This is a genomic window from Streptomyces sp. NPDC025806 (assembly GCF_055558275.1).
Window position 1 is genome coordinate 1 of sequence record NZ_JBVHMU010000026.1, and the last position, 57,671, is coordinate 57,671.

The following is a 57,671-nucleotide window of genomic DNA, read 5'->3' on the forward strand; positions in this document are numbered from 1 at the left end:
CTCAAGGAACGGACGCTTCCTTTGTACTCACCCTCTCGGGCTTTCCTCCGGGCGCTTCCCTTCGGTCTTGCGTTTCCGACTCTATCAGACCGTTTTACCGGCCGATTTCCTCGGAAGTTTTCCTGCTTTTGCCTTCCGGGATTCGCTTTCGCGCTTTCCCTTTCGGCTCGACCGACTTTATCAGAGATTCTGAGGCGGTCTTTCCATCCGCTCGGAGAACCGGATCGGGCACGTGAGTGCGCCGGGTTCCCCTCAGGCGGAGCCGTAAACGTACTGGAGCGGGGCGCCCCGATGCAAATCGAGGGGCCCCGCTCCAGACGCGCTCCAGACGGTCCGTCAGACCTCGACGACGACCGGGAGGATCATCGGGCGCCGGCGGTAGGTGTCGGAGACCCACTTGCCCAGCGTGCGGCGGATGAGCTGCTGCAGCTGGTGGGGTTCGACGACGCCGTCCTGGGCCGACTTGTCCAGGACTTCCTGGATCCGGGGGATGACGGCCGTGAACGCCGAATCCTCGATACCGGAACCGCGTGCCTGCACCGTGGGACCACTGGTGATCTTGCCGGTGCTGGAGTCGACGACCACGAAGACCGAGATGATGCCCTCGTCGCCGAGGATCTTGCGGTCCTTCAGCGCCGGCTCGCCGACGTCACCGACGGAGAGGCCGTCGACGTAGACGTATCCGGCCTGGACCTTGCCGACGATCTTGGCCTTGCCGCCGACGAGGTCGACGACGACGCCGTCCTCGGCGATGACGATGCGGTCGTGCGGGACGCCGGTGAGGGCGCCGAGCTCGGCGTTGGCGCGCAGGTGGCGCCATTCGCCGTGGACCGGCATCAGGTTCTTCGGCTTGCAGATGTTGTAGAAGTACAGCAGCTCGCCGGCCGAGGCGTGGCCCGAGACGTGGACCTTGGCGTTGCCCTTGTGGACGACGTTCGCGCCCCAGCGGGTCAGGCCGTTGATCACGCGGTAGACCGCGTTCTCGTTGCCGGGGATGAGCGAGGACGCCAGGATCACCGTGTCGCCGGAGACGATGCGGATCTGGTGGTCGCGGTTGGCCATGCGCGACAGCGCGGCCATCGGCTCACCCTGGGAGCCCGTGCAGACGAGGACGACCTCGTCGTCGGGGAGGTCGTCGAGCGTCTTCACGTCGACGACGAGCCCGGCGGGGACCTTCAGGTAACCGAGGTCGCGGGCGATGCCCATGTTGCGGACCATCGAGCGGCCGACGAACGCGACGCGGCGGCCGTACTCGTGCGCCGCGTCCAGGACCTGCTGGATGCGGTGCACATGGCTGGCGAACGAGGCGACGATGATGCGCTTGCGGGCCGAGGCGAAGACGCCGCGGATCACGTTCGAGATGTCGCGCTCGGGCGGGACGAAGCCCGGGACCTCGGCGTTCGTCGAGTCGGTGAGGAGCAGGTCGATGCCCTCCTCGCCGAGCCGCGCGAACGTCGGCAGGTCGGTCAGGCGACGGTCCAGCGGGAGCTGGTCCATCTTGAAGTCACCGGTGTGCACCACCATGCCGGCGGGCGTGCGGATGGCGACGGCCAGCGCGTCCGGGATCGAGTGGTTGACCGCGATGAACTCGCAGTCGAACGGGCCGAGCCGCTCGCGGTCGCCCTCGGCGACCTCCAGCGTGTACGGCCGGATCCGGTGCTCCTGGAGCTTCGCCTCGATCAGGGCGAGGGTCAGCTTGGAGCCGATCAGCGGGATGTCCGGCTTCTCGCGCAGCAGGTACGGGACAGCACCGATGTGGTCCTCGTGCCCGTGCGTGAGGACGATGCCCTCGATGTCGTCGAGGCGGTCCCTGATGGACGTGAAGTCCGGCAGGATCAGGTCGATTCCGGGCTGCTCCTCCTCGGGGAAGAGCACTCCGCAGTCGACGATCAGCAGACGGCCGTCGAATTCGAAGACGGTCATGTTGCGGCCGATCTCACCGAGGCCGCCGAGCGGGGTGACGCGCAGGCCGCCCTTCGGGAGCTTCGGCGGGGCGCCGAGTTCAGGATGCGGATGACTCAAAAGACTCTCCTCACCACGCACGCCACGTACCTGTCGGGCACGTGGCGCGCGTGACGTTCGTGCAGTTAGCAGTTGTCTTGGTAATTCTTCGGTCTTGCTCTTCTTGTGTTGTTCAGTTGTGAAGCTTTGCCAAGTCTGTTGTCAGAGCTGTACCCCGCCGGCGGCAAGATCGATCTTGAGCTGGGCGGTCTCCTCAGCGGTCAGCTCGACGAGGGGAAGCCGCAGCGGTCCGGCGGGCAGGCCCTGAAGGCCGAGAGCGGCCTTCGTGGTGATGACGCCCTGGGTACGGAACATGCCGGTGAAGACAGGGAGCAGCTTCTGGTGGATCTCCGTCGCCTTGTGTACGTCACCCGACAGGTACGCGTCGAGCATGGCGCGCAGGTCGGGGGCGACGAGGTGGCCGACGACGGAGACGAAGCCGCAGGCGCCGACGGACAGCAGCGGCAGGTTGAGCATGTCGTCGCCGGAGTACCAGGCGAGGCCGGAGCGGGCGATGGCCCAGCTGGCGCGACCGAGGTCGCCCTTGGCGTCCTTGTTGGCGACGATGCGCGGGTGCTCGGCGAGCCGGACGATCGTGTCCGTGTTGATCGGCACGCCGCTGCGGCCCGGGATGTCGTACAGCATCACGGGCAGTTCGGTCGCGTCGGCGATCGCCGTGAAGTGGCGGTACAGGCCCTCCTGCGGGGGCTTGTTGTAGTACGGCGTGACCGTGAGGAGGCCGTGGGCGCCGGCCTTCTGGGCGGCGCGGGCGAGCTCGATGCTGTGATGCGTGTCGTTCGTGCCGACGCCCGCGACGACGTGGGCGCGGTCGCCGACCGCCTCGACCACCGCTCGTACGAGGTCCGATTTCTCCGCGTCGCTGGTGGTCGGGGACTCGCCGGTGGTGCCGTTGACGATCAGGCCGTCGTTGCCTGCGTCCACCAGGTGGGCGGCGAGCCGCTGCGCGCCGTCGAGGTCGAGTGCGCCGTCCGCCGCGAAGGGCGTGACCATGGCGGTGAGGACCCTCCCGAAGGGGGTCTGCGGAGTCGAGGTCGGAGCCATGGGTAACACGCTACTCGCTGCTCAGCACCGGGTCCCCCCTCGGGGGCGGCGACAACTCACGACAAAGTGGGATCCCGGCACTGCCTGCTCGGGGGTTCAGGCAGTACCGGGTCCGTTTGATCAGGCTAGATGAACTTTACGAAATGCCGCAATACGGACACTTCGCGCGGATGATCCGCACATCTGTACCGCTCGGGCTCACGGCGCGGAGTGGGAGCCTGCACGGGCTCATCTGCGGCGATCCCCTGTGATCCCTGGTGATCCCTGGTGATCCCCGGTGATCTCCGGTGATCCCTGACGATCTCTGGTGAAGATGAGCGAACTTCAGAGAAATCGGCGAAACAGGGCACCTTTCGGGGCGTTCGAGCGTCTGTGTAGGTGCACACCGTTCGTTCGACTCCGTTCGTTCGACCTTCTGAGGAGAAGCACCGCCCATGTTTCGTCGGCGCGAGCCCGTACCGTTCGCCTTCGTCGCTGAAGCCGACAGGTTCCGCAGCAATGTGACGCCGCCCGCGCGCGAGCGCCTCACCTTCGGGCAGTTCGCCGGGCGCGCCCTGGTGGGGCTGACCGTCGTCGGCGGGCTCGTCGCCTCGCTGATGTTCGGCATGCCGGCCCTGTCGCAGGACCAGGCTCCCGGGCACACGCAGACGTCGGAGGCGTCGGACGGTCGCTGACACCGACCGCTCGTACGGCCCCCTGAGGTGGAAGGCCGGGGCACGCGTAGGTAGCCTCACCGGGCACAGAGCCCATCCAGCGTGGAGCGAGTGAGGACCAGTCGTGCCCCTGCCCTTTCTGACGGCCGACCGTGCTTTCGAGGAGGCCGCGGCGGACACTGCGCTGCCCTTCGACGACCGGGACCAGTGGCGTCGCCCCTACCGACCGGGGCCCTACCGGGTGGCCGCCTCCGCCCTGTTGCTGCTGCTCGCCTCGTACGTGCTGGTCGCCGCGGTGATCATCGCCGTCGCCGGGGACCTCCTGGCGGCCTCGCTGTGCGGCGCGCTCGCCGTGCTGATCATCGTGGCCGCGCTGCGACTGCTGCGCATGGGCACCTGGGTGAGCGCGCGCGGCGTGCGCCACGTCGCGTTCCTGCGGACCCGGACGGCCCCGTGGAACGCGGTGGTGACCGTCCGTACGGTGCAGCAGCCGGTGCGCTGGCTCGGACTGCCCCGCACGGTCCAGGGGCAGGCCCTGACCCTCGTACGGCGGGACCGGCAGGGGGAGCAGGCGACGCTGCTGACGAGTCACAACGGTGACTTCCTGGGGCGCTCCACCGCGTTCGAGCGCGCCGCCGACAGCGTCGAGGTGTGGGCCGAGGAGTACCGGCCGCAGCGCTGACCGCACGCGCGGACATACGCGAGAGGGGCCGCACCGATCCGGTGCGGCCCCTCTCGCATGTGTCTGTCCGGTCAGGCCTCGACCGTGCGTCCCTCCTGGAGGGCGATCGCGCGCTGCATCGCCTTACGGGCGCGTGGGGTGTCCCGGGCGTCCTTGTAGGCGACGGCCAGGCGGAACCAGCAGCGCCAGTCGCCGGGCTCGTCCTCCGTCTCGGCCTTGCGGCGGGCGAAGACCTCGTCGGCGGAGTCGCGGTCGATGCGGCCGTACTGGTCGCGCCGCAGCTCGTCGACGGGCAGTCCGCCCTCGGCCTCCAGCAGTTCGGCCAGATGGTTGGCCTTCTGGACGAACCGGGTGTTCGCCCACAGGAACCACAGGCCGATCACCGGGAGGATCAGCACCGCGACGCCGAAGGTGATCGTCAGCGCGGTGCCCTGGCGGATGAGCATGACGCCGCGGTCGCCGGCCAGGACGAAGTAGACGACCAGGACGGCGGCCGTGACGGCATAGGTGATCTTCGCGCGCATCGCCGTGGGTCAGCCGTTCAGGTCGAGGAAGTGTTCCAGGCCGAAGGTGAGGCCCGGGGTCGTCACGACCTTGCGCGCACCCAGCAGGATGCCCGGCATGAAGCTGCTGTGGTGCAGCGAGTCGTGGCGGATGGTCAGCGTCTCCCCCTCGGCGCCCAGGAGGACCTCCTGGTGGGCCAGGAGACCGCGCAGACGCACCGAGTGGACGGGGATGCCGTCCACGTCCGCGCCGCGCGCTCCGTCGAGCGCCGTGGCGGTCGCGTCGGGCTGCGGCGCGCTGCCGGCCTTCTCGCGGGCCGCCGCGATGAGCTGCGCCGTACGGGCGGCCGTGCCCGAGGGGGCGTCGACCTTCTTCGGGTGGTGCAGCTCGATGACCTCGACGGACTCGAAGTACGGAGCGGCGGCCTCGGCGAACTTCATGGTGAGCACGGCGCCGATGGAGAAGTTCGGCGCGATGAGCACGCCGGTGGACGGGAAGTCCGCGAGCCACTGGTTCAGCTGAGCGAGGCGGTCCTCGGTCCAGCCCGTCGTGCCGACGACACCGTGGATCCCGTGGCGCACGCAGAACTCGAGGTTCCGCATGACCGAGTCGGGCGTCGTCAGCTCGACCGCGACCTGGGCGCCGGACTCCGTGAGGGTCTCCAGCTTGTCGCCGCGGCCGAGGGCGGCCACGAGCTCCATGTCCTCGGCGGCCTCGACGGCACGGACCGCCTCGGAACCGATACGGCCGTTGGCCCCGAGGACCGCCACGCGCAGCTTGCTCATGTTCTCCCAGTTCCTTCTGTCAGTGCGGGTGTTACGCGACCGCTGCGTGCAGACGGGCGGTCTGCTTGTCCTTGAGCGGGCCGATGACCGACAGGGACGGACGCTGTCCCAGGATCTCGCGGGCCACCTCGCGCACCTCGTCGGGGGTCACCGCGGCGATCCGCTCCAGCATGTCGGAGACGGACATCTGCTCGCCCCAGCACAGCTCGCTCTTGCCGATGCGGTTCATGAGCGCGCCGGTGTCCTCCAGGCCGAGGACCGTGGAGCCGGAGAGCTGGCCGATGGCGCGGCTGATCTCGTCGTCGCTCAGGCCCTCCCGCGCGACCAGGTCGAGCTCGTCGCGGCAGATCTTCAGGACGTCGTCCACCTGGTTCGGGCGGCAGCCCGCGTACACGCCGAACAGGCCGCAGTCGGCGAAGGCGGAGGTGTACGAGTACACGCTGTAGGCCAGGCCGCGCTTCTCGCGGACCTCCTGGAAGAGGCGGGAGGACATGCCGCCGCCCAGCGCCGTGTTGAGCACGCCCATCGCCCAGCGGCGGTCGTCGGTGCGGGCGAGGCCCGGCATGCCGAGGATGACGTGGGCCTGCTCGGTCTTGCGGCCGATGACGTCGACACGGCCGGCGGCGCGCAGGCTCTTGCGGCCCGTACGCGGGCCGACGGGCTCCGCGAGGGCGTCACCGAGGGCGCCCGCCTTGTCGAAGGCGGCGCGGACCTGCCGGACCACCTTGTTGTGGTCCACGTTGCCCGCGGCGGCCACGACGAGGTGCGTCGGGTCGTAGTGCTTCTTGTAGAAGCGGCTGATCTGGCCGCGGCTGAGCGCGTTGATCGTGTCGACCGTGCCGAGGACCGGGCGGCCCAGCGGGGTGTCGCCGAGCATCGTGTGCGCGAACAGGTCGTGCACGCAGTCGCCCGGGTCGTCCTCGGTCATGGCGATCTCTTCGAGGATGACGCCGCGCTCGGCGTCGACGTCGGACTCCTCGATGAGGGAGCCGGTCAGCATGTCGCAGACGACGTCTATGGCGAGCGGCAGATCGGTGTCGAGCACGCGCGCGTAGTAGCACGTGTACTCCTTCGCCGTGAAGGCGTTCATCTCGCCGCCGACCGCGTCGATCGCGGCGGAGATGTCGAGGGCGCTGCGCTTGCGCGTGCCCTTGAAGAGGAGGTGCTCCAGGTAGTGCGTCGCGCCGTTCAGGGTCGGCGTCTCGTCACGGGAGCCCACGTGGGCCCAGATGCCGAAGGTCGCCGAGCGGACGGAGGGCAGGGTCTCGGTGACGATGCGCAGGCCGCTGGGGAGCGTGGTCCTGCGGACCGTACCGATGCCGTTCTCGCCCTTGATCAGGGTTTGGGTACGGGCGACGGCCCGCGCCTCCGAGGAGGTGCGGGCCGTCGCCTTGGTGCTACGGGACGTCACTTGTCGGTGTCGTCCTTCGCGTCGTCGCCCTCTTCGCCCTCGACCACGGGGATCAGGGAGAGCTTGCCGCGGGAGTCGATCTCGGCGATCTCGACCTGGACCTTCTGGCCCACACCGAGGACGTCCTCGACGTTCTCCACGCGCTTGCCGCCGGCGAGCTTGCGGATCTGCGAGATGTGCAGCAGACCGTCCTTGCCCGGGAGCAGGGACACGAACGCACCGAAGGTCGTCGTCTTCACGACGGTGCCCAGGTAGCGCTCGCCGACCTCCGGCATGGTCGGGTTGGCGATGCCGTTGATCGTGGCGCGGGCGGCCTCGGCGGCCGGACCGTCGGCGGCACCGATGTAGATGGTGCCGTCGTCCTCGATCGTGATGTCGGCGCCGGTGTCCTCCTGGATCTGGTTGATCATCTTGCCCTTGGGGCCGATGACCTCACCGATCTTGTCGACCGGGATCTTGACCGTGATGATCCGCGGCGCGTTCGGGGACATCTCGTCCGGGACGTCGATCGCTTCCATCATCACGTCGAGGATGTGGAGGCGGGCGTCCTTGGCCTGCTTGAGGGCGGCGGCCAGGACGGAGGCCGGGATGCCGTCGAGCTTCGTGTCCAGCTGGAGGGCGGTCACGAAGTCCTTGGTGCCGGCGACCTTGAAGTCCATGTCGCCGAAGGCGTCCTCGGCACCGAGGATGTCGGTCAGGGCGACGTAGTGCGTCTCGCCCTTGATCTCCTGGGAGATCAGACCCATGGCGATACCGGCGACGGGGGCCTTCAGCGGCACACCGGCGTTCAGCAGCGACATGGTGGAGGCGCAGACCGAGCCCATGGACGTCGAGCCGTTGGACCCGAGGGCCTCGGAGACCTGGCGGATCGCGTAGGGGAACTCCTCGCGCGTCGGCAGGACCGGCACGATCGCGCGCTCGGCGAGCGCGCCGTGGCCGATCTCGCGGCGCTTGGGGGAGCCGACGCGGCCCGTCTCACCGACGGAGTACGGCGGGAAGTTGTAGTTGTGCATGTAGCGCTTGCGGGTCACCGGGGAGAGGGTGTCCAGCTGCTGCTCCATGCGCAGCATGTTCAGCGTGGTGACGCCCAGGATCTGGGTCTCGCCACGCTCGAACAGGGCGGAGCCGTGCACGCGCGGGATGGCCTCGACCTCGGCGGCCAGGGTGCGGATGTCGGTGACACCGCGGCCGTCGATGCGCTTCTTCTCCTTGATGACGCGCTCGCGGACCAGGGACTTGGTCAGCGCGCGGTACGCGGCGGAGATCTCCTTCTCGCGGCCCTCGAACTCCGGGAGGAGCTTCTCGGCGGCCAGACCCTTGACGCGGTCCAGCTCGGCCTCGCGGTCCTGCTTGCCCGGGATGGTGAGGGCGGCGGAGAGCTCGGGCTTGACGGCGGCGGTGAGGGCCTCGAGCACGTCGTCCTGGAAGTCCAGGAAGATCGGGAACTCGGCGGTCGGCTTCGCGGCCTTGGCGGCGAGGTCGGCCTGGGCCTTGCACAGCACCTTGATGAAGGGCTTCGCGGCCTCGAGACCGGCGGCGACGACCTCCTCGGTCGGCGCCTCGGCGCCGCCCGCGACCAGCTGGATGGTCTTCTCGGTGGCCTCGGCCTCGACCATCATGATCGCGACGTCGCCGTCCTCGAGGACGCGGCCGGCGACCACCATGTCGAAGACGGCGTCCTCGAGCTCGGTGTGCGTCGGGAACGCGACCCACTGGCCGTTGATCAGCGCGACGCGGACGCCGCCGACCGGGCCGGAGAAGGGCAGACCGGCCAGCTGAGTGGACGCGGACGCGGCGTTGATCGCGACGACGTCGTACAGGTGGTCGGGGTTGAGCGCCATGATCGTCGCGACGACCTGGATCTCGTTGCGCAGGCCCTTCTTGAAGGACGGGCGCAGCGGGCGGTCGATGAGGCGGCAGGTGAGGACGGCGTCCTCGGAGGGCCGGCCCTCACGACGGAAGAAGCTGCCGGGGATCTTGCCGGCGGCGTACATCCGCTCCTCGACGTCCACCGTCAGGGGGAAGAAGTCGAGCTGGTCCTTGGGGTTCTTCGAGGCCGAGGTGGCCGAGAGGACCATCGTGTCGTCGTCGAGGTAGGCGACGGCGGAGCCGGCGGCCTGGCGGGCCAGACGGCCCGTCTCGAAGCGGATGGTGCGGGTGCCGAAGGAGCCGTTGTCAATGACGGCCTCGGCGTAGTGGGTCTCGTTCTCCACTAGCGTTTTCTCCGTTGCTTTCGTCTGTATTCGTCTTTTGTCCCGTACTGCCCGTGTGGCAGGGGGACGAACGGAGCAGCGCGCCTTGGAGCGGGCCGGTCTTCGATCGAAGCACCCGGGGATCCTCTTGCGTCTCCGGGGGCCACTACCGAGGACCGGCGGCGGCGAGGGCTGCGCTGTTCCTCGTCTCGAGCACGCGTCCCGCGTACTCGTACGTCACCAGACTACAAAGCCTGTGTGACAGTGCGCACGTACAGCAAAGGGAGCGGCCCCCTCAATCGGGAACCGCTCCCCCTTCGGCGTCTTATCGGGCGCCGGCCGCACCGCGGCGGATGCCGAGGCGCTCGACCAGGACACGGAAGCGCGCGATGTCCTTCTTGGCCAGGTACTGCAGGAGGCGGCGACGCTGGCCGACCAGGATCAGCAGACCACGACGGGAGTGGTGGTCGTGCTTGTGCGTCTTGAGGTGCTCGGTCAGGTCCGAGATACGGCGGGAGAGCATGGCCACCTGAACCTCGGGAGAGCCCGTGTCGCCCTCCTTCTGGCCGAACTCGGCGATGATCTGCTTCTTCGTAGCGTTGTCGAGAGCCACGCTTACTCCTCGTAGAGTCTTCTTTGCCGCCGAGTGCCCCTGGTCTGCATCTCAGGAGAGCTTCCACAACTCGGGAGGCGGGGATCCGCTGGGCGCTGCTCCCAGCCGATGCCGGGGGCGCGTACACAAACGGCCGTCACACAGCGTACCAGCCGCCGGGTGCGCCCCCGACCGGGGTCCTCGCTAACTGGTCATGGCCCGTGCCGACGCGTAGACGTCGAAGACGGCCAGGGCCAGCGGGATCAGCGTGAGCAGGACGAACGTCTCGGCGATCTCCAGGAAGCGGCCCCAGAAGGGGGTGACGCCGCGACGCGGGGTGATGAGGCCGATCGAGGTCACCAGGGCGGTGGCCGCGCCGATCGCCGCGATGATCCACACCGTGCGGATGTCGAGGGCCGTGGTGTCGTTCTTGAAGATCGCGTCGCGCAGGTAGTCGACCGGCGGGTGCAGCGCGAGGCCGAGTCCGAGGAAGACGAGCGCGGCGAGACCGGCGGCGAGCGTGGCGCCCACCTGCGCCGTGTAGCGGAAGAGGTGCGCGCGCATCAGCATCGCGACACCCGTGGCGAGGGCGAGCAGCTGCCCCCACACGTCGCTGGAGAAGCCCAGGACGATCGACGAGCCCACGGAGACGAGCGCGCAGCCGCCGACGAGGCCGACGAGGAGCTCGTGGCCGCGGCGGGCCTGGGCGGCGACGCGCTCGGCGTCGACGGCCTCGTGGACACCCGACGGGTCGGCGGTCGTGTCGTAGCCGGCGCGGCCCGGGTTCGGCGGCTCGAAGCCGATGGGCAGCCGGGCGAAGCGCATGGAGAGGCCGGGCAGGAACGCGAGGGCGCTCACGGAGAGCGGCGCGCCGATGGCGGCCGTCTCGATCGGCTTCAGGTGCGTGAGGATCGCGATGAAGGTGGTGATCAGGCCGATCAGCGAGGCGAAGACGAACGCCACGAAGGGCCCGTCACCGCCGGGCGAGACGAGGGTGAGCACCACGGAGGCGACCAGGACCGCCGCACAGGCGAGCAGGAACTGGAGCCGGCCGATGCCCTGCCCCTCGGAGAGCGGGAGCAGCCCCGAGCCGGCGACCGCGATGTTCGGCAGGGCGCCGAGGCCGAGGGCGACGGCCGAGCCGCGGTCGTCGTAGACGCGGCCCCGCACGCAGGCCAGGGTGATCAGCAGGACACCGGCGACGGCGGCCAGGATGCCCTGGAGGCTGTTCATGTCGTGGCGGATCTCGGAGTTCCACGCGACGAAGGCCATGAGGGCGGGCAGGATGCCGCCGGCCACGAGGCCCGCCGCGCGGGTGAGGTCGCCGCTCCACAGGGTGCGGTCCTTGGTGACGGCGGAGGCGACGGCCTCGGACACGTCGTCGTAGACCGCGGGCGGCAGCGACTCGGAGAACGGGCGCAGCGTGAGGAGCTCGCCGTCCAGGATGCGCTGCGCCGCGAAGGAGCGGGCGCTGTCGAGGACCGTGCCGTCGCGGCGTACGAGGTGGTAGCCGACGGGCGCCCCCTCGGCCGGGCTCTGCTGGGAGAGCCGCAGGATCTCGGGGTACAGGTCGGCGACCGGCACGTCGTCGGGCAGCGCCACGTCGATGCGGCTGTCGGGCGCCACGATCGTGACGCGGCAGAAACCGAGGCCCGTACCCGCAGACGCGGGAGCTCCGGGACCCGCTGCGCCGGTCCGGCCGGCCGGCGCGGAGGCCGTCATGCTCACCTGCTGTTCCCCCTTGTTCGCGAAGGCCTTCTGTAAAGATCCTGTGTACGTTGGCCTGTGCTGTGGCGCAGGGCCGGTCACACGGGCCGTTCCGCCCGGGCCGAGTGGGAACCACACGTTCCGAACCGCGTGCAATGCCCGATTTTCCCGGGCTCATTCGCAACTGCTCACACGTACCTCCGGCACCCTACCGCCCGCCGTTGTCCGTGGTTGTCAGTAGGATCGCGAACCGCGATCGACGTCCGCCTGACACGGGGCGGCGGACGGAAAAGCTCGGTCCGGCAAGGGAATTGGTGCTAAGTGAGCCACATCGTCGTCAAGCGCCCACCTCGGGCACTGCCGTCCGAGGTGCCCACGGAAGAGGTGGTGCTGCAGCCTCCGCCGGAGCTTCCGCGGGGGCAGCAGGAAGGCGCCCTGATGCAGATCCTGCCCATGCTGGGCATGGGCGGCTCGGTGGTGTTCTTCTTCAACCCCAACTCACCGCCGTTCATGCGCATCATGGGCATGGTGATGGTGGCGTCGACCATCGCGATGGGCGTCGCGATGCTGGTCCGCTACCGCAGGGGCAACCAGGGACAGATGGCGGACATGCGCCGCGACTACCTGCGCTACCTGTCGCAGACGCGCCGTGACGCGCTCGGCACCGCCAGGAAGCAGCGCGACGCGCAGTACTACCTGCACCCTTCGCCCGAGCAACTGTGGGCGCTGGTCGCCGAGGGCAGTCGCGTCTGGGAGCGCCGCACCGGTGACGAGGACTTCGGGCAGGTGCGCGTCGGGCTCGGCGCGCAGGGCCTGGCCACTCCCCTGGTGCCGCCGCAGACCGCCCCGGTCGACGAGCTGGAGCCGCTGACCGCCGGCGCCATGCAGCGCTTCCTGGCGACGCACAGCACGCTCGAGGACCTGCCGATGGCGGTCTCGCTGCGCGCCTTCTACCACGTGTCCGTGAGCGGCGAGCCGGCGACCGTGCGCGGCACCGCGCGCGCCGTGGCCGCCTCCCTGGCCTCGCTGCACTCCCCCGAGGACCTCGTCGTCGCGGTCGCCGCGGGGCGCGAGACGGTCGGCGAGTGGGAGTGGGCCAAGTGGCTGCCGCACTCCCAGGTGCCGGGCCAGGCCGACGGCGCGGGCAGCCGCCGCCTCATCACCACCGACCCGGTGGAGCTGGAGGAGCTGCTCACCCCGCGCCTGGAGGGCCGCCCGCGCTTCCACCCCGGTGGCGCCCCGGTCCCCGAGCAGCCGCATCTGGTGGTCGTCCTGGACGGCGTCTCCCTGCCGCCCACCTCGATCCTGGCCTCCCCCGAAGGCCTTCAGGGTGTGACGGTCCTGGAGGTCGTCCCCGGCGACCTCAGTGCCGGGCGCGGTGACCTGTCGATCGTCGTGCACCCGAAGATGCTGCGCCTGGAGTCGGCGCACGGCATGGTCTACGAGGGCACGCCCGACGTGCTGTCGTACGCGGGCGCCGAGGCGCTCGCCCGCCAGCTCGCGCCGCTGCGCATGGCGACCGGCGGCGACAGCGACGACGAGCCGCTGCTGGCCAACCTGGACTTCACCGATCTGATGAACCTGGGCGACGCCGCGACCGTCGACACCAAGCGCACCTGGCGCCCGCGCTCGCAGGCCGAGCGCCTGCGCGTGCCGATCGGTGTCGGCGACGACGGCCGGCCCGTGATGCTCGACCTCAAGGAGGCGGCGCAGGAGGGCATGGGCCCGCACGGTCTGTGCGTCGGCGCCACCGGTTCCGGCAAGTCGGAGCTGCTGCGCACCCTGGTGCTGGGTCTGGCCGTCACCCACTCCTCCGAGACGCTCAACTTCGTCCTCGCGGACTTCAAGGGTGGTGCCACGTTCGCCGGCATGGCCCAGATGCCGCACGTCGCGGCCGTCATCACGAACCTGGCGGACGACCTGACCCTCGTCGACCGCATGGGTGACTCCATCCGCGGTGAGCTCAACCGCCGCCAGGAGATGCTCCGCGACGCGGGCAACTACGCGAACATCCACGACTACGAGAAGGCGCGCGCGGCCGGTGCCCCGCTGCAGCCGATCCCCTCGCTCGTCCTGGTGATCGACGAGTTCTCCGAGCTGCTGACGGCGAAGCCGGACTTCATCGAGATGTTCGTCCAGATCGGCCGTATCGGCCGTTCGCTGGGCGTGCACCTGCTGCTCGCCTCGCAGCGCCTGGAGGAGGGCCGGCTGCGCGGCCTGGAGACGTACCTGTCGTACCGCATCGGTCTGCGGACGTTCTCGGCGGCCGAGTCCCGTGCCGCGCTGGGTGTCCCGGACGCGTACGAGCTGCCGAACGTGCCGGGTTCCGGCTTCCTGAAGTTCGGCACGGACGAGATGGTGCGCTTCAAGGCGGCCTATGTCTCCGGGGTGTACCGCACGGGCGCCGCGCGGGTCACCACGCCCGGCGGGCCGCTTCCGGTGGACCGGCGCCCGGTGCTGTTCACGGCCGCGCAGGTGCCGGTGCAGTACGTGCAGCTGCCGCCGCAGCGCGAGGAGGAGGCGCAGGCCCCGCGCGACGAGAAGGACGACGCGCTCGCCGACACGGTGCTCGACGTGATCGTGCGCCGCCTTGAGGCGCAGGGTCCGGCGGCGCACCAGGTGTGGCTGCCGCCGCTGGACAGCCCGCCGTCGCTCGACTCGCTGCTGCCCGGCCTCGCGCCCGTGCAGGGCCGCGGTCTCACGCAGCCCGGCTACGAGGGCGCCGGCCGCCTGGTGATTCCCGTCGGTCTTGTCGACAAGCCGTACGAGCAGCGGCGCGACCCGCTGTGGGTGGACTTCGGCGGCGCGGCCGGTCACATGCAGATCCTGGGTGGCCCGCAGTCCGGCAAGTCGACGCTGCTGCGCTCGATCGTGGCGTCGTTCGCGCTGACGCACACGCCGCAGGAAGTCCAGTTCTACGGGCTCGACTTCGGTGGTGGCGGTCTCGCGGCCGTCGAGGGGCTGCCGCACGTGGGTGGCGTGGCCTCGCGTCTGGACCCCGAGAAGGTGCGCCGGACGGCGGCCGAGGTGTACGGCGTGCTGACGCGCCGCGAGGAGTACTTCCGCACGGCGGGCATCGCGTCGATCGCCGACTTCCGCGCGCGTCGCGCGCGGGGCGACATCTCGATGACCGACCAGCCGTGGGGCGACGTGTTCCTGCTGATCGACGGCTGGGGCAACTTCCGCACGGACTACGAGGGGTTGGAGCCGCTGGTCCTGGACATGGCGGCGCGTGGTCTCGGTTACGGCATCCATGTGGTCGTGACGGCGTCGCGGTCCATGGAGGTCCGGGCGAACATGAAGGACCACCTCATGAACCGCCTGGAGCTGCGGCTCGGCGACACGATGGACTCCGAGTTCGACCGCAAGGTCGCGGCCAACGTGCCGACGGGTGTCCCCGGTCGTGGCCAGACGCCGCAGAAGCAGCACTTCATGGCGGCGGTGCCGCGGATCGACGGTCTGTCCTCGGACACGGACCTGGCGGAGGCGACGACCGCGCTCGCCGCCGAGGTGACCCGGCACTGGACGGCGCCGGGCGCGCCCCCGGTACGGCTGCTGCCGCGCGAGTTCCCGGCGCGCCAGCTGCCGCCGGGCGACCGGTTCCCGGAGCGGGGCATCGCGTTCGGCCTCGACGAGGACAACCTCGAGCCGGTGTTCGTGGACTTCGAGCAGGACCCGTTCTTCCTGGTCTTCGGCGAGAGCGAGTCCGGCAAGTCGAACCTGCTGAAGCTGCTCATCCGGCAGCTGACGCAGCGCTACAGCGGCGACGTCTGCAAGCTGTTCGTCGTCGACAACCGGCGCTCGCTGCTCGATGTGACGCCGAAGTCGCACCTGGCCGAGTACATCCCGATGTCGAACCAGATGGCGCACCACATGGACGCCCTGGCCGACCTCATGCAGCGGCGCACGCCGACCGCGGACGTGACGGCGCAGCAGCTGCGCGACCGCAGCTGGTGGAGCGGTCCGACGGTCTACGTCGTCATCGACGACTACGACCTGGTGTCCACGTCGAGCGGCAACCCGCTGGCGGGCCTGACCGAACTGCTGCCGTTCGCGCGCGACGTGGGCGTCCGCTTCATCATCGCCCGCTCGACGGCGGGCGCGGGCCGCGCCGGCTACGAGGCGTTCATGCAGCGCATCAAGGAACTGGGCGCGCAGGGCGTGCTCCTGGCCGGTGACCCGGCCGAGGGCGATCTGCTCGGCGGTCTGCGGCCGCGGCCGATGCCGGCGGGCCGGGGCACGTTCGTCTCGCGCAAGCGGGGCAAGCCGCTGGTCCAGATCGGTCTGGAGGACTGAGCCCGGGACCTGGGCCGGGCCCTCTGTAGCACGTGAGGTGGAGGGGCCGCAGGGAGATCTTCGGAGATCTCGCTGCGGCCCCTTCGCCGTACCCGCCGCAAGTAGGCTGGCCACCAGTGCGGTTCACGGCGAGCCGCGGTGGTTCGGACGTCCGGAAGGGGCCGCTCACCATGGCGGAGGCACAGGACCAGCAGGCGGCACGCGGCTCTCGGCAGCCCGAGGCACGGCCTGAGACACGGACTGAGACACGGCCCGAGACGTCGGCCGGCACGCCGAAGGAGACGCCGGAGCAGATCAAGGCCCGCAAGGAGCGCGAGAAGGACGAGCTGTACGCGCTCGACATCTCCGGCGTGGAGTGGCACAGCGCGCCCGGCACGGAGCAGGACGAGGAGCGCGTGGAGATCGCCCATCTGCCGGGCGGGGCAGTCGCGATGCGGTCTTCTCTGGAGCCGGGGACGGTGCTGCGGTACACGGAGGCGGAGTGGACGGCGTTCGTGCTGGGGGCGCGGGACGGGGAGTTCGATCTGGAGGCGGCGCCGGGCCAGGGGGGTCCGGCCGCCGGGCAGTGACCGGCCTGCACCCGCGCCCGGCGGCCCGCCTCCGGGCCTGACGACGGGCTCGGGCCGGGTCAGAAGGCGCGGAGCACCACGATGTTGGTCCCGCTCAGCACGAAGACCCGGTTCCCGGCGGCCGCGAGGTCCTGGGACTCGGGCTCGGGGAGGTTGAACCGCCAGGTGCGTTCACCGCCCGACGCCTGCAGGGTGTTCAGGCTCAGCCCCGTCGTCTCCCCGTCCGTGACGTCGCTCTCCACGGACCAGGCCCCGTTCCCCTGCGGCAATACGACCCGACTCTCGTCGGACTGCCAGACTTGGCCGCGCCACACCACCTTGCCGGTGCGGGCGTCGACCCGCGTCGGGAACCATGCCTGGTTGGCGAAGAGCGCGCCGTCGCGCACCGTCGGCGGGCCCCAGGTCTTCCCCTCGGGGATGTTGCTGTCGACGGGTGTGCTCCAGATGGCCTCGCCGTCGCTGATCCTGCGGGCCTCCATGGTCTCGCCGTTGAGGTACAGCCGGTCGCCGGTGATGGCGGCGCCCACGGTCACGTCCACCTTCGTGCCCCGGCTCCACACCACGTGCCCGTCCGCGGTGTCGAGCATGAGCACGCGTCCGTCCCCGAGCGCCGTCACGAAGCGTCCGCTGCCCGCGGCGCACCGGAGGGAGAGTCCGGTGTCGCTGCCCCGGAAGGCGACCGGCGCTCGCATGCTCCAGCGCACCTTGCCGTCGGCCTGCCCGATGCTGCGCAGTCGGCCGTTCTTGGCCACGTAGTAGAGGGCCTCGTCGTCGGCGGCGAGGAGGATGTTCGCCTCCGCCTCGGGACAGGTCCACTTGGGGACGCCGGTCGACGCCACATAGGTGCGTACGACTCCCTTGGCGTCGGCTGCGGCCACGAGCCGGTCCGACAGTGACAGGAACTCCGAGCCCGCCCGGACCTCGGGGGCCGCCCAGCGCTGCTTGCCGGTCTTCACGTCGTACGCGACGATGCCGCCGCTCGCCGAGCCGAACACGACGACGTCACGGACCGGGAGCACCGTCTGGGCGTTGACGTCGACGACCTCCGATGCGCTCCACAGTGCGGTGGGGCTCGGGTACCCGTACAGGCCGGAGTCGCCGATCGATTTGTCGAGGGCCTGCACGGGCGTGGCGACCGCCGGTGGGATGTCGAAGGGGTCGTTCTTCGCCGGCTTGAGCGCCTTGGCCCCACGTCCCGACCACCACCAGGCTCCGGTGCCGCCCGCCGCGACGACCGCGCCGCCCGCGGCGAGCCCGGTCAGCAGGCGGCGGCGCGACACCGGGGCCTGGCTGCCGACGGACGTTCCCGCGGTCATCTGGGTGGTCAACTGCTGTGCGGAGCGCTCGCGTTCCTTGATGCCGTCGGCGAACGGGCCGTGGCGCCAGGCCCGGTCGGCGCCCTTGGGCGGGGCCATGGCGGCCGCGATCCGGTCGGGCGCCGGGCGCAGCGCCGGGTCCTTGGCGAGACAGGGGGCGACCAGGTCACGCAGCTGCGGCGACAGGCCGTCGAGCCGGGGCTCCTCGTGCACGACGGCGTACTGCACGGCCGCCACGTGGCCGCCCGCGAAGGCCCGCTGTCCGGTGGCCGCGTACACGAGGACCGCCCCCAGCGAGAAGACGTCCGCGGGCGGAGCGACCCGCTTGCCGAGCGCCTGCTCCGGCGCGCCGTACCCGGGAGTGACCGGCACCTGCCCGGTCGTGGTCAGGGTGAGCCCGTGCTCGGGCCGGGCGATACCGAAGTCGATGACGCGCGGGCCCGTGGAGGTGAGCACGATGTTCGGCGGCTTGAGGTCCCGGTGGATCAGGCCCGCCGCGTGGATGTCCGCCAGCGTACGTGCGAGGGACGCGGCCAGCGCCCGCACAGCGGGCTCGGGGAGCGGGCCGTAGGTGTCGACGGCCTGGTCGAGGGTGAGCCCGGCGAGGAACTCGGTGGCGATCCAGGGCCGGCCGCCCTCGGTCCACGCGCCGAGCACGGCGGCGACGCCTGGGCTGCGCACGGCCTGGGCCGCCTGGGCCTCTCGGACGAACCGCTGGGCGAGGTTCGTGTCATGGGCCAGCTCGGGGCGCAGCACCTTCACCGCGGAGAGTGTCCCGAGCGAGTCCTGGCCCACGTAGACCTTGCCCATGCCGCCCTCGCCGAGCACGCCGGACAGGCGGTACGGGCCGAGGCGGAGGGGGTCACCGGTGCCGAGAGGCTTCATGGTCGGTTCCTTCGGCCGGGTGCGCTGCGGCGATCCGGCGTGGAGTGGTCGGGGACATCACTTGAGAGGAAGAGGTCAGTTCAGCGGGTAGGCGCTCAGGGCGCTCTCCCCCATGCCGAGCACGAGGTTGTCCTGCCGGTCGGTGTAGAAGGCCGTCGCGGTCGTCTTGAACGTGCGGACGACCCGGTGGGTCCTCAGATCCACGGCGTACACGTGGACCCCGTTGCGGTAGTACGCCCAGCGGTCGCCGAGGACGGGCGCCCAGCCGAGGGACGGGCTGCCTTCGTCGGTCGACCGCTCGGTCCAGGCGGGTTTACCCGAGGCGGCGGACAGCGCGGTCAGTCCGGTGTCCTCGGCCACGGCGTACACGACGCCCGAGTGGAAGGCGGGCGGGCTGTAGGCCGTTCCGGGGTCGGTCGCCCAGACCTGCTTCCCGTCCGTGAGGCGCAGCGCGCGCACCCGTTCGCCGCCGAGGTGGATCCGGCCGCCGCCTATCGCGAGAGGGGCGCGCAGGGCCGCGCGGGCCTCCTCGTCGGTGTCCCCGTACGGCTGCTCCCACACCGTCCTGCCGGTCCTGATGTCGCGGACGACGAGGTGTACGGTCCCGGGCCGGGTCTCCTGCAGGGCGACCAGACGGTCACCGGACACCGTCGCCGAGACGAAGTGCAGCGGCCTGCTCTTGTCCGGGCGCTGGGGCAGCGGCCGCGACCACAGCTCCTTGCCCGACTTCACATCGACGGCCCGTAGCGTGAAGACCTGGTTCCTGCGGAAGCCGTAAGCCTGCTTGGTGGGCGGGCCCGCGCCGACGGCGACGTAAGCCACCGTGCCGAAGACACCGAGGAGCTGGTTGCCGGGTGTCTCGAAGTTCGTGCCGCGCAGGTGCGCCTTGGTGTTCCTGATGTAGTCCTGCTTCAGGTCCCACACCGAGATACCCGCGGGCGGAATCTTCGCGCCGGTGTCCCACGCGGTGTCGAGCCGGTATTCGGTGCCCTGCGACACGACAACCTGCCAGGGTGTGCCGTCGGCAAGGAAGTCGTCCTTGCGCGTTCCGTTCTTCGGGTTGACGACGTACGTCACCGCGCCCATGGCGATCCGGATCTCGCCCGCGACGGCGACCGGTATCCCGATGCCGCTGCCCCACGTGTCGCCGAAGTTCTTGCCCAGCTCCCAGACCGGGTCGAGATTGCGGGTCTGTGCCGGGCCCTTCGCGCTCTGCGCCGTCCCGTCGTCGCGCGTGGAGCGCCACCACCACGCGCCGCCTCCGGCCGCCGCCACGGCCGCCGCGCCGCCGCCGGCGAGCAGGGCGCGCCGGGAGATCCCGGCAGCGCGCGGGGCGGCCGACTGCGGACCGGGCACCGTTTCGCCGAGCGGCGCCGGCATGCGCTGCGGCACGATCTGCCACACCTCGGCCGCCCTGCGTCCGATGTCGGCGAGCAGCGCCTCCGGCAGCTGGTCCGCGAACTCACCGCGTCCGTCGTGCAGTTGCGCGGCGAGCTGGTCGAGGGTGGGCCTCAGGGCTGGATCCTTGCTGAGGCACCGCGCGAGCACGGGGACCAGGGCGTCCGGAACGCTTCCGAGATCGGGCTCGCCGTACCGCACCCGGTACAGCAGGTCGGCGGCCTGGCCGCCGCCGAAGGGGCCGCTCCCCCGTGCGGCGTACACGAGCACGCCGGCGAGCGCGAAAACGTCGCCCGCGGCGCCATGCTCCTGACCGCCGGCCTGCTCGGGAGACATGAAGGCGGGGGTGCCGACGGCGGAGCCGGTGCGGGTCAGGTGGTCGTCGCCGATGGCTCGGGCGATGCCGAAGTCGATGACCTTGGGGCCGTAGGCGGTGAGGAGGATGTTGGACGGCTTGAGGTCGCGGTGGACCACGTCGCTGCGGTGCAGTTGCCCGAGCGCCGCGCAGAGAGCGGCGCCCAGGGCGCGCACGGCTCGCTCCGGCAGCGGTCCCGCCGCCTCCACCGCCTCGTCGAGCGGGGGCCCGAGCACGTACTCGGTGGCGAGCCAGGGCACGGGGGCCAGCGGGTCGGCGCCGACGACCTTCGCGCCGAACCGGTCGCCGATGACCCGGGCGGCGTCGACCTCGAGGCGGAACCGGGTTCTGGCCGCCGGGTCCGCCGCGATCGTGGCGTGCATGGTCTTGAGGGCGACGGTCGCACCCCGCGCGCTGCGGGCGACGTAGACGGTACCCATGCCGCCGCTGCCGAGACGGGCGACGAGGCGGTAGTCGCCGAGCGCGGTGGGGTCGTCGTGGGCGAGAGGAGTCGGCATGAGCAGGTGGGATCCGTCGGTTCGAGTCGGTGGTCAGGCGTGGAGCGGCGCGTCGGCCTCGGCCGCGAGCACGGCTGCCGACTGGTGGGCGAGGGCCGCGACGATCCGGGCGGGCAGCCAGCCAGGTCCCAGCAGGGCCGCGGCACGATCGGCCGAGCCGAAGCCCTGCGCGGGCGCCGGTGCCTGCGGACCGCGTTCCGGGTGAGTCGCCAACCGCTGCACGATCTCGGCGAGGTCGGGCCGTTCGGCGGGGTCCCTGGCCAGGCAGCGCAGGACGACGGAGCGCAACCACGCGGGGAGTTCGTCTCGCTCCGGGGCGGTGCTTCCGGTCGCGGCGTAGGCGAGGGTGGCGCCGAGGGCGTACACGTCCCCCATCGGGCGCGGCATCCCGCCGGAGGCCTGCTCGGGCGGCAGAGCGCCCGGGTCGATCCCCGGCACCGCACGCCGCTCCACCCAGTCGGGGGCGGCGGCCCGTACGGCTCCGAATCCGGTGAGGCGGGGGCCGTCATGGGCGAGCAGTACCGCTGCGGGCATCACCCCGGCGTGGGTCAGGCTCTGCCCGTGGATGACGGAGAGCGTCTCGGCGAGGGAGACGGCGAGGGCGCGGAGGGTGCGCTCGGGGAGGGGGCCGCCGAGGACGGTGAGGGCGGTGGGCAGCGGCAGCACGGGCAGGTAGGGGCTCGCGTGCCAGGCCCCCTGCCCCGGCCCGGCCAACTCGACGGCCGGCATCACCCAACTCCCCAACAGATACCGCGAGGCATCGGCCTCGGCCATGAAGCGGTGGGGGTCGGTGGTGGGGTGGGGGGTGCTGAGGATGACGGTGCGGGTGGCGTCGGGGGTGCGGGCGATGTGGCGGAGGGTGGGGGCGGTTGGGACCCCGGAGGAGGCGTCCAGCCGGGTCAGAGGGATGTAGGGGTCGGGGCCGTGAACGTGCTGCGCGGTCGGTTCGCCGCGCCACGAGGGACCAGCTTGGGGGGCTCCGTACATGTCCGATGGATTCCTTCTCGAGCTCGCTGGCAACACAACGCCGGCACAGCATGGGGCGTCGAGCCAGGCTTCCGTGGTCCCGGCAGGCCCTCTGACACCTGAACGGTTGCGGTCCTAGCTGGCCGGGGCCCGACCGATACCGAAGGCGGTCGTCACCAGCAACGGCGCGCCCTTTTCGCCCGCTCCGGTGATCCCGCCGGCCCCGAAGAAGATCCGCCCGTGCTCGATGACCACATCGTCGGTCTCGCTGCCGGTGACCATCTCGTTGTTCTCAGGGGCGACGCTGAAATAGAAGTACTCGCGCTGCTTGCCCGTCGCCGGATCCAGGCTCACCAACGAGTTGGGCGCGTACTGGTCGGTGCTGGCCTTATATGCCAGCAGAGATTTTCCACTCATGCGAACGGGGAAGATCATCTGGTCATCGCCTGCGTCGAACTTCATCTTCGATTTACCCGTGGCCAGGTCGAAACCGACGATCCAGTTGGTGGTGTCGTTGATTCCTTCGTTCTGCTCGCTGCTGGTGATGAAGGCCTGATCCTCGCCCACCACGATCTGGGAGCACTGGTCAAGGAAGTACGAGTCACAGTTGACCTCGTAGTGACCGCCCTCGAGACGGATCGTGGAGCGGTACTTCCCATTCTCCGCCAACGAGATCAGGTCGGTGATCCCGCCTTCGCCGCCCGCGCCGACACCGATGACGAGTGGCTTGCTTGAGGCGATGTAGACACCCCTGACGCCCTTGGCGACCTTGTAGGTCCACGCCACTTTTCCGGTACGGGCATCAACCCTCTGTACCTGATAGGGCACGTCCTCGGAACCGGGGGTCTCCGGCGTACACGCACGCACGACGGACAAGGCGCGCCCACCGGCGAATCCGATGTCCGAACAGCCCTGGTCGGGCCCTCGCTGCCACAGTTTCCGACCGTCCTTCATGTCGAAAGCAGCGGCGCCTTTCGCCTGCCATGACGTGACGACGGCGCCACGCGTCATGGTCACGGTGGTCGGGTCGATCGTGGAGCCCATCTTGCTCTTGCCCGGGAAGCCGGCCCGCCAGAGCATCTCACCCGTGTTCAGGTCGATGAAACCGACCTGGTTGCAGAGGTCGCCGTGCTTACGGTCCCTGAACAGCACCGCCGTCTTCTCGTCCACAGTCACCAGGGACGTGAAGCCGCAAATGGGGCCCGGCAGCGCCTTTGTCCATGCCTCGGTGTCCGGCCCGATCTTTACGGCCTCGAGCTTGTCGTACCGCCCCTTCACCAGAACCGTTCTGGTGGCCCAGGTCCCCGGGGTCGCCTGGCTCTGCTTCGGCTCCAGCTCCTTCGTCATGACCGAGGCGACCATATGGCCCGCGCCGCCCTTGGGGGCTGCCTCGACGGTCTCCCTGATGTCATCCGGCGCTTGCTGCCGACCCGCCTTCGTGCTGCTGATGGCGTCGTCCGAACCACCTTCGGAGTCCGCGGACCACAGGCCCCAGCCTCCTAGAGCCAGAACTACGGCGACGACCGTGGCGACGGCCCCACGGAGCTTGAGACGCTTCCGCCTGCGTTCCTCAGCGACTCGCTGCGACTGCGTGAACGGTGACGGCGGGGGGCCGAAAGCCATGACTCCTCATCCTCTACGTCATAGGAGTCATCTCAACTCCGCTGCACATCAAACTGTCTGACTGCTTCCACCTGTGCCGAGAACAGTCCAGGGTGGGCGCCTCCCGCACGCGCCCACCCTGGCATGTCACATCGGCAGCTCTACTGGAAGTAGCTGGCAGCCTTCTTGTCGCCACCCATGTAGTCGCCGCCGGCCTGACCGATCACGTGGCCGATGCCGGTGAGCGCGGTGTGGATGTCCTTGGCTTCCTTGTCCCAGCGCTTGAGCTTGCTGTCGAAGGTGCCCTGGGCCTCGCCCTCCCAGTACTCCAGGCTCTTCACGACCATCTGCTTGAGCTCTTCGAGGTCCGCGTCGAGCGCCTTGGCCTCGTTGCCGATCTGGGTCGCGGCCGAGTCCAGGCCGTCGTAAGTTACAAGCAGCCCGTCACCGTTGCTGACCATGCTTCTCTCCCTCGTCTTTTCGTAAGTCGCCGTGATCTCCGTGTGCTACGCCGTGTTGCTCAGTAGCCGCTGAGAGACGACGCTCCGTCCTTCACGTCAATCTTGGCGACGGACGCACGCACGTCGTCTTCGGTGTTGTCCTTGACGTTGCGCGTCTTGTTCATCGAGTCAATGACGTCAGCGAGGATCTTGCCGATGTTCTGGAGGGACTCGTTGATCTCGTACTGCTTCTTGTCGAAGGCAGCACGGCCGATGCCCTGCCACTGGCCCTCAAGGCTGTCGATGACGCCCTGCAGGTTGTGCACGCGCTTGCGGATGCCCTCGTACTTCTCCGACATCCGCTTCTCGAGCGCGACTACTTGCTGATCTTCAAGCTTCTGCCTCGGCGTTCCCATGCTGCCCCTGCCCTTCTTGGTCTGCCTTTAATTGCTGTTGCTGTGGCTCATGCCCCGAACGAGGCCGAGCCGCTCCCCCGTGGTCCACCCAAGAAACGCAGGGACCCCACGGTTGAAAGTCCTATTGACCGCGTCGCGCCCGGAGGACTGCGAAACCGCCGCCGCCGATCACGATGGCTGCCGCGACCGCACCGAGCGCAATCCACAACGTGCTGTTGCCGCTTGAGGATTCCGCTTCCGATCCTGCCGCCTCCGCCGGGACTTCTGAAGCCTTCTGCGTGGGCTGTGACGAGCCTGATGCAGAAGCGGAGGGCTTGGCGCCGTTCGTCTTCTCGGTGGTCTTCGCCGGGCCGCCGTTCTCCTTGGAGAGCGGGTCCGTGTCCGCCGAGCCGGGGTTGTAGTTGGGGTTCTCCAGAACCACCCGCGGACGGATGATGCCGTAGCCCAGGTACTTGCTCGGGTCGTTCTTCTTCCACTTGCGGCCGGCGGTGTCGATCAGCGAACGCAGGACCTGGTTCGCCGTCCAGTCCGGGTGGGCGGACCAGATCAGGGCCGCGGCGCCGGAGGCTACACCGGTCGCCTGGCTCGTGCCCTGTCCCTCGTCGCAGTAGGCCTTGAAGGTCGCGTCACACCATTTCGGGAAGTCCTCGCCAGGCGCGGCAAGATCGACGTAGTTGCCGTTCGAGGCGAAGTGCGAAACCGTGCCCGACTTGTCGACAGCCGAAATGCCGACAGCGTACGGGTAAGCAGCGGGATACAGGATGTGCCCGGTGTCTCGGCCCTCGTTGCCCACACCCACCATCAACAGCTTCCCCTTGGACGCCGCGTACTTGAGCGCCTTCTCCTCATCAGGGTCGATCGTGGGGCCGCCGAACGACATGTTGATGATCTGCGCGTCCGAGTCTGCCGCAGCGCGGATTGCCGCTGCGTTCTCAGGCATCTTCTTGAGCTCCGCCTCATCATCGATGCCTTCGAGCTTGATGCGGTAGGGCACGATCTTCGCATCTGGTGCCAGACCCTTGAGACCGCCACCAGTGCCGGTGCCGGCGATCAGCTCCGCGATGGTGGTGCCGTGTCCCGTGTAGTCGACCGTCGATCGGTAGCTGACCGAGGCGGGTACCTCGTCCGCCAGCACCTGACCCTTCAGGGAGGGGGTGTTGGCGTTCACACCGGAGTCGATCACGGCAACCTTGACGCCCTTGCCGGTACTGACTTTCCACATCTGGTCGGCCTGCATCGCGTCCAGGTACCACTGCTTGGACTGGGCGTCGTACGCCGCTGCGCTGGGCGCGAACCCGACGCCCATGACAGCCAGAGCTCCGACGACCGCCCCGACCGAGCGCACACGTCTTACCCCGCGCGCCCAACCCATCGGGGAACGGTCGGCTCGTCGGCTGATCCCTGACTTCATGCTGCTGGCTGTCCTCGTCGCTCGGCTTCAGTTGACGACCGGCGGCACATCGCGCCGGTCGGCGGGCAGGTGGGTGTTCGGATCCTCGACCACGTAGTCGGGCCGCTCGGACGTCTCGGTCTCTTCTTCCTTCGGCTTGCGGTTCTTGCCGGCGCCGCCGACCAGTCCCGCGCCGCCACGAGTCCCCGCCGCGTTGCGACCGGCACCGCCACGCGCCGGGCCGCCGGTCGTCGAACCCTGAGCACCGAAGACGCCCCGCTGTCCGACACGGCCGGCCGTCGAACGACCATTGGTGCCGGCGCCCTCCGTACCCATCACCGCACCGCGCGGAATGCGCGAACCGCCCTGGCTCGTCGTACCCGCACGCCCCGTAGGAGTCTGGCGACCACCGACGACACCGGTGGAGCGACCCGCTTCCTTGGCGCCACCGGCACGCGGCGCGCTCGGCTTGGTGGTGGGGCGCTGGGTCCCGCCGGTGATGGCGCGGCCGTTCTGTGAACCCTTGCCCGGGGTGCTCGCGGCACGACCCGTCGAGGTCGAGCGACCCATCTCGGTGCCACCGCCGCCACGACCCATGGAGCGCTGCTGCTGAGACGTGCCCGAGGGGCCGCTGGTACGGCCCTGGCCCGTCCGGTTCTGGCCCGGGCCCTGGCTCGTGAGGGGGTTCCGCATACCGCCCGGTCCGGTGGTGCGACCGGTCGCGGTGGGCGGGAACTGCGGGACATAGCCGGGCCCCGAAGGGCCGGTCGGTGTCGGCGCGTTCGGAACGTTCGTGGGGCCGGTCGTCGTCGGAGGCGGCGTGTTGGTCGTCGGCCTCGGCAGCGTGTCGACGCTGTCGATCTCCGTGCCCACCGGACGGTCCGGGACGGTGATGGTGCCGTCGATGTCCTTGCGGGGCGGAGGTGAGACGACACCCGGCTCGACCACACCGTCAGGGCGTCGCGTCTCACCGGTACCTGTGACGTGACCACCGCCACCCGTGTCGCCGGTACCGACCGAACCACCCTGCCTGCCGCCGTCGTCGTCGACGCCGCCACGCATCGGTCGGGGAACCCCCACATCCGGCATCGTACGAAGCTTCGGCGGCTCCTTGCTGAGGTTGTCCAGGCCCTGCTTGGACACGACGTAGTACGACGACAGGCGGGTCATCTGGTTGATCGCCTCTTGGCGATTCTTCTCCACCTTGACGGCGGCCGTGTACTCGGGATTGTCGGCGGTCTTCTTGTGCTCGGGAAAGCTCGACGGCCGCATCTTTTGCTGGTCGGCCGGGCGGGTGTCGCGCTCGGGCATGGCGCTCCGTACGGACGACAGGCCCATGGACGCCGCGGAGAGCTGATCGCCCGCGCTGCCTGCGAAGGTACTGAGTTCGCGGCCGTACTTGACGAGGTCCTGGCCGAAGCCGCGGAACGAGTCACCGGACTCACCGACCCAGTGGACCTTGGTGATGTGACCGTCCAGCTCGGACGCAGCCTTCTCGATGGCGTCCCGCGCGTTCCAGAGCGCCGTGCCGGAGGACTCGAGGTCCGCCGGGTTCGCCTGCTCGACCATGTCCAGCATGGTGTTCAGGTCGAGCGAGGGGTCCTCGAAGTTGGTCTCGCGGGAGTCGAGAGCCTTGCCCGCCGGCGTCACGTCGACGACGGCACGCAGGATCGGGTTGAACCAGCCCCCACCGGTGTTGTCGTCTTCGACGCCGCGTGCGAAGTCCGTGAACTTGTTCTGGTTCTGGACCCGCTCATGGTCTGCCTGGTGATCGTGTTCCGTCATGGTCAGAACTCACCCTGCTTCTTGTCGTTGGCGTGCTTCGCACCGTCCGACTTCGCGCCAGTGGACTGCTCAAGCCGTTCGATCTCCGTCTGGATCGCCCAGAACCGGCGCCGCTGGTCCTCTTCGAGGTTGTCGAAGCCTCGATGGGCACCCTGCACGGCGATCTCGATGGCCTCGAGCTGAAGCTTGAGCGTCTTCGACAACGTGACGAGCTGGTTGTGCACGACGTTGTAGGAGGCGTAGAGGGCTTCGGCCTCAGGGAAGGAGCGCGCCGCTTCGTTGTGCAGCGACGACTTCTTGATGGTCTGCGCGTTCACCTTGTTCGGGTTGCCATCGGACGCGTCCAGGTCGCTGAGCACCGTCTTGATGCGCTTCCGGAACGTCGTGAGCGCTTCGCTCGTGACCTCAAGGTTCGCCGCCCTCGTTGCTGAGGGCCCTCCCACCATGTCTGCTGGAAGCACGACGCCTTCCTCCCCGTTTCCCCGTAGGTCCGTCTCCGTCGAGACGGGCCGTCCACCCGGACTGCTTCAGCGCGCGATGGCAAAGTTGGTCACGCCATACAACGCCTTAACCACTGTAGTCACCCCGCACATCCACTCCAACCGAGCTTCTGCGATAACTCCGTCACGAGACGGCATCAAGAGCGCTTACTTTCCGGGCCAATTCGGACAACTCCGCTCGCGCGAAGCAACACCCGACTACGACAGGCGCGCAGTTCCGGGGCAGATCGGGCCCCTGGCACGCTAGCCCCGTTCCAGGGATCAGCGGGAATGTGGCCAATCTCGTACGGATGAATTCAGACACCGGCAGAACTCGCCCCGGCTTCTTCACGAAGTGCCCACAAATGCGATCGGTGCGTCCGCACACGCGGCACCTGCAATCTCGGCCCGCCCAAAATCCGCTCGGAACGGTCGGCGTACAGCACGTACGCTGCGGGGCCGGTGAGGACGGACCGACCGCCGGCGAACGTCGTTCCTACGCCGTGGAGGCACCGTGACACGAGACCTGCCGCCGTTCGGAGATGCGCTGCGGGCGGAGCTGGGAGTGCCCGCGGGAAGTGTGGTGCTGGAGAGCAGTCCGCGGTCGCGGGTGTGGCGGGTCGAGCTCGGGTCCGGGGTGCCGGTCGTCGTCAAGCAGCTCGTCGCCGGGCCGGAGGCGGCGGATCGGTACGCGCGCGAGGTGGCGGCGCTGCGGATCGCCGGGCGGGCTCAAGTGCCGGTCGTGCCGAGGGTGTTGGGCGCTGAACCCGACGAGTTGGTCGTGGTCTTGGAGCATCTTGAACATCGGGCGCCCGCCGAGGACTGGATCGTGGGGTACGCGGAGTCCCTGGCCAGGCTGCATGCCACCGCGCGCCGCTCGGACGCGGCCGGCCCCCTCCCCCGCTGGTCGGCCCCCGACACATCAGACGTCGCCGCCTTCCTACGCCTGGCCGAGGCACTCGGGGTCCCGGCCGGGGCGGAGGTCACCGTCGAGCTCCGCGCCCTGGTCGAGCGGCTCGACCGCGCGCCCGGGACGGCTCTCCTCCACGGCGATCCCTGCCCCGGCAACGATCTCCACACGACCGACGGCGTCCGGTTCATCGACTTCGAACAGGCCTCACTGGGGAGCGGGTTGATGGAGCTGGCGTATCTGCGGATCGGGTTTCCGACGTGCTGGTGCGTGACGCGGGCGTCGGATGCACTGCTGACGCGGGCGGAGTCGGCCTATCTGTCGGCCTGGCGCGCTGCCACCGGCACCGAACCGGCCGAGGACGTCGAGGCGGCGTTGGCCGACGCGTGTGCCGGGTGGGTGCTGCGGGGTGACGCGCTGGTTCAGCGGGCCGAGCGGGGGACGACCGACCAGTTGGCGCGGGTGGTGGACGAGGACTGGAGCTGGGGCACCGCGACCGCGCGCCAGCGGCTGACCTACCGCCTCGCCGTGGTGGCCGAATACGCCGCTGCGCAGGACCAGTTGAAGCACGTAGCCGAACTCTGCGGCCGCATGCACACCGCCGCGCGCGCCCGCTGGCCCCACCCTCTCTCGGTTCCGACCCGGCGCCCCTGACTCCTACCCCCTCCCCCTCGCAATCGATCTCGTCCTGCTGCTCGCCCAGAAAGCTCCGGGCAGCGTCCTCCGCCGCGCGGCCGAGCTGCCGCGCGTAGCCCAGCCCCCCCACCGATCCCCAGTTTGCACAAGCGAGCGAGCACGCAGCCCGGCAGAGGGGGTCCCGTACGGACTGGGTAGGGTGCGCGTCGTGACGAACGACAAGCGCGGGAACGCTCATTTCAGCCGGGCCGGCATCCGGCTGCCGGGTGATCCGGCCGCGCCCGGGGCGACGGAAACGCTGGCTCAGGTTGACGATCGCAACTGGCGCGTCACGTTTTTGCTGACCGCCACGATCGCCGCGCTGGTCGCCGTCCGCGCGCTGACGGTCATCGGTCTGACCGTGGCAGGCGTCGGGTCCGGGTATCCGGCGCCGGTCGTGGCGGCGTCGGCCGCCGCGCTCGTCGTGGTCGCTGCCACCGCCTGGCTGCTCGTACGGGCGCGCAGGGCCCGCCGCTGGTCGCCGCTCGCAACCGCGCTGGGCGTCTGCCTGGCCGGACTGGTCACGATCGCCGCGGCCGGACGGCTGTGACAGCCCCCACAGCCCCCATGGCTCCCACAGCACCTTTCCGCAGCCCGCTCGCGCCGGGTCCGGTGACGAAACGGGCCGGTTCGCATGAAATCGGGCAGCCCGCCGGAACTCGCCACGGATCCTTCACGGAGTGTCCGCATCCGCGAGGCGGGCGAACTGTGACGATCGCCCTCGGGCCCTGTGCTCGTCTCGGCCGATTGCTAGCTTGGCTGCCGAAGCGGAGCGCCCGAGGGGCGCCGTCAGCGGGAGAAGTAACGGGGAGGCCGGCTCATGGCATGGGACGAGTGGGAGCAGCTGAAGGCGGACGCCGCCGGGCGGCAGACGACGGGGATGCGGTTGAACCGTGCCGACGGGGAGCCGCCGATGCCGTCGCAGACCGGCGATCTCCAGGTCAAGAACGAGGACCTGGCGAAGATCGGGTCGCACGCGCACACCCTCTACAACCAGCTGTGGGACAAGGCCCGCGTCGCCGTGCCGACCAGTGACACCGCGGCCGGCGATCTCACCGGGCAGGGGTTTGCACTCGGCGGCGGGCTCAAGCACGTGTCCAACCGGTGGGACGAGCAGCTGAAGTCGCTGATGGACGCGTGCGCGCAGATCTCGAACCACATGCAGACCACGAAGAAGGTCCACGCGGGCGACGACCACTACATCTGGCGGCAGATGAGCAGCATCGCCTCCCTGGACGCCGGGTTCGACGAGCGGGTCGGGGGGCCGGGCGAGAAGAACCCGGTCTACGACACGAAGAAGAAGTGACGGCCGCGTCGGCAGAACCGCGTGGGGCCGTTGTGGCGTCCGATCGTCCGAGGTCCTCGTGAGCGAGGGCCGGCGGCGGGGTCGCGGGGCGGCGGCGCCCTCCCGGCGTGATCAGCGCTACGGGACGTACCAGAAGAAGTAGAGGAAGAGACGGTCGGTCATGGATCTCGACGCACTGCGCTTCGCCAACTTCAAGACGCTCGACGACGCGGTCGCCGACTGGAAGCTGCTCGTGCAGCATCTCGTGGATCTGCAGAAGGACGCCGAGGACGGTCTCCACCAGGCCGCCAACAAGGCCGACTGGGTCGGAGTGAACGCCCAGGTGTCCAAGGAGTTCATCGGCAAGACCGCCGGGGAGTTCGCGGACGCGCACACGCAGGCCACGACCGTCCACAACATCCTCAGCGACACCCGCGACGAGCTCAAGCAGCACAAGAAGGACCTCGAGGCCGCGATCGACCGCGGGCTGAAGAAGAACCTGACGGTCATGGACACGGGTGACGGCGGGTTCACCGTCACCATGAACATCCATCCGGACCGCGCCGCGAAGGGGACCACGGTCCCCGAGCACAGCGAGAGCGATGTCACCGCGCTGCGGGACGAGGTGCAGGGCATCCTGCAGAAGGCCACCGACAGCGACAGCTCGGCGGCCAAGGTGCTCAAGGCCATCGCCGACGAGTCGACGATGGGCTTCTCCGACGCCTCGTACAAGGACCGGGACCAGGCTGCCGACGCGGTCAAGGCCGCGGAGGACCTGGCGGCGGTCGCGGGGAAGAACCCCAAGGATCTGACCCCTGCGGACTTCGACAAGATCAACGCCGGGCTGTCGAAGTACAAGGACGATCCACTGTTCGCCGAGCAGTTCGCCACGAAGCTGGGGCCGAAGAAGACCCTGGAGTTCTGGGAGGGCATCAGCGACCCGCAGGTGAACATGAAGGTCGGCAGCGAGCGCCTGGACCAGCTCGGTGACCTCCAGCGCAATCTGAGCATGACGCTCGCCACCGCCACGCGCAGCGACACGGCGGCCATGGCCGGCTGGAAGAGCGACATGATCAGGCTGGGCGACCAGACGATCGGCCCCAACGGGCTCGGCCCCGACGGTTTCCAGGTCATGAGCAACCTGATGCGGGCGGGCGACTACGACGACGACTTCCTCAAGAGCTACGGCACCAAGCTCATGGAGACCGAGCGCAAGCTCACCGGCGACGGCGAGCACGACAACCTGAAGTGGCGCCCGGGCTTCAGCACGCCCTGGCTCAACCGCATGGGCGACGACAGCGGCGCCGACCCCCTGACGGGATACCTCAAGGGGCTCTCCAACTCCCCGGACGCAGCCACGGACTTCTTCAACGAGGAGTACCTGCCGAAGGACGGCGACGACCGCAAGGAGGCCGTCGACAACTTCAAGTACCTCTTCGAGGACCGCAAGTGGCCCGAGGAGCAGAATCTGGACGGCGACGACCTGCACACGGGCCAGAACAATCTCGCCCTGGCGCTGGAGGCGGCGACGACCGGGCATCCGGCGGGTGAGCTGCCGACACTCGACACCCCTGCGCACACTCCCGAACAGGCCAGGCTCATGACGGAGATCGTGTCCTCCGTCAGCGAGGATCCGGAGCGCCTCACGAAGAACGGCTACATGTCCGACAGCATGGGCCAGATGGCGTCCGAGTACCTCGCCGACATCAACCGGTCCACGACCGACGTCGAGTACGACCCGAGCAAGCCCCCGGAGGAGCAGTCCGAGGCGTGGAAGGAAATCGCCAGGCTGTTCCCCAACGCCGGTGCGCAGGCGGACTTCAAGCACGCCGACGTGTCCCGCTTCCTGGTCTCCGTGGGTCAGAACCCCGAGGGATACGCGGCCGTGGAGGTGGGCCAGAAGAAGTACATGGGCTACCTGATGGACTATCACCTCGACCCGGACCTGCCGGCGGACGCGCGGTACCACCAGGACACGGAGAACACCATCAAGGAGATCTCCCGGCGCTCGGCGGAGGTCAGCGGGTCCCTCGCGATCGGCCGGCAGGAGGCGGTACTCGGACCCGCTGCCGAGAAGGACGAGGCCTACAACCACTCCATCGCCCAGTGGAAGAACGTGGCCTCCGGCACGATCGGCACCGTGACCGGCGTCGGCACGAGCCTCATCGCCTCGCCCGTCGCGGGCGCGGCAGTCGGCGGTGCGGCGGGGACGGCGAGCAGCCTCATCATGGAGGAGCTGTTCAACGGGGTCGAGGGCGAGAACCTCAAGGAGAGCGGTCACACGGTCGCCGGGCTCTGGGAGGACAGCCGCGAGAAGAGCATCTCGATGAGCCAGGCCGCGGCCGTCGAGGCAGCCAAGCACTACGGTCTCAAGGACGCCGCAAGCGTGAACGAGTGGGCGCGCTACGGCACCCAGGACGGTTACGTCGACGCCTCGGTCAACGGGCGTCAGATGGCGGACGACCTGACGACCGAGATCCCGGGGTAGCCACGACGGCCGGACCGGACCGGACCGGTCCGGCCGTCGGCCCTCGCTCACCTCACCCGTATTCAGACACAGGACCCGGGATGTCACCGACCAGAAGCTACCCCCGTACCGTACGAATCCCTCGGGCCGCGGCAGGGCTCACCGCGGCCGTGGCTGTGGCCGTCGGGACGGTCGTCACCGGGTGCTCGTCCTCTCCGGACGGACCCGATCGTGGGTACGCCGTCCCCGCGAGGGTCTGCGGCGTGCCCGTGCCCGCCTCCGTGCTCGAACCGCTGCTGCCCGACGGCAAGAAGCTCGTTTCGGAGAGCGGCGGGACGAGCGGCCTGCGCACGTGCAAGCTCCTGGTGGACGGGAAGCTCGCCGTCACCGCGCAGGTCGAGCGGTGGGAGCACGGCACGTCGTTCCAGAAGGTGCTCGCCGCCACTCCCGGGCTCGGCGACAAGCGGGCCCCGGCCGGTGGTACGTCGGTCTCGTCCGGCTCGACGGGCCTCGCCGAGGTGTCCTGCCCGGGCGCCGCGCCCGACGGGGAGGAGGTCTTCGCCACCGTCCGCGCGGAGAACTCCCCGGGTGAGCCCGCCATGAGCAAGGCCGTCACCGCGTACGCTGCCAAGGCGGGCACCCCGGCGAACTGCCGCTCCTGACGCGCGGGAGACCGCACCCGTCGGCCGGTCTCCTGAGGTGGCCGGGCCCCTTGGGCTCGGCCCCCGGCCCCTCAGCAGGCGCCGGGTGTCACCCTCGCCGTCACCCGGTACCCCCGCTCCGTGTGGCTCCCCGGTCGACCGCCGATGCCCGGGGCCGTGTAGTCGTGGGACTTCCAGCGCCGGGTCCGGAGGTTCAGGCAGAAGGAACGGGTGGCGCCCTCGGCGTCGATCGTGTAGTCGCCGTCGGCCTTGGGGGCGCCCGACACCGGGACGGCCTGCACGCCGGTCTCCGGTGCTCCGCCGCCGCCGTTCGCCACCACCTTCGTGGTGATGAGCGTCGCGTAGTCCGCGAAGTACGGGCTCTCGCCGGGGCCCGAGTCGTTGCGGTACCAGTAGCCGTTCAGGTCGGTGCGCGTCTGGCGGGTCGCGGACGTCAACTCCTCGTCGCTCCAACGGGAGTTGTGGTCCAGGGTCACCATCTGGGCACCCTGCCAGACACCGAGGCCCGCCATCAGCAGCAGGGCCGTCCGGGCCACCACGAACGTACCCGTGGAAAGGTCGCCGCCCGAGGGGTACGTGCGGCGCCGGACCGCGTTGATCCAGGTCGCTCTCAGGCATGCCATGGCGACGAGGAGGCCGGCGAGAACGAACAGGGTGACCGCCATGCCGGTCATGAGTCGGCTCCGCCCCCCGGTCCCGTCCGCGTCCGCGCCCTGCGGCGCCGCGCGTCGCGTACCGCCACCGCCGTGCCGCCCAGGCCCGCCACCGCGATCAGACCGCCGACGAGGACGTACGTGGCCAGGCGGGCGTTGCGCTCGTCCGCGGTCTCCGTGAGGGGGACCGGGAGGATCTCCGGGGGCTTGGCGTCGATGGCGTCCGGGTCCGCATGCGGGGCCTGGATCGGGTTCTTCGGGTCCGCGATCTCGGTGACCGCGCGGACCGGGTCGACGACGCCCCAACCGACCAGCCGGTCACGGCCGTTGATGGAGCGCTCCGCGGTCTGCTCGATCTGCGCGACGACCTCCTGGGCCGTCCAGTCCTTGTGGTGCTGCTTGATCAGGGCCGCGACCGCCGCGACGTACGGCGCCGAGAAGCTCGTGCCGTTGTCGGAGCAGTGGCCGCCCAGCGGGACCGTGGAGATCATGTCGACGCCCGGCGCGGCCACGCCGACGTCGTCGTTCGACTGCGAGAAGGCGGCGCGCTCGTTGTTGCGGTCCGACGCGGCGACCGCGAGAACGCCCTTGTACGAGGCCGGGTAGGTCTTCTTGACGTTGCCGCCGAGGCCGTCGTTGCCCGCGGAGGCGACGACCACGATGTTCTTCTGCAGGGCCGCGTTGACGGCCGTCTCCAGCTTGGAACCGGGGGCCAGGGCCTTCTCCGTGTCCTGGGAGATGTTGATGACGTCGGCGCGCCGGCTGATCGCGTGGTTGATCGCGGCGGCCAGGTCGTCGGAGTCGCCGTGGCCCTCCGCGTCGTTCTGCTTGATCGGGATGATCGTCGCTTCCGGCGCGAGGCCCACGAAGCCCGTGCCGCTCACCTTGCGGGCCGCGATGATGCCGGCGACGCGGGTGCCGTGTCCGACGGTGTCGGTCGTGCCCTTCGCGTTGCCGCGGTTCTCGATCTTCTTGCCCTTGTCGTCCTTCGGCGGCAGGAAGTTGGCGCCCGAGGCCACGTCGACGGCGCTCTTCAACTGCGGGTTCTTGACGTCCACGCCGGTGTCGATGACCGCGACGCGGACGCCCTTGCCGGTGGCGCTCTGCCACAGGTCGTCGAGGTTGACGCGCTGCAGCGCCCACGGCCGGCCCGCGTACTTCTTGCCGCCGAACGTGCACTGCCCGCTGTCCGCCGCCGCCGGGGCCGCCGGCAGTGCGAGCACGGCCATCGACGCGGTCAGCGCGGTGGCCGCGGACACGGCGGCCGGCCGCGCGGTGCGGCGGGCCCAGTTGCTGGTGATCGCCATGATTCGGGCTTCCCCTCCTGCTCTCGTCCGCCGGTCCGCTACGAGCCCTGCGGCTGCCGTGCGGCGGCCTGCGAGAGGCGCGGTCCGGTGGGCAGGAAGGACGACCAGGTGGAGGGGATCGGGGCCGGGTCCACGTTGTCGTACCCGAGGAGCTTGCGGGCGATGTCCGCCTCCTGCTGCTCCTGCTGGGCCTTGCGCTGCTTCTCGGTCGTGCCGATGCCCTTGTCGTCGGTGGCGCTGTCCGCGTTCGACTGGAGGGCGTAGCGCAGGCCGGTGTCGGTGACGAGGAAGACGCCGCCCGCCTTGGTCTCGGTGCCCTGGAACTGGCGGAAGATCTGGCCGGAGCCGGGCGTGACGTACGCGCTGGAGGAGCCGGTGGGCAGGTCGGCGGGGAAGTCCGTGCCGGCCCAGGTCGACAGGCTGGTGTCGCCGCCCTTGACCGAACGCAGCGTGTTGCAGACCGTGTTGCGGCCACTGGTGGCGCTCGCGCCGTCGTTGACCGTCTTGGCACCCTGCGTGGGCCACTTGGCGCCCTCGCCCTCGAAGGGCACGCTGCCGGCGACGGCGGCCGGGTTCACCTGCACGGCCTTGCCGGTCGTGTTGGCGTCGATCAACTTGTCGCTGTTGAGCAGGAGTTGGGCGGTGAACTCGGAGATGCTCGCCACCTTGCCCTGGAGCACGACGTAGTACTGCATCCGCGTGCCGTCCAGGGCCTTGAGGACCGTGCCGATCTTGTCGTACTGGGCGTTGCCGCTGCCGGCCACCGCGTTCGCGGTCTGACCGACGGCGCCGGGGATCTCCGGGATCGAGATCGGGGAGCCCTGGTGCGTCGTGCGCAGCCACTCGGTGGAGACGCGCTGCGGGGCGCGCTGCTGAGTGTCGAGCGCCTTGAGCAGGCCCTCCTGCGCCGGGTCGGTGATCTTGTACGAGGTGCCGCGGGCGTCGACGACGTACTGCGCCTTGGTGACCGCGTCGGTCACGTACATCAGCTGGCCGCCGGAGAGCTTGTCGCGGCCCTCCGACTTGCCCCACTCCTTCTTCGCGAGGACGAACGCCGCCTTCTGGATGGCGCGGCCGCCGTCGCTGGGGCGCTCGCACACCATCCAGCGCTTGCCGGCCTCGGCCTCGGAGCTGGAGGGCAGGCGGTCGGGGGCGTACGGGATGCCGAGGGTGGCGCCGTGCGGGGGCTTGCCGCTGTCGAGGACCTTCTCGTCGACGGTCACGACGTCGTCCGTGTAGTCCTTGAGCAGCAGCTTGGCCGACGCCGTGTTCAGGACGGGGTGCAGCTGCTTCTGGCCGTCGGTCTTGAGGACCACGTAGCGCGTCGTCGAGTCGCTCGCCACGATCACGTTCTTCTGGGTGGCGTCCCACCCCTTGGGGGCCGCGGGGCTGAACATCCCGATGCCGCCGAAGACCGCGAGGACCACGACACCGACGATGGTGCCGGGCAGCACCGCGCGCAGCGGGCGCGGGGCGCCTTCCTCGGAGCCCGTCGGAGAGGGCTGCAGGAAGGACGCGAGCGTGCGCCGCTTCGCGAAGGTGTAGGCGTTGAGTTCGTCCCGCCGTGATGCCATCTGTGTCCGCTCTCTCCCCGTGCGGAGCCGTGGGGGCGAGTTCCCCCGGTCTTCCCCGTCTTCGGTCGACGTGATCGCCTGCGGTACGTGCCGCGGCGGTCAGACCCGGCCCCTACTATGCCTGTTGCGCCGGTGCGCGTGTGGCACGGGTAGGGTGCTGAGGCCTTCTGGCAAGGACTGTGGAACCTTCGAGGGGCCTTTGCGCATGGGATTTCGGGAGAGTTCGGGGGGTTTGGAGTGATGGCTTCCGCAACGCGGGCTCGATCGCGGTCGCAATCGAGGTCACGATCGGGTGACCGTTCGCGGCAGGGTTCCCCACAGGGGTCCCCCACTCCTTCACAGGCACCACACATTCCGGAGCGGGGCGGGCGCGGTGCGCGGTCCGGCGGCACTCCGTACCGAGGTGCCGTCTCCCCGCATCTGAAGTCGCGCTCCGGCCGCGGCGGCTCGTTCGGCGTGCAGCGGCTCGTGATGATCGAGCTGGCCGCCGCGCTGGTCGTGTGCGGCTGGGTGATCGGCACGGTCGCGCTGATCGCGACGGGCGCGGTCGCCGCCCTGCTCCTGCTGCTGGCGCTCGTACGCCGCCGGGGGCGCTCCCTGCCGGAGTGGCTGGGCACGATCCTCGCCCTGCGCGCCCGCAGGCGGCGCGCGGCGGGCGAGTCGGTGCCGCCGGGCACCGAGCCGGGCCTCGCCCCCGCCGTGGAGTGCGACCCGAGCCTGCGCACCTACAGCTACAACCGGGGCGACGACCGGGATCAGCGCCCCGTCGGCATGGTCGGCGACGGCGGCTTCCTGACCGCGGTGCTCCAGGTCGAGTCGGACGCCACCGCGCTGCGCGCCGAGCGCAGCCGGCGTCCGCTGCCGGTCGCCCTGGTGCGGGACGCGCTGGAGGTCGACGGCATCCGTCTGGAGTCGGCGCAGATCGTGCTGCACACCCAGCCGGCGCCCGCGCTGCACCTGCCCCAGCAGTCGGTCGCGGTGAGCAACTACGCGCCGCTGCAGGCCCAGACGGGCTCGCCGGCGGTGCGCATCACCTGGATCGCGCTGAAGCTCGACCCCGAGCTGTGCCCGGAGGCCGTCGCGGCCCGCGGGGGCGGCGTGGTCGGCGCGCAGAAGGCCCTCGCGCGCGTGGCCGAGCACCTGTCGAGCCGGCTCACCGGTGCCGGGTTCCGGGCCGGTGTGCTCACCGAGGAGGAGCTGGTCGCCGCGGTCGCCACGTCCGCGTGCGCCAACCCGATGGTGACCGCGCAGGCCGGCCGCAGCGAGGCGCCGCAGCGCCGCACCGAGGAGTCCGGCCGCAGCTGGCGCTGCGACAACCGCCGGCACACGACGTACTGGGTCCGCCGCTGGCCCCAACTGGGTGGCGGGGGCACGACGTTGCCCCAGCTCGTGGCCCAGCTGACCACGGTGCCCGCGCTGGCGACGACGTTCAGCCTGACGCTGGCCCCGGGCGACCAGCAGGACGTGACCCTCACCGGGCACCTGCGCATCACCGGCCGCAGCGACAGCGAACTGACCACCGCGCGCCGGGACTTGGAGCGGGCCGCGCGCAGCGTGCGCGCCAGCCTGGTCCGCCTGGACCGCGAGCAACTGCCCGGCGTTCTCGCCACTCTGCCGCTCGGAGGTGCCCGCTGATGGCCCTGACCAGCCACACCCCCGACCTCGGCGAGCGGCTGCGCACCGGCTTCGGCCTGCTCGGCCCGCGCCACCAGCGGCACTCGCTGCCGCCGGAGCACCTCGACACCCTGTCGCTGCCCATCGGCGACGACGGCGTGGTCGTCGGCGTGGACGCCGAAGGCCAGCCGGCCGTCATGGGCATCAACCGCCCGACGCCCTACGACATCGTGCTCATCGGCGGCCTGTGGACCGCGCAGGTGCTCGCGCTGCGGGCCGCCGCGACCGGCGCGCGCGTGGCCGTGGAGACGGGCCGCGCCCAGCACTGGGCGCAGCTCGTGCAGGCGGTCGGCGGCGGCCAGTCCGGCATGACCGTGCACGAGGTGGGCCGGGTCCCTCCGCAGGGCGCGTCGGCCGGCGGTCCGGTGCTGGTGATCCGCGACTGCGGCATGCGTCCGCCGCGCGGCCGGGTCGCCTCGGCGCCCTGGCAGTCCGTCCTGACGCTGCTGCCGTATCTGAGCCCGGTCGCGCCGCGGCTGATGCGGCAGGCGCGGCTCGTGGGCGTGCAGCGGGTGTCGCCGGACGAGGCGTCGGAGATCGGCCGCGTGATGGGTCTGCCGCGCGGCGAGTACGAGTCGCTGCCGACGCTCGCCGACGGCGTGACGCTGTGGTGCACGGACCGGGACCGGCAGTACGTGATGACGCAGGCGACCGACGCCGAGACCGGATTGTTGGGAACCGCACGCCGGATGGACTGACTCCGTCCCGTTCGTGGCGATTTGCCGCGCCTGTGCGGGCGTTCCCGCGGGGCGCGGCCGTCACGTGACCGGGCGCACGGCCCCGACGGGTGGGGCGGGCCTGCCGTGCACACGCGATTCGTGATTAGGCTGGGACCGGACGTCCGCGTACGCCCTTGTGCGGGGTGCGGGTACGTCAGGGGGCTGGGACCCAGGGGTGAGCCCGGCGGATCGACGCAGGAGAACGGTCTCCCCCATGCACGAACACGAGGGTGCTCGACCACACCAGGAGGCATTGTGAACAGCGATCGGGACGATTACCGCGGGGGCTGGGATTCGCCCGTCGATGATCAGTCCGACGCGGAGTCCAGTGTCGAGATGACGGGCGAGTTCACCATCGACTACGCCCCTCCGGCCTGGTACACGCAGAACGCGTCGGGTGCGGGCACGCCCGAGCCCGTCACGCCCCCGGCTCCGGTGCCGCCCCCGGCTGCTGCCGCTCCGACCCCGCCCCCGGCCGCCGCCCCCGTGGCCCCGGAGGCCGAGTCCGGCGCGGGGAACGGGGATCTGGAGAGCGGCGCCACGATGCGCTTCTCCGCCGCCGCGCTGAAGCGGGAGTTCGAGGAGCTGGCCGCGCTCGGCGAGGACAAGTCCGCCGCCGGTGAGACCGGCACGCCTGCCGCCGGTGCGTCCGAGGGCGCGGCCGACACCGAGTCGCCCCGCTCGTGGGCCGAGATGCACCGGGTCGACGGCCTGGGCGGTACGGACGGCGCGGGCGATTCGGCCGGGGCTGTGGGTGCGGGTGCGGGTGCGGGTGGTGCGGAGGCTCCCGAGGCTGCGTCCGGGCCTGAGTCCGAGTCCGAGGTGCCCGACGCGTCGCTTTCCGCTGCCGCCGACTCCTCCGGGTCTTCTGACGCCTCCGGCTCCTCCGGCTCCTCCGACGACGGGGACTTCCCGCTGGCCGCCGCCGCAGGCAGCCCGGTCGGCGAGGCCGCCGACGACGCCGCCGCCGAGTCCGGCGCAGCGGAGGCCTCCGCCCCTGAGGTGCCCGAGGCACCCGAGACGCCCGAGACGCCCGAGGTCACCGCCGCGCCCGCCGCACCGGAAACGACCCCGGAAGCGGCCCCCGCCCAGACGGACGGCGACGCCGCCGAGCAGTCCGCTCCGGCCGCCTGGACTCCCCCGCCCGCGCCGGAAGGCGGCGTGCCTCCGCTGCCGCCCACCTTCCAGCCGGCCGAGCCGAGCGCCCCGGCCCCGGCCCAGCAGTGGGCCGACCCGGCGCAGGCCCCGCAGGCCCCGCAGGCTCAGCAGGCCCCGCAGCCGCCGGCCGCGCCCCAGGGCTGGCCGGCCCATCCGCAGCCGCCGGCCCAGCCGCAGGGTGGCTACGGCTTCCCGCAGCCTCCGGCCCCCGTACAGGGGCAGCCCGCGTCCGCCCCCCTGCCGGATGCCAACTCCCCCGCCCCGCAGGGTGGCTACGGCTTCCCCCAGCCCCCGGTCCCGCAGCAGGCGCAGCCTCAGCCGCCCGCGCAGCCGCAGCCCGGCCCGCCCAACTCCCCTGCCCCGCAGGGCGGTTACGGCTTCCCCCAGCAGCAGCCCCAGCCGCAGCCCGGCCAGCCTCTGCCCCCGCAGCAGCAGGGCGCACCGATCCCGCCGCAGCAGCCGGGCGCGGGCTACGGCTTCCCGCCGCCGCAGGCCGCCGTGCCGCCGCAGGCGCCCGTACCCCCGCAGGCCGCCCAGCCGCAGCCGCCGGCCCAGCCCTACCCGGGCCAGCCGCAGCCGGGCCAGCCGCAGCCGGGCCAGCCCGGTCAGCCCGGTCAGCCCGGTCAGCCGCAGCCTGGCCAGCCGAACGTCCCGCACCCCGGCCAGCCGCAGCCTCCCGCCGGCACGGACCCCCGCACGGGTGCCGCCTGGCCGCAGCCCGTGCAGCACGACCAGCGTCAGCCCACGAACGTCGGCGGCGCCCCGCTCGGTTACACGGCGGCGGTCGAGCTCTCCGCCGACCGGCTGCTCAACAACAAGAAGCAGAAGGCGAAGAGCACCCGCCCCGGCGGCGGCAACTCGCGCTTCAAGCTGGGCGGCAAGAAGGAGGAGGCCGAGCGGCAGCGGAAGCTGGACCTGATCCGCACCCCGGTGCTCTCCTGCTACCGGATCGCGGTCATCAGCCTCAAGGGCGGCGTCGGCAAGACGACGACCACCACCGCGCTGGGCTCGACGCTCGCCACGGAGCGCCAGGACAAGATCCTCGCGATCGACGCCAACCCGGACGCGGGCACCCTCGGCCGCCGCGTGCGGCGCGAGACCGGCGCCACGATCCGTGACCTGGTGCAGGCGATCCCGCATCTCCAGTCGTACATGGACATCCGGCGGTTCACCTCGCAGGCCCCGTCGGGCCTGGAGATCATCGCCAACGACGTGGACCCGGCGGTCTCGACGACGTTCAACGACGAGGACTACCGGCGCGCGATCGACGTGCTCGGCAAGCAGTACCCGATCATCCTCACCGACTCGGGCACCGGCCTGCTGTACTCCGCGATGCGCGGCGTGCTGGACCTCGCCGACCAGCTCATCATCATCTCGACCCCGTCCGTCGACGGCGCCTCCAGCGCGAGCACCACGCTCGACTGGCTCTCCGCGCACGGCTACGCGGACCTGGTCTCGCGCTCGATCACGGTCATCTCGGGTGTCCGCGAGACCGGCAAGATGATCAAGGTGGAGGACATCGTCAGCCACTTCGAGACGCGTTGCCGCGGTGTGGTCGTCGTCCCGTTCGACGAGCACCTGGCGGCCGGCGCCGAGGTCGACCTCGACATGATGCGGCCCAAGGTCCGCGAGGCGTACTTCAACCTCTCGGCGATGGTCGCCGAGGACTTCGTACGGGCCCAGCAGAACCAGGGCCTGTGGACGCAGGCCGACGGTCAGCAGCCGCCCACGATGGCGCCGCCGATGCCGGGTCAGCAGCAGCCCTACCCGGGCCAGCAGCCGTACCCCGGTCAGCAGCCGCCGCAGGCCCCGTACCCGCAGCAGGGCGGTGTCCCGCCGCAGGCTCCGCCGCCGGGCCAGCCGGGGTATCCGGCCCAGCCCGGACAGCCGGGACAGCCGGGGCAGCCCGGCCCGATGGCCCATCCGGGACAAGCCGGACAGCCGGGGCAGCCCGGTCCGCAGCCCGGCTGGGGCGCCCCGCCGCCCCCGCAGCAGGCCCAGGCCGGACAGCCCGGCCCGCCCCCTGGATGGCAGCAGCCGCAGCCGCCTCAGCAGTGACAACGCGTCAGAAGGCCCGCACCGCCCGCCGGTGCGGGCCTTTCGCGCACCCGGACCGAACTCGGACCGAAAGTGGTCGCCACGCCCTGGCCTGCATCGCATCAGAGGTCTCGACCAATGTGCCAAAAATGCTGGTCAACTCGTTATTTCCGCAGGCCACATGGGGTTCACCTGCCGTTGACGTTTCTCGACAGCCGCTGGTACACACACTTCATTCGATCTGGAAAGTCCCTGCTGTGCGAGCGATGCGCGAGGTCACCGACCGATGAACAAACAGGCTCAGCAAGTCCGGCACGACCACCACGACAGAACGATCGCCCGCCCCTCACGGCGCGGCGTGCGGGTGCTCCTGGCGGCCGGTGCCGCGGCGTTCACCCTGACGGCCGGCCTCGCCACGCCGCTCAACCCCGCGCCGCAGGAGGCGCAGGCGAAGGCGGACGGCGGCAAGAAGACCCTCACGGTGGCGCTCGCGCAGAGCGTCGACTCGCTCAGCCCGTTCCTGGCGACGCGCCTGGTGAGCACCAGCGTCCACCGGCTGATGTACGAGTACCTCACCAACTACGACCCGAAGGACAACCACGTCGTCCCGGGCTTCGCCACCAAGTGGGAGTCCTCGCCGGACAAGCTGACGTGGACGTACACGATCCGCGACGACTCGAAGTGGTCGGACGGCGAGCAGGCCACCGCCAAGGACGCGGCGTTCACCTTCAACAAGATGATGACGGACGACGCGGCGGCCACGGCCAACGGCTCGTTCGTCACCAACTTCAAGAAGGTCACGGCCCCCAGTGACACCAAGCTGGTCATCGAGCTGAAGAAGCCGCAGGCGACGATGACGGCGCTCGACGTCCCGATCGTGCCGGAGCACGTGTGGAAGGACGTCAAGGACTACTCGAAGTTCAACAACGACCAGAAGTTCCCGATCGTCGGCAACGGCCCGTTCGTCCTCACGGACTACAAGACGGACCAGTACGTGAAGCTGAAGGTCAACAAGGACTTCTGGCGGAAGTCGAAGACGCCGCAGTTCGACGAGATCGTCTTCAAGACGTACAAGGACCAGGACGCCGCGGTCGCCGCGCTGCGCAAGGGCGAGGTCTCCTTCGTCGCCGGCTCCCCAGCCCTGACGCCCGCTCAGGCGGCCTCGCTCAAGGGCGAGAAGAACATCAAGGTGAACGAGGGACCCGGCCGCCGCTTCTACGCGATCGCCGTGAACCCGGGCGCGCGCACCAAGGACGGCAAGAAGTTCGGCGACGGCAACAAGGCGCTGCTCGACCAGAAGGTCCGCCAGGCACTGTTCCGCTCCGTCGACACCAAGACGATCGTCGACAAGGTCTTCCAGGGCCACGCCGTGCAGGGCGCGGGCTACATCCCGCCGCGCTTCGACGACTACTTCTGGCAGCCCTCCGACAGCCAGAAGCTGTCCTACGACCCCGAGGCCGCGGGCAAGCTGCTCGACGACGCGGGCTACCCGCTCAAGGACGGCAAGCGCGTCGGCAAGGACGGCAAGCCGCTGAACTTCCGCATCCTGTGCCACGCCACCGACCCGAACGACAAGGCGGTCGGCAAGTACCTGAAGGAGTGGTGGGGCAAGATCGGCGTCGGTCTGAAGGTCGACTGCCTCGACGACGTGTCCGTGCCCTGGTACGCGGGTGAGTACGACCTCGCCTTCGACGGCTGGTCGGTGAACCCGGACCCGGACTTCGTGCTCGGCATCCACACGTGTGCGGCGCTGCCCGCGAAGGCCAAGGAGAGCGCGGCCACCGACAACTTCATCTGCGACAAGAAGTTCGACGACCTGTACGGCAAGCAGCTCGCCGAGTACGACCCGGCGAAGCGCGCGGACATCGTCAAGAACATGGAGTCCTGGCTGTACGACTCCGGGTACATGAACGTCATGGCGTACCCGAACGCGGTGGAGGCGTACCGCACGGACCAGATCAAGTCGATCCAGACGATGCCCACGGCCGCCGGAAACATCTACGGCCAGGACGGGTACTGGAGCTGGTGGTCGGCGGAGCCGGCGAGCGCCTCCGACAGCGCGGACTCGGGCTCGTCGAGCTCGACCGGTGTGGTGATCGGAATCGTGATCGCCGCGCTCCTCGTCCTCGGCGGCGGCGTGTTCTTCGCGATGCGGCGCCGGTCCACGGCGGACGATCGGGAGTAGGACCGCCCGAGGCCCCGCATCCCGCACACGCGCGCGGCCGACGCCCGCACGACCAACGAGAGTTCGCATGAACCATGACAGCTGACAGCACTCCGGCGCTCGTGCAGGGCGCGGGCGGTTCCGACGGCGACCCCACCGCACCGGTGGGGGCGTCGTCGGCCGCCCGCGGTCCGCGGGCCCGCGACACCAAGGCGTATCTGCGGTACGCGGCGACCAAGATCCTCGGCGCCGCCGTCTCCCTCTTCGCCGTCCTCGTCACCAGCTTCTTCCTCTTCCGCCTCATCCCGAGCGATCCGGTCAAGCAGATGACCGGCGGACGCAAGGTCTCGGCGGAGCAACTGGACAACCTGCGCCACCAGTTCGGCCTCGACCAGCCGATGTGGAAGCAGTTCACCTCGTACATCGGGGACGCGCTCACCGGTGACTTCGGCACCTCGTTCCAGTACCACGTCCCCGTCATCGACAAGATCACCGCGGCGCTGCCGGCGACGCTGCTGCTGACCGGCACGGCGTACGTCCTGTACTCGGCGCTCGGCATCTGGCTGGGCACCCGCACGGCGTGGCGCAACGGGTCGCGCAGCGACCGCTTCAACACGGCGTTCGCGCTGACCCTCTACTCGGTCCCGGCGTTCTGGCTGGGCCTGCTCCTCATCATCGTCTTCGCCGTGGGCGTCGGGCCGATCCCCGGCCTGTTCCCGACCGGCGGCCTCGAATCGGGCGGCGAGAGCGGCTTCGCGTACGTCGTCGACGTCGCGCACCATCTGGTCCTGCCGGTGATCACGCTGGTCGCGGTCGGGTACGCGCAGACGCTGCTCGTGATGCGCTCCTCGCTGCTGGACGAGATGGGCAGCGACTATCTGACGACCGCGCGCGCCAAGGGGCTGCGCGACGACATGGTGCGCCGCAAGCACGCGGTGCCGAACGCGCTGCTGCCGACGTTCACGCTGATGTTCGTGAACCTGGGGCACGTGGTCGCCGGGCAGATCCTGGTCGAGACGGTGTTCTCCTGGCCGGGTCTGGGCGGACTGTTCTACTCGGCCCTGTCGGTGCCCGATCTCCCCCTGGTCCAGGGCCTGTTCTTCGTCTTCGCCACCGCGGTGATCCTCGCGAACACGCTGGCCGACATCCTCTATCCGCTGCTCGACCCGAGGGTGGGCCGATGACGACCGAGACCGCGCCCGCCGAGGGCGTGCAGAAGACCACGAGCGCGCGCTCGCTCGCGCGCGCCCGCAAGCGTCAGTCGCTGGCCCGCTTCTGGCGCTCGTACCGCTCGCACAAGGGCGGTCTGTGGGGCCTGGGCCTGCTGGTGCTGATCGCGCTGATCGCCGTGTTCGCGCCCGTGCTCGTCGGCGCGGACGCGCAGAGCGTGACGAACGCGCCGGGCGGGCCGCTGGAGGGCCCGAGCGGCGCGTTCCCGCTCGGCACCGACCAGTTCGGCCGCAGCGTGCTCGCGCTCCTGGTGTACGGGGCGCGGGTCTCGCTCACCGTGGGTCTGCTCGCGGCGTTCCTGTGCGTGGCGATCGGCACCCTCATCGGGATCGTCGCCGGGCACTTCCGCGGCTGGTACGCGACGGTCCTGATGCGCATCACCGACTGGTTCCTGGTGATGCCGACGCTGGTCCTCGCGATCGCGCTCGCGACGGTGATGGACCGCTCGATGTGGACCGTGATCATCGCGATCGGCGTCACGACCTGGCCGACCACGGCCCGGCTCGTGCGCGCGCAGACCCTGGCGGTGGAGTCCCGCCCGTACATCGAGCGGGCCAGGGCCCTCGGCGGCGGTCACGGGCACGTCATGACCCGGCACGTGCTGCCGAACGTGATGCCGCTCGTCCTCGCCCAGACCACGATGATCATCTCCTCCGCGATCCTCACCGAGGCGACCCTCGCCTTCCTCGGCCTGTCCGACCCGACGGTGACGTCCTGGGGCGGCATGCTCCAGGACGCCCGCGAGGCGGGCGCGGTCAGCGCGGGCGACTGGTGGTACCTGGCCCCGCCCGGTATCGCCATCGCCGTCGTCGCGCTGTCGTTCACGCTGTGCGGCCGCGCGGTCGAGTCCGTCCTCAACCCGAAGCTGGGGGTGCGGTCATGACACTGCTTCAGGTGAAGGACCTCGCGGTGACGTACGCGGGCGGCGCCCAGGCCGTGCGCGGGGTGGACCTGTCCGTGGAGGCCGGCCAGAAGCTCGGCATCGCGGGCGAGTCCGGCTGCGGCAAGTCGACGCTCGCGCTCGCGCTGCTGCGGCTGCTGCCGGCGGGCACGAAGGTGACGGGCGAGATCCTGCTGGACGGCGAGGACGTCCTCGCGATGAAGTGGGGCCAGGTCCGCGCCGTGCGCTGGGCGGGCGCCTCGATCGTGTTCCAGGGCGCGATGCACTCGCTGAACGCCGTGCACCGCATCGGCGACCAGATCGCCGAGCCGATCCTGCTGCACAAGAAGGCGACGCCGGCGGGCGCGAAGAAGAAGGTCGCCGAGCTGCTCGAACACGTGGGGCTCCCGGCGGCCCGGGCCGACGCCTATCCGCACGAGCTGTCCGGCGGGCAGCGCCAGCGCGTGATGATCGCCATGGCGCTCGCCTGCGATCCGGCACTGATCATCGCCGACGAGCCGACGACCGCCCTGGACGTGATGATCCAGGCCCAGATCCTGCGCCTGATCGAGCAGTTGGTCGCCGAGCAGGACCTCGGGCTCGTCATGATCAGCCACGACCTCGCGGTCCTCTCCGACACCTGCGACCGGCTCGCCGTGATGTACGCGGGCCGCGTCGTCGAGGAGGGCCCGGCGGACCAGGTGTACGAGAACGCGGTGCACCCCTACGGAAAGGCCCTGTCGGCGGCGTTCCCGACGATCGGCGACCCGGCGTCCCGGTTCGCGCCGCGCGGGCTGCCCGGCGACCCGCCGGACCCGTCGGCGCTGCCGTCCGGCTGCACGTTCCATCCGCGCTGCCCGGTGGCGCTGGAGGTGTGCGCGACGCAGGACCAGGAGCTGCGTGAGGCGGAATCCGGCCGGCGGGCGGCATGTGTACATGTCGACTCACAGACGGGTGCCGGTACTGGTTCCGGTTCTGGTTCTGGTTCCGGTTCTGGTTCGGGCGAGTCGGTCGAGGCAAGGAGCACCACGGCATGAAGGACCAGGTCATGGCGGGCCCGCGGCCCCTGCTGAGCGCGGAGCAGCTGCGGCTCACGTTCCCGGGGCGCCGCGGGGCACCGCCGGCGCGGGCCGTGGACGGAGTGGACCTGGACATCGCCCCCGGCGAGATCGTAGCCCTGGTCGGCGAGTCCGGCTGCGGCAAGACGAGCCTCGCGCGCACGCTGCTGGGCCTGGAGAAGCCCACGGCCGGGGCGGTCACCTTCGCCGGGAAGCCGCTCGACTACGCGTCCCGCGCGCTGAAGGCGTACCGCAAGCGCGTGCAGCTGGTCCTCCAGGACCCGAGCGGTTCCCTCAACCCACGGCACACGGTGTACGACGCGGTCGCCGAGGGACTGCGGATCCACGGGTACGCCGGGGACGAGCGGGCGGCGGTGTCGGACGCGCTGTCCCGGGCGGGGCTGCGGCCCCCCGAGCGGTTCTTCCTGCGCTATCCGCACGAGCTGTCCGGCGGGCAGCGCCAGCGCGTCGTCATCGCGGGCGCGCTCGTCCTCGAACCCGAACTCATCGTGGCGGACGAGCCGGTGGCCTCGCTGGACGCGTCCGTACGGGGCGAGATCCTGGCGCTGCTGCTGCAGCTGCGCGACGAACTGGGGCTCTCGGCGCTGGTCGTCACGCACGATCTGGGGCTGGCCTGGAACATCGCGGACCGGGTGGCCGTGATGTATCTGGGCCGGATCGTGGAGACGGGGCCGGTGGAGGACGTCCTGACGGCTCCTCAGCACCCGTACACGCAGGCCCTGTTGTCGGTGCTCCCGGAGGCGCCGGGTGATCCGGTCGTCCTGACCGGGGAGCCGCCGGATCCGTCGCGGGTGCCCGGGGGGTGCCGGTTCCATGTGCGGTGCCAGGTCCTGGCCCGTGGCTCCGCCGAGGAGGCGGGGGTCGCTGAGGCGTGCCGGTCCGAGGATCTGCCGGTGCTCTCCGGCGGCGCCGCGACTCAGGTGGCCTGTCATTGGGCGGCGGCTCGGGCTTCGCAGTAGCGTCTGCGGGGTTCTGCGGTCGGGCGGCTGCGGCTCCGTCGTGGCTGGTCGCGCAGTTCCCCGCGCCCCTGAAATGCAGACGCTTCGCGTCGCATTTCCCCGATGAAGGCTGCGCGCAGCGCATGCCTTCAGGGGCGCGGGGAACTGCGCGAGAAGCCCCACCGGGCCGCAGTCGCGACACGACCGGGCCCGGCAGACGCGGAGGCGGAACCCGCTCACTACTCCAGCGGCGACTTCATGCCCGGCTGGTAGTCGCCGGCAGGCTGCCGCGTCATCACGTTCAGGCGGTTGAAGGCGTTGATGCCGGCGATGAGGCAGACGAGCGCGCCGAGCTGCTCCTCGTCGTAGTGCTTGGCGGCCCGCTCCCAGACCTCGTCCGGCACCCCCGTGGCGGCGTCCGCCAGCCGCGTTCCCTCCTCGGCGAGTTCGAGGGCCGCCCGCTCCGACTCCGTGAAGACCTTCGCCTCGCGCCAGGCCGCGACGAGGCTGAGCCGGACCGGGGTCTCCCCCGCCGCCACGGCCTCCTTGACGTGCATGTCGAGGCAGCCCGAGCAGCCGTTGATCTGGCTGGCGCGGATCTTCACCAGTTCCTGCGTCGCGGCAGGCAGGCCCGAACCGGTCAGCGGCTGGTGCGCGGCGACGAGGCGCTTGAGGAATCCGACGGCGGACTGGCTGGCGAAGATGTTCAGACGGGGTTCCATGGCGAGCTCCCTGCTTGGATTCCGTAGTCCTGAATGGTGCGTTCACCGACAGGACGGATCGCAGGGGCCCGTCTGTGACATCCCCGGGCCGGAACGGGGTGTGACCTACGCCTCGTTCGCCTCGTAGGCGGCGATGAGGTCACGCGAGCGCTTCACGTCGTCGGCGATCGCCTCGACGAGCTGCTCCAGGGAGTCGAACTTCGACATGCCGCGCACGAAGGCGAGGAAGTCGACGGCGACGTGCAGCCCGTACAGGTCGAGGCCCTCGCGGTCGATGGCGTAGGCCTCGACGGTCCGCTCGACCGCGTCGAACTGCGGGTTCGTGCCGACGGAGATCGCGGCGGGCATGGCCTCGCCCTCGACGTGCAGCCAGCCCGCGTAGACGCCGTCGGCGGGGATCGCGGTGTGCGGGAGCGTCTCCACGTTGGCCGTGGGGAAGCCCAGTTCGCGGCCACGCTGCGCGCCGCGCACGACGACGCCCTCGACGCGGTGCGGACGGCCCAGGATCTCGCGGGCGCCGTCGACGTCGCCCTCGGCGACGAGCCGGCGGGTCAGCGTCGAGGAGAACGGCTGTCCGCCGCCCGCCGTGCCGCTGACGAACAGGTCGACGAGCTCGACGGCGAAGTCGTACGTGCGGCCCTGCTCGGCGAGGAACGCGACGTCACCGGCGGCCTTGTGGCCGAAGCGGAAGTTGGGGCCCTCGACGACGACACGGGCGTGCAGCCGGTCGACGAGCACCTTCGCGACGAAGTCGGCGGGCGACAGCTTCGAGAACTCGGTGGTGAACGGCAGGATCAGCACCGCGTCCACGCCCAGCTCGGCCATCAGCTCGGCCCTGCGGTGGTGCGGGGCGAGCAGCGGCGGGTGCGAGCCGGGGCGCACGACCTCGCTGGGGTGCGGGTCGAAGGTGACGACGACGGCCGGGACGCCCAGCTCACGGGCGCGCTCCACGGCACGGCCGATGATCAACTGGTGTCCGCGGTGCACCCCGTCGTAGGAACCGATGGTGACGACGCTGCGCCCCCAGTCCTGGGGGATGTCCTCCAAGCCACGCCAGCGCTGCACGGTGATTGCTCCTCGCAAACCTGTGTACGACGGTTCCGTCTGTCTGTGCTTCGTGCGTCTCTTACCGAACACGCAGGTCTAAGAGTGCCATGTCGCCCGGCCGCGCCTCTCATCGGGCGGGTCGTCCGGGCTCAGGCGGGCACCTTCGCCCCGGCGACGCTCTCGATGGTGCGGCGGGCGCTGGGCCCGACCAGGGCGGCCCAGTCGGCCGGCTCCGCGGTGAGCCAGCGGGCGGTGAGCGCGGCGAAGCCGGGGACGGCCCCGGCCAGCTCGACCAGGCCCCGGTCGAAGCGGGCGGCGCCCTCGGGGGTGCGGACGAGCAGAGTGCCGGTGCGGTGCACGAGGTCCCGGGTCCGGGCCTGGCCGCGTCGCACGGCTCCCCGCGCGGCCGCGTCGAGCACGGCGGCGAGCACGTCCGGGTCGCGCTCCTGACCGAGCAGGACGTCGAGCAGCTCCCCGCGCAGGCCGCGCGAGGCGGCGGTGCCGGGTGCGACGAGGACGGGGGCGAGCGCGGCCCGTACGGCCGGGGTAGGGGCGCGCAGCAGGTCCAGGGCGAGCGGCAGCAGGACGGAGCGCCCGGTGGGGCCGCGCTCCAGGCACCGGTCCACGAACGCGGCCGCGTGCCGGGCGGCGCCTTCCGGGTGCGCCGCGGCCAGCTCCCCCACGAGCGCGGCGGCGCGGCGGGCGAGGGAGGGTGTCGTGACGTCGGCGAGGGTGCGGACGAGGTCGCCCGCGCCGGGGCCCAGTCCGTCGAGCCGGGACGCGAACGCGGCGAGGACGGGCTCGGGGTGGGTCTCCAGCGCCGGGGCGAGCGCCGACGCGGGCAGTTGCGGGTCCCCCGCGGCGAACCGGCGCAGGGCCCGGGCGAGGTACTGCGGCCGGGAGTGCGGGTCGCGGACGAGGAGGGCGAGGGCGGCGCCGTGCAGGGTGTCCTCGCCGGGGCGGGCCAGCAGGGCGAGCGCCGCGTAGCGCAGCAGTCCGCGGTCGGCGTCGCTGGTGGCGCGGGACTGGACGCGCAGCCCGTAGGCGAGGGCGGCGACGTGCCGGTCGAGCCGCTCGTCGTGCGCCCAGCGGTCGACGGCCCGGCACAGCGCGGAGGGCTCCTCGTCGGCGAGCGCGGTGAGCAGTTCGTCGGCGCGCGGGTGCGGGCAGTCGACGAGCGCCTCGGTGAGGTCGTCGACGGCGCGGTGGCGGTGGGTGTGGAGCAGGGCCTGGGCGGCGGTCGCGACGGTGGCGTCGGGCAGTGCGGGCAGGGCCCGCTCGTCGTCGAACCAGGTGGTGAGCTGTCGCTGCGCCGCGGCGGGCGCGGCGGCGAGGAGCTCGGCGACGGTGTCCAGGTAGCGGTGCCCTTCCCCGGGCGAGGGGTCGTGCACGACGAGCTGCCGCAGCAGCGCGAACCGGGCGCCGTCCGACACCGGGACCCGCGTCCAGAACCAGGGCCCGAAGGCACCGCCGTCGGCGAGCTCGCGCAGCACGGGCAGATACGGCTCGGCGTCCGGAACGCGCGACAGCACCTCCGCGACCAGATGCCCGGCCCACCACTCGGCCTCCTCATCGGCGGCCTGGCCCTCGCCTCGCCCACCGCCCGGCAGCCAGGCCGTCAACTCCGCGAGCCGCGCCCCCAGTTCGGCGGGCCCCCGCTGCCGGCCGAGCAGCAGAAGGGCGCGCACCACGGGCCCCGCCCGGTGCCGCGGCACGGGCACCGCGGATCCGCCCCGCCGCCGGAACACCAGCGCCTCCAGCGCCCCGTCCAGATCCAGGTGCATCCCCTGGATCCAGTCGGCCACCTCCTCGTGCGCGAACCGGTACCCGCTCCCGGCGGGGACCAGCACTCCCTCGGTGAGCACGGCGGACGCCCACCCGCTCACCCCGTGCCGCGTCCCCCAGGGGAACAGCTCCTCGAACGCGGCCCGGTCCAGCTCGCCCTGTCCCGGCCCCAGACAGCTGCGGGCCGCCTCGTGCAGCTGCCCGCAGACCCGCGCCGCGAGCCGCCGCACGGCCGCGCCCCGCAGCCCGGCGGGTGCGGCGAGCCGTACCGCCACGCGCAGGCACATCAGGTCCAGGTACGCCCCGAAGATCTCGTCCCGGTCCGGCTGCCCCGGCACCTCCCCGGGCAGCGCCGCCCGCACGTCCCGCAGCAGTCGCAGCGCCAGCGGGTGCCGGGCGTCCGCCGGGTGCAGGGCGCCTTCGGGGATCCCGAACCGCTCGCGGGCCCGCTCGTCGTCCAGGTCCCCGATCCGGACGCAGGCGGGCAGCCTCCCCGGGCGCCCGTGCAGCGCCCCGGGGCCGAAGTGCCGCCCGGCCTGTTCCCAGTACTCGCCGCGGCAGGCCACGACGAGCCGGACCCCGGACTCGGCGAGCCAGCGTTCGGTGCCCCGCGACCAGGCGGCGAGCCGGTGGGCGAGCACGGGCGGCATCTCCTCGGGCCCGTCGAGCACCAGCATCAGGGGGCGCCCGGCGTCGGCGGCGATCCGGGCGACGCGCGCGGGTGAGAGGTCTCCGAGGTCGCCGGGCTCCACCTCGCGGGTGGCGGCGACGATCCGGCCCGCCCGTTCCAGCGCGCGTCCGACGGCCTGCGCGACGGAGGTGTCGCCGCCGCCCAGGTCGGCGCCGCGCAGCCAGAGCGTGGGCGCGGCGCCCGCCCCGGCGCCCCGGCGAGCGGCGAGCGCCGCGAGTTCCGTGGTGCGTCCGCTGCCGGGGTCGCCGACGAGCGCGAGCAGCCGGGCCGGTCCGGCGCCGAACGCGGCGAGTTCCCGTACGACGTCCGCGCGCTCGACCGGGTCCGGGGCGCCGTCGGCGGCGGGCCCCTCGCTGCCGACCGAGACGGCGGCGAGCTGTAGGACGCCCGCGACGTTCAGCTCGTCCCCGTAGGCGGCGACCGTGACCGCGTTGCGGGCGAGGAGAGCGGCGAGTGGCCCGTGCGGGTCCCTCTCGGCGGCCGTGCGCAGCGGAACCGCGACTCCGGCGGCGCGGTGGCCGGTGTGCAGGGCGGTGCCGAGGACGGCGACGACGGCGCCCGTGGCGGCGTCCAGGACCGGTCCGCCCGCGGCGCCGCCGCCCGGTGCCAGGGCGTCCGCGCCGGCCGTGCCGACGGCGAGCTCCATGGTCTCGGCGAGCGGGTGGGAGCGGTCGGAGGCCTGGTAGGTGGCGGGGCCGTGGCCGAGCACCCGGGCCTCGCGCCAGCCGCCGGCCGGGATGCGTACGTAGGCCCCGGTGGGCAGGGGTCCGCCGACGGCGACGGGCAGCGGGGGGACGCCGAGTCCTTCGGTGCGGACGAGGGCGAGGCCGAGATGGGGCAGGGCGTGGACCGCCTCAGGGCCGACGAGGCAGGTGGCGCCGCCGGGTGCGTGCAGCACGAGACGGCCGAGCCCGTCCACCGCTTCGTGACCGGTGACCACGGTCCCCTGGTCGTCCACGGCGAAGCCCGCTCCGCGCGGGCGCCCGGCCAGATCACAGATCCGAACCAGCGGCGGATCCACCATGCCGCCGAACCTCCCGCCGCTCTCCGCCACCCCCCGTCCCCTCGACGGTAGGCGCGTGGTGATCAGCAGGACAGCGCGCGAGGCGAACGCGCCCCCCTGCGCTCCCCTGATTCACTCCGAGCGCCCGCTCGATGGGGTGAACTCGACCGGCCTGGCGGACAGACCTGAGGGAGGGGGAACGTGGAGCGGCGGGCACCCGGGGTCCGGATGCCCGCCGCTCCATCGGCGTCGCCGTCCGGCGCGGTGCCGTCGGCGGAAGTGCCCGTCAGCCGAAGACGGCCAGGCTCTTCGCCTTGCCCTTGTGCTCCTCGACGAGGGCAAGGTAGGTGCCGTCCGCGCCGAAGACGCCGACGGGACCGGCGCCCGCGTACTCGGCGGGCATCTCCAGGCGCACCCCGTTCAGGAGCAGCTTGGCGCGGCGCGCGTCGACGTCCCAGCGCGGGAACGCGGCGCTCGCGGCGTCGGCCACCGGCATCACGGCGAACGACTCCTGGAGCTGGTCCAGGGTCCGGGCCTCGTCGAGCTTGTAGGGCCCGACCCGGGTGCGGCGCAGGGCGGTCAGATGGCCGCCGACGCCGAGGTCCGCGCCGAGGTCTCGGGCGAGGGCCCGGATGTAGGTGCCGGACGAGCAGACGACGGAGACCACGAGGTCGAGCACGGGGGTCCCGTCCTCGGCGACGGCGTCCCGCATGTCGTAGACCTTGAAGGAGGAGACGGTGACCGGCCGGGCCGGGATCTCGAACTCCTCGCCCTCACGGGCGCGCTTGTACGAGCGCACGCCGTTGATCTTGATGGCGCTGACCTTGGACGGCACCTGCATGATGGCGCCGGTCAGCTTGGCGACGCCCGCGTCGACGGCTTCGCGCCGTACTCCGGAGGCGTCGGTGGACGAGGTGAGCTCGCCCTCGGCGTCGTCGGTGAGCGTGTTCTGCCCGAGCCGGATCGTGCCGAGGTACTCCTTCTCGGTCAGCGCGAGGTGACCGAGGAGCTTGGTGGCACGCTCGATGCCGAGCACGAGGACGCCCGTCGCCATCGGGTCGAGGGTGCCCGCGTGGCCGACGCGGCGGGTCCTGGCGATCCCGCGCATCTTGGCCACGACGTCGTGCGAGGTGAAGCCCGACGGCTTGTCGACGATGACCAGGCCGTCGGGCGGAGGGGTGCGGTCGGACATGCTCAGGCGTCGCCGTCCGTCTCGTCCTCGGCGTCGTCGTCTTCCGGCTTCTTGTACGGGTCGGCCTCGCCCGCGAAGGCGGCACCGGCGGACGCCTGGCGCACCTGGGCGTCCGAGGCCCGCGCCTTGTCGAGGAGGTCCTCGATGGTGCGGGCGTTGTCCGGCAGGGCGTCCGCGACGAAGGTGAGGGTCGGCGTGAACTTCACGCCGGCCGCGGCACCCACCGCGGAACGCAGGACGCCCTTGGCGCTCTCCAGACCGGCGGCCGCCTCGGCCCGCTCCTCGTCGTCCCCGTACACCGTGTAGAAGACGGTGGCCTCCCGCAGGTCACCCGTGACGCGGGTGTCCGTGATGGTGACGTGGGTGCCGAGCCGCGGGTCCTTGATCCCACGCTGCAGCTTCTGGGCCACCACCTCTCGGATGAGGTCCGCCAGCCTCTTGGCGCGCGCGTTGTCGGCCACTGGTCCGTCTCCTTAGTAACTGTCTTGCTTCTTGCTTCAGTCTTCGTCGCTGTGGAGTCTGCGTCGAACCGAGAGCAGTTCCACCTCGGGCCGGGCCGCCACCAGCCGCTCGCAGCGGTCCAGTACGTCGCTGAGGTGTCCCGTGTCCCCGGAGACCAGCGCGAGCCCGATCTCGGCCCTGCGATGGAGGTCCTGGTCGCCCGTCTCCGCCGCGCTCACCGCGTACTTGCGCTGGAGCTCGGCCACGATCGGGCGGACGATGGAGCGTTTCTCCTTCAGCGAGTGGACGTCGCCGAGGAGCAGATCGAAGGACAGAGTCCCCACATACATGTGTGTCCGGATGTCCCGCCGGTTCGGGTTCGTAAAGGCGCCACAAGCTGACGCCGATACGGGAACCGTACACGCAACGGCCGGGGCCGATCGACGGAAATAAGTCCCGTCGACCGGCCCCGATCGCTTACCGCATCGGTCAGACGCGCGGCTTCTCGCGCATCTCGTACGTCGCGATGACGTCGTCGACCTTGATGTCGTTGAAGTTGCCGAGGTTGATACCGCCCTCGAACCCTTCGCGGATCTCGGTGACGTCGTCCTTGAAGCGACGCAGGCCGGAGATGTTGAGGTTCTCCGCGATGACCTTGCCATCGCGCAGCAGGCGCGCCTTGGTGTTGCGCTTGACCTCTCCGGACCGGACGAGCACACCGGCGATGTTGCCCAGCTTGGACGACTTGAAGACCTCGCGGATCTCCGCCGTGCCGAGCTCGACCTCTTCGTACTCCGGCTTGAGCATGCCCTTGAGGGCCGCCTCGATCTCCTCGATGGCCTGGTAGATCACCGAGTAGTACCGGACGTCGACGCCCTCGCGCTCCGCCATCTGCTGCGCACGGCCGGCTGCCCGGACGTTGAAGCCGATGACGATGGCGTCGGAGCCGGTCGCCAGGTTGATGTCGGACTCGGTGACCGCACCCACACCGCGGTGCAGGACACGGATGTCGACCTCTTCACCGACGTCGAGCTGGAGCAGCGAGGACTCGAGAGCCTCCACCGAACCGGACGCGTCGCCCTTGATGATGAGGTTGAGCTCCTGCACCAGACCGGCCTTGAGGGCCTCGTCCAGGTTCTCCAGGGAGAACCGGACACCGCGGCGCGCGAAGTTGGCGTTGCGCTCGCGGGCGGCACGCTTCTCGGCGATCTGACGGGCCGTACGGTCCTCGTCGACCACCAGGAAGTTGTCGCCGGCACCCGGGACGTTGGTGAGACCGAGCACGAGGACGGGGGTCGAGGGACCCGCTTCCTCGACGTTGTTGCCGTTGTCGTCGAGCATCGCCCGGACGCGGCCGTACGCGTCGCCGACCAC

44 protein-coding genes (1 of these 44 running past the window's edge) are annotated in these 57,671 nt (G+C 71.0%); 17 read left to right on the plus strand and 27 right to left on the minus strand.

From position 1 onward, the window contains the following. Nucleotides 1-336: 336 nt before the first annotated feature. A complete protein-coding gene (locus tag ACZ4E1_RS36290; protein ID WP_467547613.1) occupies nucleotides 337-2,022 on the minus strand; it encodes a ribonuclease J in 1,686 nt (561 codons plus the stop codon). 141 nt (nucleotides 2,023-2,163) lie between these two features. Next, the gene (gene dapA / locus ACZ4E1_RS36295) at nucleotides 2,164-3,063 is read right to left on the minus strand and encodes a 4-hydroxy-tetrahydrodipicolinate synthase (RefSeq protein ID WP_467547615.1); all 900 of its coding nucleotides are present in this window, start codon (nucleotides 3,061-3,063) and stop codon (nucleotides 2,164-2,166) included. A gap of 434 nt (nucleotides 3,064-3,497) precedes the next feature. On the opposite strand from dapA, the gene ACZ4E1_RS36300 reads away from it, so the two are divergent. Together ACZ4E1_RS36300 and ACZ4E1_RS36305 are read left to right on the plus strand one after the other, a co-directional pair. Beyond that, on the plus strand, nucleotides 3,498-3,737 hold the full coding sequence (locus tag ACZ4E1_RS36300; RefSeq protein ID WP_399129610.1) for a hypothetical protein: 240 nt from the start codon (nucleotides 3,498-3,500) through the stop codon (nucleotides 3,735-3,737). Nucleotides 3,738-3,840: 103 nt separating this feature from the next. Next, complete coding sequence (locus ACZ4E1_RS36305; protein WP_467547617.1) at nucleotides 3,841-4,398, plus strand: hypothetical protein; 558 nt, start codon at nucleotides 3,841-3,843, stop codon at nucleotides 4,396-4,398. Nucleotides 4,399-4,469: 71 nt separating this feature from the next. Here the strand turns inward: ACZ4E1_RS36305 and ACZ4E1_RS36310 are convergent, their stop codons facing one another. The 6 genes from ACZ4E1_RS36310 to eccD all read right to left on the minus strand — a co-directional run bounded on the left by ACZ4E1_RS36310 (nucleotide 4,470) and on the right by eccD (nucleotide 11,604). After that, complete coding sequence (locus ACZ4E1_RS36310; protein ID WP_467547619.1) at nucleotides 4,470-4,922, minus strand: hypothetical protein; 453 nt, start codon at nucleotides 4,920-4,922, stop codon at nucleotides 4,470-4,472. 9 nt (nucleotides 4,923-4,931) lie between these two features. After that, on the minus strand, nucleotides 4,932-5,687 hold the full coding sequence (gene dapB / locus ACZ4E1_RS36315; protein WP_467547621.1) for a 4-hydroxy-tetrahydrodipicolinate reductase: 756 nt from the start codon (nucleotides 5,685-5,687) through the stop codon (nucleotides 4,932-4,934). A gap of 31 nt (nucleotides 5,688-5,718) precedes the next feature. Further along, complete coding sequence (locus ACZ4E1_RS36320; protein ID WP_467547623.1) at nucleotides 5,719-7,098, minus strand: M16 family metallopeptidase; 1,380 nt, start codon at nucleotides 7,096-7,098, stop codon at nucleotides 5,719-5,721. Next, a complete protein-coding gene (locus tag ACZ4E1_RS36325) occupies nucleotides 7,095-9,311 on the minus strand; it encodes a polyribonucleotide nucleotidyltransferase (protein ID WP_467547625.1) in 2,217 nt (738 codons plus the stop codon). Before ACZ4E1_RS36325 ends, ACZ4E1_RS36320 begins: the two co-directional genes overlap by 4 nt. Nucleotides 9,312-9,615: 304 nt before the next feature. Continuing rightward, the gene (rpsO, locus tag ACZ4E1_RS36330; RefSeq protein WP_188336506.1) at nucleotides 9,616-9,903 is read right to left on the minus strand and encodes a 30S ribosomal protein S15; all 288 of its coding nucleotides are present in this window, start codon (nucleotides 9,901-9,903) and stop codon (nucleotides 9,616-9,618) included. A 183-nt stretch (nucleotides 9,904-10,086) separates the two neighbouring features. Further along, a complete protein-coding gene (gene eccD / locus ACZ4E1_RS36335; protein WP_467547627.1) occupies nucleotides 10,087-11,604 on the minus strand; it encodes a type VII secretion integral membrane protein EccD in 1,518 nt (505 codons plus the stop codon). Nucleotides 11,605-11,910: 306 nt separating this feature from the next. On the opposite strand from eccD, the gene eccCa reads away from it, so the two are divergent. Continuing rightward, nucleotides 11,911-15,885 (plus strand): type VII secretion protein EccCa, encoded by a 3,975-nt coding sequence (eccCa, locus tag ACZ4E1_RS36340; protein ID WP_467547629.1) that lies wholly within the window; start codon nucleotides 11,911-11,913, stop codon nucleotides 15,883-15,885. A 293-nt stretch (nucleotides 15,886-16,178) separates the two neighbouring features. Then, nucleotides 16,179-16,454 (plus strand): DUF397 domain-containing protein, encoded by a 276-nt coding sequence (locus tag ACZ4E1_RS36345; protein ID WP_467547702.1) that lies wholly within the window; start codon nucleotides 16,179-16,181, stop codon nucleotides 16,452-16,454. 59 nt (nucleotides 16,455-16,513) lie between these two features. Here the strand turns inward: ACZ4E1_RS36345 and ACZ4E1_RS36350 are convergent, their stop codons facing one another. The 9 genes from ACZ4E1_RS36350 to ACZ4E1_RS36390 all read right to left on the minus strand — a co-directional run bounded on the left by ACZ4E1_RS36350 (nucleotide 16,514) and on the right by ACZ4E1_RS36390 (nucleotide 27,986). Continuing rightward, nucleotides 16,514-18,655, minus strand: a complete 2,142-nt coding sequence (locus ACZ4E1_RS36350; RefSeq protein WP_467547631.1) for a protein kinase domain-containing protein — start codon at nucleotides 18,653-18,655, stop codon at nucleotides 16,514-16,516. 75 nt (nucleotides 18,656-18,730) lie between these two features. Then, the gene (locus tag ACZ4E1_RS36355) at nucleotides 18,731-20,926 is read right to left on the minus strand and encodes a protein kinase domain-containing protein (RefSeq protein WP_467547633.1); all 2,196 of its coding nucleotides are present in this window, start codon (nucleotides 20,924-20,926) and stop codon (nucleotides 18,731-18,733) included. Between the two features lie 33 nt (nucleotides 20,927-20,959). Next, a complete protein-coding gene (locus ACZ4E1_RS36360) occupies nucleotides 20,960-21,913 on the minus strand; it encodes a protein kinase family protein (protein WP_467547635.1) in 954 nt (317 codons plus the stop codon). A 114-nt stretch (nucleotides 21,914-22,027) separates the two neighbouring features. Beyond that, a complete protein-coding gene (locus tag ACZ4E1_RS36365; protein WP_467547637.1) occupies nucleotides 22,028-23,515 on the minus strand; it encodes an outer membrane protein assembly factor BamB family protein in 1,488 nt (495 codons plus the stop codon). Between the two features lie 140 nt (nucleotides 23,516-23,655). Beyond that, entirely contained in the window at nucleotides 23,656-23,955 is a 300-nt protein-coding gene (locus tag ACZ4E1_RS36370; RefSeq protein WP_467547639.1) for a WXG100 family type VII secretion target, read from the minus strand. Nucleotides 23,956-24,014: 59 nt separating this feature from the next. Beyond that, complete coding sequence (locus ACZ4E1_RS36375; RefSeq protein WP_467547641.1) at nucleotides 24,015-24,350, minus strand: WXG100 family type VII secretion target; 336 nt, start codon at nucleotides 24,348-24,350, stop codon at nucleotides 24,015-24,017. A gap of 121 nt (nucleotides 24,351-24,471) precedes the next feature. Further along, nucleotides 24,472-25,695: a S8 family serine peptidase gene (locus ACZ4E1_RS36380; protein ID WP_467547643.1), complete on the minus strand. Its 1,224-nt coding sequence runs from the start codon at nucleotides 25,693-25,695 to the stop codon at nucleotides 24,472-24,474. Nucleotides 25,696-25,788: 93 nt separating this feature from the next. Then, complete coding sequence (locus ACZ4E1_RS36385) at nucleotides 25,789-27,525, minus strand: hypothetical protein (RefSeq protein WP_467547645.1); 1,737 nt, start codon at nucleotides 27,523-27,525, stop codon at nucleotides 25,789-25,791. Nucleotides 27,526-27,527: 2 nt separating this feature from the next. Next, the gene (locus ACZ4E1_RS36390; protein WP_467547647.1) at nucleotides 27,528-27,986 is read right to left on the minus strand and encodes a hypothetical protein; all 459 of its coding nucleotides are present in this window, start codon (nucleotides 27,984-27,986) and stop codon (nucleotides 27,528-27,530) included. Nucleotides 27,987-28,518: 532 nt separating this feature from the next. Here ACZ4E1_RS36390 and ACZ4E1_RS36395 point away from each other — a divergent pair. The 5 genes from ACZ4E1_RS36395 (at nucleotide 28,519) to ACZ4E1_RS36415 (ending at nucleotide 34,003) form a co-directional block, all read left to right on the plus strand. Continuing rightward, nucleotides 28,519-29,568, plus strand: a complete 1,050-nt coding sequence (locus ACZ4E1_RS36395) for a phosphotransferase family protein (protein WP_467547649.1) — start codon at nucleotides 28,519-28,521, stop codon at nucleotides 29,566-29,568. Between the two features lie 190 nt (nucleotides 29,569-29,758). Then, nucleotides 29,759-30,139 (plus strand): hypothetical protein, encoded by a 381-nt coding sequence (locus tag ACZ4E1_RS36400; protein ID WP_467547651.1) that lies wholly within the window; start codon nucleotides 29,759-29,761, stop codon nucleotides 30,137-30,139. A gap of 270 nt (nucleotides 30,140-30,409) precedes the next feature. After that, on the plus strand, nucleotides 30,410-30,895 hold the full coding sequence (locus ACZ4E1_RS36405) for a hypothetical protein (protein ID WP_467547653.1): 486 nt from the start codon (nucleotides 30,410-30,412) through the stop codon (nucleotides 30,893-30,895). Nucleotides 30,896-31,055: 160 nt separating this feature from the next. Next, nucleotides 31,056-33,362, plus strand: a complete 2,307-nt coding sequence (locus ACZ4E1_RS36410; protein ID WP_467547655.1) for a hypothetical protein — start codon at nucleotides 31,056-31,058, stop codon at nucleotides 33,360-33,362. 242 nt (nucleotides 33,363-33,604) lie between these two features. Then, nucleotides 33,605-34,003, plus strand: a complete 399-nt coding sequence (locus tag ACZ4E1_RS36415; RefSeq protein ID WP_467547657.1) for a hypothetical protein — start codon at nucleotides 33,605-33,607, stop codon at nucleotides 34,001-34,003. Between the two features lie 71 nt (nucleotides 34,004-34,074). Here ACZ4E1_RS36415 and ACZ4E1_RS36420 read toward each other — a convergent pair whose 3' ends face one another. Genes ACZ4E1_RS36420 through eccB form a run of 3 tightly spaced genes read right to left on the minus strand, consistent with a single transcriptional unit; the run spans nucleotide 34,075 to nucleotide 37,537 of the window. After that, nucleotides 34,075-34,677: a hypothetical protein gene (locus ACZ4E1_RS36420; protein ID WP_467547659.1), complete on the minus strand. Its 603-nt coding sequence runs from the start codon at nucleotides 34,675-34,677 to the stop codon at nucleotides 34,075-34,077. Then, the gene (mycP, locus tag ACZ4E1_RS36425; RefSeq protein ID WP_467547661.1) at nucleotides 34,674-35,963 is read right to left on the minus strand and encodes a type VII secretion-associated serine protease mycosin; all 1,290 of its coding nucleotides are present in this window, start codon (nucleotides 35,961-35,963) and stop codon (nucleotides 34,674-34,676) included. The genes ACZ4E1_RS36420 and mycP overlap by 4 nt, the downstream gene beginning before the upstream one ends. 38 nt (nucleotides 35,964-36,001) lie before the next feature. Beyond that, on the minus strand, nucleotides 36,002-37,537 hold the full coding sequence (gene eccB / locus ACZ4E1_RS36430; RefSeq protein ID WP_467547663.1) for a type VII secretion protein EccB: 1,536 nt from the start codon (nucleotides 37,535-37,537) through the stop codon (nucleotides 36,002-36,004). Between the two features lie 456 nt (nucleotides 37,538-37,993). Here eccB and eccE point away from each other — a divergent pair, with 456 nt between their 5' ends. From eccE to ACZ4E1_RS36470, 8 genes are all read left to right on the plus strand, one after another. Next, nucleotides 37,994-39,172 (plus strand): type VII secretion protein EccE, encoded by a 1,179-nt coding sequence (gene eccE / locus ACZ4E1_RS36435; RefSeq protein WP_467547665.1) that lies wholly within the window; start codon nucleotides 37,994-37,996, stop codon nucleotides 39,170-39,172. Further along, a complete protein-coding gene (locus ACZ4E1_RS36440; protein ID WP_467547667.1) occupies nucleotides 39,172-39,909 on the plus strand; it encodes a hypothetical protein in 738 nt (245 codons plus the stop codon). Before eccE ends, ACZ4E1_RS36440 begins: the two co-directional genes overlap by 1 nt. A gap of 276 nt (nucleotides 39,910-40,185) precedes the next feature. Further along, complete coding sequence (locus ACZ4E1_RS36445) at nucleotides 40,186-43,146, plus strand: SCO5717 family growth-regulating ATPase (protein ID WP_467547669.1); 2,961 nt, start codon at nucleotides 40,186-40,188, stop codon at nucleotides 43,144-43,146. A gap of 265 nt (nucleotides 43,147-43,411) precedes the next feature. Next, the gene (locus ACZ4E1_RS36450; RefSeq protein WP_467547671.1) at nucleotides 43,412-45,310 is read left to right on the plus strand and encodes an ABC transporter substrate-binding protein; all 1,899 of its coding nucleotides are present in this window, start codon (nucleotides 43,412-43,414) and stop codon (nucleotides 45,308-45,310) included. Nucleotides 45,311-45,384: 74 nt separating this feature from the next. Continuing rightward, a complete protein-coding gene (locus tag ACZ4E1_RS36455; RefSeq protein WP_467547673.1) occupies nucleotides 45,385-46,473 on the plus strand; it encodes an ABC transporter permease in 1,089 nt (362 codons plus the stop codon). Then, a complete protein-coding gene (locus ACZ4E1_RS36460) occupies nucleotides 46,470-47,402 on the plus strand; it encodes an ABC transporter permease (RefSeq protein WP_467547675.1) in 933 nt (310 codons plus the stop codon). Before ACZ4E1_RS36455 ends, ACZ4E1_RS36460 begins: the two co-directional genes overlap by 4 nt. Then, a complete protein-coding gene (locus tag ACZ4E1_RS36465) occupies nucleotides 47,399-48,436 on the plus strand; it encodes an ABC transporter ATP-binding protein (RefSeq protein ID WP_467547677.1) in 1,038 nt (345 codons plus the stop codon). The genes ACZ4E1_RS36460 and ACZ4E1_RS36465 overlap by 4 nt, the downstream gene beginning before the upstream one ends. Next, on the plus strand, nucleotides 48,433-49,437 hold the full coding sequence (locus tag ACZ4E1_RS36470; protein WP_467547679.1) for an oligopeptide/dipeptide ABC transporter ATP-binding protein: 1,005 nt from the start codon (nucleotides 48,433-48,435) through the stop codon (nucleotides 49,435-49,437). The genes ACZ4E1_RS36465 and ACZ4E1_RS36470 overlap by 4 nt, the downstream gene beginning before the upstream one ends. Nucleotides 49,438-49,655: 218 nt before the next feature. Here the strand turns inward: ACZ4E1_RS36470 and ACZ4E1_RS36475 are convergent, their stop codons facing one another. From ACZ4E1_RS36475 to infB, 7 genes are all read right to left on the minus strand, one after another. Further along, the gene (locus ACZ4E1_RS36475; RefSeq protein WP_467547681.1) at nucleotides 49,656-50,138 is read right to left on the minus strand and encodes a carboxymuconolactone decarboxylase family protein; all 483 of its coding nucleotides are present in this window, start codon (nucleotides 50,136-50,138) and stop codon (nucleotides 49,656-49,658) included. A gap of 105 nt (nucleotides 50,139-50,243) precedes the next feature. Then, a complete protein-coding gene (locus ACZ4E1_RS36480) occupies nucleotides 50,244-51,203 on the minus strand; it encodes a bifunctional riboflavin kinase/FAD synthetase (RefSeq protein WP_467547683.1) in 960 nt (319 codons plus the stop codon). A gap of 131 nt (nucleotides 51,204-51,334) precedes the next feature. Continuing rightward, the gene (locus tag ACZ4E1_RS36485; protein ID WP_467547685.1) at nucleotides 51,335-54,685 is read right to left on the minus strand and encodes a trypsin-like peptidase domain-containing protein; all 3,351 of its coding nucleotides are present in this window, start codon (nucleotides 54,683-54,685) and stop codon (nucleotides 51,335-51,337) included. Between the two features lie 265 nt (nucleotides 54,686-54,950). Next, entirely contained in the window at nucleotides 54,951-55,856 is a 906-nt protein-coding gene (gene truB / locus ACZ4E1_RS36490) for a tRNA pseudouridine(55) synthase TruB (RefSeq protein WP_467547687.1), read from the minus strand. Between the two features lie 2 nt (nucleotides 55,857-55,858). Further along, nucleotides 55,859-56,317: a 30S ribosome-binding factor RbfA gene (gene rbfA / locus ACZ4E1_RS36495; RefSeq protein ID WP_467547689.1), complete on the minus strand. Its 459-nt coding sequence runs from the start codon at nucleotides 56,315-56,317 to the stop codon at nucleotides 55,859-55,861. Between the two features lie 36 nt (nucleotides 56,318-56,353). Then, nucleotides 56,354-56,647 (minus strand): DUF503 domain-containing protein, encoded by a 294-nt coding sequence (locus ACZ4E1_RS36500; protein ID WP_399129568.1) that lies wholly within the window; start codon nucleotides 56,645-56,647, stop codon nucleotides 56,354-56,356. Nucleotides 56,648-56,786: 139 nt separating this feature from the next. Next, a protein-coding gene (gene infB, locus ACZ4E1_RS36505) for a translation initiation factor IF-2 (RefSeq protein ID WP_467547691.1) crosses the window boundary here: on the minus strand, nucleotides 56,787-57,671 show its end. It continues 2,181 nt past the right edge of the window; the window shows 885 of its 3,066 coding nt (coding positions 2,182-3,066); its start codon lies beyond the right edge, outside the window; its stop codon occupies nucleotides 56,787-56,789.

Excerpts from the sequence above, each read along its gene's own strand:
- dapB (WP_467547621.1), bottom strand. The coding sequence starts at position 5,687 with ATGAGCAAGCTGCGCGTGGCGGTCCTCGGGGCCAACGGCCGTATCGGT.
- ACZ4E1_RS36465 (WP_467547677.1), top strand. The coding sequence starts at position 47,399 with ATGACACTGCTTCAGGTGAAGGACCTCGCGGTGACGTACGCGGGCGGC.
- ACZ4E1_RS36365 (WP_467547637.1), bottom strand. The coding sequence starts at position 23,515 with ATGGCTTTCGGCCCCCCGCCGTCACCGTTCACGCAGTCGCAGCGAGTC.
- truB (WP_467547687.1), bottom strand. The coding sequence starts at position 55,856 with ATGTCCGACCGCACCCCTCCGCCCGACGGCCTGGTCATCGTCGACAAG.
- ACZ4E1_RS36475 (WP_467547681.1), bottom strand. The coding sequence starts at position 50,138 with ATGGAACCCCGTCTGAACATCTTCGCCAGCCAGTCCGCCGTCGGATTC.
- ACZ4E1_RS36300 (WP_399129610.1), top strand. The coding sequence starts at position 3,498 with ATGTTTCGTCGGCGCGAGCCCGTACCGTTCGCCTTCGTCGCTGAAGCC.
- ACZ4E1_RS36310 (WP_467547619.1), bottom strand. The coding sequence starts at position 4,922 with ATGCGCGCGAAGATCACCTATGCCGTCACGGCCGCCGTCCTGGTCGTC.
- ACZ4E1_RS36355 (WP_467547633.1), bottom strand. The coding sequence starts at position 20,926 with ATGCCGACTCCTCTCGCCCACGACGACCCCACCGCGCTCGGCGACTAC.
- ACZ4E1_RS36360 (WP_467547635.1), bottom strand. The coding sequence starts at position 21,913 with ATGTACGGAGCCCCCCAAGCTGGTCCCTCGTGGCGCGGCGAACCGACC.
- ACZ4E1_RS36450 (WP_467547671.1), top strand. The coding sequence starts at position 43,412 with ATGAACAAACAGGCTCAGCAAGTCCGGCACGACCACCACGACAGAACG.
- ACZ4E1_RS36420 (WP_467547659.1), bottom strand. The coding sequence starts at position 34,677 with ATGACCGGCATGGCGGTCACCCTGTTCGTTCTCGCCGGCCTCCTCGTC.
- ACZ4E1_RS36410 (WP_467547655.1), top strand. The coding sequence starts at position 31,056 with ATGGATCTCGACGCACTGCGCTTCGCCAACTTCAAGACGCTCGACGAC.
- ACZ4E1_RS36485 (WP_467547685.1), bottom strand. The coding sequence starts at position 54,685 with ATGGTGGATCCGCCGCTGGTTCGGATCTGTGATCTGGCCGGGCGCCCG.
- ACZ4E1_RS36470 (WP_467547679.1), top strand. The coding sequence starts at position 48,433 with ATGAAGGACCAGGTCATGGCGGGCCCGCGGCCCCTGCTGAGCGCGGAG.
- dapA (WP_467547615.1), bottom strand. The coding sequence starts at position 3,063 with ATGGCTCCGACCTCGACTCCGCAGACCCCCTTCGGGAGGGTCCTCACC.
- ACZ4E1_RS36350 (WP_467547631.1), bottom strand. The coding sequence starts at position 18,655 with ATGAAGCCTCTCGGCACCGGTGACCCCCTCCGCCTCGGCCCGTACCGC.
- mycP (WP_467547661.1), bottom strand. The coding sequence starts at position 35,963 with ATGGCGATCACCAGCAACTGGGCCCGCCGCACCGCGCGGCCGGCCGCC.
- ACZ4E1_RS36460 (WP_467547675.1), top strand. The coding sequence starts at position 46,470 with ATGACGACCGAGACCGCGCCCGCCGAGGGCGTGCAGAAGACCACGAGC.
- ACZ4E1_RS36500 (WP_399129568.1), bottom strand. The coding sequence starts at position 56,647 with ATGTATGTGGGGACTCTGTCCTTCGATCTGCTCCTCGGCGACGTCCAC.
- ACZ4E1_RS36440 (WP_467547667.1), top strand. The coding sequence starts at position 39,172 with ATGGCCCTGACCAGCCACACCCCCGACCTCGGCGAGCGGCTGCGCACC.
- ACZ4E1_RS36370 (WP_467547639.1), bottom strand. The coding sequence starts at position 23,955 with ATGGTCAGCAACGGTGACGGGCTGCTTGTAACTTACGACGGCCTGGAC.
- ACZ4E1_RS36385 (WP_467547645.1), bottom strand. The coding sequence starts at position 27,525 with ATGACGGAACACGATCACCAGGCAGACCATGAGCGGGTCCAGAACCAG.
- ACZ4E1_RS36455 (WP_467547673.1), top strand. The coding sequence starts at position 45,385 with ATGACAGCTGACAGCACTCCGGCGCTCGTGCAGGGCGCGGGCGGTTCC.
- ACZ4E1_RS36405 (WP_467547653.1), top strand. The coding sequence starts at position 30,410 with ATGGCATGGGACGAGTGGGAGCAGCTGAAGGCGGACGCCGCCGGGCGG.
- eccB (WP_467547663.1), bottom strand. The coding sequence starts at position 37,537 with ATGGCATCACGGCGGGACGAACTCAACGCCTACACCTTCGCGAAGCGG.
- ACZ4E1_RS36375 (WP_467547641.1), bottom strand. The coding sequence starts at position 24,350 with ATGGGAACGCCGAGGCAGAAGCTTGAAGATCAGCAAGTAGTCGCGCTC.
- eccD (WP_467547627.1), bottom strand. The coding sequence starts at position 11,604 with ATGACGGCCTCCGCGCCGGCCGGCCGGACCGGCGCAGCGGGTCCCGGA.